We start from the raw sequence: 56491 nt of genomic DNA, 5'->3' as shown, positions 1-56491 counted from the left end.
GAGGACTGGGCGGCGATCAACCGCCTGTACCTGGCGCGCGGCATGCTTCCGGTGCAGACCGAGCGCCTCAGCCCGCGCCACCAGGGCGGGCCGATCTACTGGCTGGCCGAGGACGCCGACACTGGCGTCGCGGTAGGCACGGTGATGGGCCTCAACCACGCCAAGGCGTTCCAGGACCCGGAGGGCGGCTCCAGCCTCTGGTGCCTGGCGGTGGACCCGCAATGCAGCCGGCCGGGCGTCGGCGAGGCGCTGGTGCGGCACCTGGTCGAGCACTTCATGAGCCGCGAACTGGCCTACCTCGACCTATCGGTGCTGCACAACAACCAGCAGGCCAAGGCGCTCTACCGCAAGCTCGGCTTCCGCGAACTGGCGACCTTCACCATCAAGCGCAAGAACGGCATCAACCAGTCGCTGTTCCTCGGCCCCGGCCCGGAGGAAGACCTCAACCCCTACGCCCGGATCATCGTCGACGAAGCCCACCGGCGCGGCATCGAGGTGCGCGTCGACGACGCCGAGGGCGGCCTGTTCACCCTGACCCAGGGCGGCCGGCAGATCCGCTGCCGCGAATCGCTCTCCGACCTGACCACGGCGGTAAGCATGACCCTCTGCCAGGACAAGGTCCTCACCCACCGCGCCCTGCAGCACGCCGGCCTGCGCCAGCCGCAGCAGCGCCTGGCCGGCAGCGCGGAGGAAAACGCCGCGTTCCTCGCCGAGCACGGTTCGCTGGTGGTCAAGCCGGTGGACGGCGAGCAGGGCCAGGGCGTGGCGGTGGACCTGCGCACCGCGGACGAGGTCGAGGAGGCCATCGAGGCCGCCCGCCATTTCGATTCGCGCGTGCTGCTGGAGAGCTACCACGCCGGCCACGACCTGCGCGTGCTGGTGATCGGCTACGAGGTGGTGGCCGCCGCCATCCGTCGTCCCGCCGCGGTGATCGGTGACGGCCGGCACAGCATCCGCGAGCTGATCGAGGCGCAGAGCCGCCGGCGCCAGGCCGCCACCGGCGGGGAAAGCCGCATCCCGCTCGACCACGAGACCGAGCGCACCCTGCGGGCCGCCGGCTATGGCTACGACGACGTGCTGCCCAGCGGCGAACACCTGGCCGTGCGGCGCACCGCCAACCTGCACACCGGCGGCATCCTCGAGGACGTCACCGACGCCCTCCATCCGGCCCTCCGCGAGGCCGCGATCCAGGCCGCGCGGGCCCTGGAAATACCGGTGGTGGGCCTGGACTTCCTGGTCGAGGCCGCCGACCAGCCCGACTACGTGATCATCGAAGCCAACGAGCGCGCCGGCCTGGCCAACCACGAGCCGCAGCCGACCGCCGAACGCTTCGTCGATCTTCTCTTCCCCCTCAGCCGCGAGGTGCCTTCATGACCCCTCTGCCACAACCGGACCTCAACTACCTGCAACGGGTGCTGCTGGAGATGCTCGCCATCCCCAGCCCCACCGGCTTCACCGATACCATCGTGCGCTATGTCGCCGAGCAGCTCGACGAACTTGGCGTGCCCTTCGAGATGACTCGCCGGGGAACCATCCGGGCGACCCTCCAGGGCCGCCTGAATACCCCGGACCGCGCGGTTTCCGCGCACCTCGACACGATCGGCGCGCTGGTCCGCGAGATCAAGCCCAACGGTCGCCTCGGCCTGGCCCCGGTAGGCTGCTGGTCGAGCCGCTTCGCCGAGGGTAGCCGGGTCACGGTGTTCACCGAACAGGGCGTGTTCCGTGGCAGCGTGCTGCCGCTGCTGGCTTCGGGCCACGCCTTCAATACCGAGGTGGACAACCTGAAGATCAGCTGGGACAACATCGAGCTGCGTCTCGACGCCTATACCGCCAGTCGCGCCGACAGCGAGAGCCTGGGCATCTCGGTGGGTGACTACGTGGCCTTCGATCCGCTGCCGGAGTTCACCGAGAGCGGCCATATCAGCGCCCGCCACCTGGACGACAAGGCCGGGGTCGCGGCGCTGCTGGCGGCGCTGAAGGCGGTCAAGGAAAGCGGGCAGGAGCCGCCGATCGACTGCCACCCGCTGTTCACCATCACCGAGGAAGTCGGCTCCGGCGCCGCCGGCGCCCTGCCCTGGGACGTCAGCGAGTTCGTCGGCATCGACATCGCCCCGGTGGCCGAAGGCCAGAATTCCAACGAGCACAGCGTCAGCGTGGCCATGCAGGACTCCGGCGGGCCCTACGACTTCCATCTGTCGCGGCACCTGCTGCGGCTCGGCGAGCGCCACGACATCGCCCTGCGCCGCGACCTGTTCCGCTACTACCACAGCGACGCGCAGTCGGCGATCGCCGCCGGCCACGACACCCGCGCCGCGCTGCTGGCGTTCGGCTGCGACGCCACCCACGGCTACGAGCGCACGCACATCGACAGCCTCGCCGCGCTGAGCCGGCTGCTCATCGCCTACATCCTCAGCCCGCCGGTCTTCGCCAGCGACGCCAAACCCCGGGAAACCTCGCTGGAACGCTTCAACAAGCAGCTCGAGCATCCGGTGCACATGGAAAGCTGCACCCACGTCCCGCCGGTGGACGAAGTGCTCGACAGCAGCAACAACAGCGACAAGGGCTGAGCCCGCGCCGGCCTCCCCGCCCCCCGGGGAGGCCGCCCTCCTCTCCAGCCAACTGCTAGGCTGATGGCAGGTTCCCTCGCCTGTCTCATTTCCTCCGTAGCATCATGCGTGCCGACTCGTGTCCATGGAGTAGTTGCATGTCCCGACTCTGCCTGGTCCTGCTGTTGCTCTGCTGCGCGCTGCCGGCCCGGGCGCAGCCGCCCGCACCGCTGGACGGAGAGGACCTGCGCCTATCCCTGGGCGCATACGCCGAGTACTACCGCGACGCCGGCGGCAAGGCGCGCCTGGGCGACATCCTCGCCTTGCCGGCCCAGGCCTTCGCCGCCCTGCGCGGCGACCACGCGAACTTCGGCAAGAACGCCGCGGCCTGGTGGTTCAGGGTGCGCCTGGACAACCGCAACGGCGCCGACCTGGCCGGTTTCCTGGAGGTCAACTACCCGCTGCTGGACGACCTCAAGGTCTACCTGCTGACCGCCGATGGGCGCATCGAACAGCAGGAGAGCGGCGACCTGTTCGCCTTCTCCCAGCGCCCGGTGCAGGTGCGCAACTTCTGGTTCCCGCTGCGACTGCCGCCCGGCGAGAGCACCCTGCTGCTGCGCGTGCAGAGCACCAGCACTGTCTACGTGCCGCTGTACTTCAGCACCTACGCGGCCAGCGCGGCCAGCCAGGAAACCCTGATGGGCTTCAACGGGGCCTTCTACGGGGTGCTGTTCGGGTTGTTCTGCTACAACCTGTTCCTCTTCGTCTCGCTGCGCGAGGCCACCTACGCCTGGTACCTGCTGTACAACCTCAGCCTCGGCCTGTTTTCCGCCAGCTTCGACGGCCTGCTGTTCAAGCTGCTGCCAGGACACGTGGCGCTGGAGTCGGCCGGCATCTACCTGCTGATGTACCTGAGCTGCCTGGTGTCGATCCAGTTCAGCCGCGGCTACCTCTACACCCGCCGCGACTTCCCGCGCCTCGACCGCTTCCTCCGCGGCCTGCTGCTGGCCTGCGTGGCCCTGTTGGCCAGCGAGCCGCTGGTGGGGTTGCGCGCCTGGAACGTCCTCGCCAGCCTGACGGTGATGCTGGTATCCCTCAGCCTGCTGCTGGCCGGCGTCCACGTCTGGCGCCAGGGCCTGCGCTACGGCCTCTACTACATCCTGGCCTGGGGCGCGCTGCTGCTGTCGTTCCTGGTCACCACCGCCGCCTCGCTGGGCTTCGAACTGTTCGGCCTGTTCGGCAGCAGCGTGGTCAAGATCGGCATGACCGTGGAACTGGTGACCCTGTCCATCGGCCTCGCCGACCGCATCAATGCGCTCAAGGAGGAAGGCTTCCGCTCGCGCCAGGCGGCCGAGCAGGCGCGGGTGGAGAACGAGGCGAAGAGCCGCTTCCTGGCGAAGATGAGCCATGAGATTCGCACCCCGCTGAACGGCGTGCTGGGCATGCTGCAACTGCTCCGCGATACACCGCTGGATCGCGGCCAGGCGGCCTACGTGGAGACCATCGCCAGCTCCGGCAGCGCGCTGATGTCGGTGATCAACGATATCCTCGACTACGCTCGCATCGAGTCCGGCAAGCTGCACCTGGAGCGCATCGACTTCGACCTGGAGGAACTGCTCTCCGACACCCTGGCGCTGTTCAGCGCCCAGGCCGTGGAAAAACGCCTGCGCCTGCATCTCGGCCTGGACAGGGGCGTGCCGCGCCGCCTCAACGGCGACCCGACGCGGTTGCGCCAGGTACTGATGAACCTGCTCAGCAACGCCCTCAAGTTCACCGCCGAAGGCCATGTCGCCGTGCGCGTGCAGCGGCGCTTCGACGAGGGCGGACGCGAGCGCCTGCTGTACAGCGTCAGCGACAGCGGCATCGGGATATCCGCCCAGGCGCAGAAGACCCTGTTCGAATCCTTCTCCCAGGCCGACTCCAGCACCACCCGCCGCTACGGCGGCAGCGGCCTGGGCCTGGCGATCAGCCGCGAGCTGGTGCAGATGATGGGCGGGCGCATCGAGGTGAGCAGCGAGCCGGGCAAGGGCACCCGGTTCAGCGTCGACCTGCCGCTCAGCCCCGCCCTCGAGGCCGGCGAAGCGGACGAACTGGCGCAACTGCTGCAACACCGCCCGGCCCTGCTGGCCAGCGAGGACAACCTGACCCTGGACTGCCTGCAGGCATTGCTGGAGCGTTGGGGACTGCGGGTCGAACGCTGCCTGCAGCCGAGACGGCTGAACGCCTATCTGGAGGACTTCAGCGCACCGCCCCTGCTGGTCCTGGCGGCGCCCTGGCCGGGGCCGCCGTCGATCTGGCTGGACACCCTCTATGCGCAACTGGAGCAAGGCCAGCGCATCCTCCTGCTATGCCCGCCGCAGCACTGCCAGGACCTGCCGCCGCACGAAGGCCTGCGCCTGCTGGCCCTGGCCCAGCCGGTAGCGGTGAAGGCCCTGCGCGAAGCCCTGCTGGAACTGTACCGGGAGCGGCGCCGACAGCCAGGGCGGAGCAGCGAGGCGGCCCCGGACGAACGCCTGGACGCCCCATGCATCCTGGTCGCCGAGGACAACCCGGTGAACCAGCTGGTGGTGCGCGGCTTCCTCGCCAAGCGCGGCTACGCGGTGCGCCTGGCCGGCAACGGGCGGCTCGCGCTGGACGAGTACCTGCGCGACCCGAACGGCATCCAGTTGATCCTGATGGATGGCGAGATGCCGGAAATGGACGGCTTCGAGGCGACCCGCCTGATCCGCCGGGAGGAGCGTGCCCAGGGCTGGCCGCGCGTCCCGATCGTCGCCCTGACCGCGCACATCCTCGACGAACACCGCCGGGCCGGAATCGAGGCCGGCATGGACGCCTACCTCGGCAAGCCGGTGGACCGGGCGGAACTCTATGCCACCCTCGAACGCCTGCTCGGCCAGCCTTCGCGACAGGCATGACAGTACGCGATGCGTCGCGCTAGCATTCGCCGCCATACCGGAGTACCGCCATGCTGATCCCCCACGACCTGCTCGAAGCCGACACCCTGAACAACCTGCTGGAAGACTTCGTCACCCGCGAAGGCACCGACAATGGCGACGAGACCCCGCTGGACGTGCGTGTAGAACGCGCCCGGCATGCCTTGCGGCGGGGCGAGGCGGTGATCCTGTTCGACCCGGAGAGCCAGCAGTGCCAGTTGATGTTGCGCAGCGAGGTGCCTGCGGAGCTGTTGCGCGACTGAGTCGCGGCATCGACCCGCCTGGCGGGGCGGGTTCGCCGCCCTGCACACCCCGGAAACGCCGGACAGCGCCCCTGCTCCGCAGGGCGAATAACCGCTCGCGGTTATCCGCCGCTCATCCGCCCGCCCCCTCACTCCTTCGCCCCACCCTCCTCCGTCTCCAACGCCGCCCTGGCGATGTTCCGGCTATGCGCGCCGAAATGCCCGATCAGTTCGATCAGTTGCGCGTTCAGCACCGCATTGTCGTGGGCCTCGGGGCGTGGCTGGTTGCTCTCGCTGAAGTCCTGCGCGGCGGAGGCCGGGCGGGCGGCCAGCCATTCGCCGATGGCGGCGTCGAAGGCCGCGGCGTGGGCGTTCGACTCGGCGGCCACCACCTCGCGCAAGTAGGTCGGCGAATAGGCCGGATAGGCACCGTCGCGGCGGGTGTCGGCGTAGGCGTCGAGCATCGGCTGCGGGCGGCCGTCGCGGAGCAGTTGGCGCAGCCAGTCGAACTGGTATTTCTCCACCGCGGTATGGCGGTTCGCGACACGCTCGATGGCCGCCTGCTTTTCCTCCGGGTAGCCGAGCAATGCCTTGCCCTCCATCTGTAGCATCGCCGCCAGGCTGGCACCGGGCAGCGGCGTGGAGTGGTAGGGCTGGGTGATGTCCTGGATGTAGTGCATGCCCCAGCCAAGGAACCGGTAGCCCCAGTAGGGATGACCGTTGGCGAAGGCGAAGCGGGACAGGCCGAAGTACTGGTAGGCACGCCATTCCGGCCAGGCCCGGGCGAGGAACGGCGCGCCGCTGTAGATCACCGCCGCCTCGTGGTAGAAGCCCATGTGGAACGGCGCCTGGGAGCTGAACTCGAAGCGCGGGTCGCCGAATGGCTGGGTGCCGAAGCCGTAGCGCTGGCCGGCTTCGCCGGGGTTGTCGCTGAACAGGTTGATGTCGTGGCCGTAGTCCGGTTCGTCGGCGGCGGTGGCCAGCACTGCCAGGGGCGCGACTCGCTCGCCGGGCTCCAGGCGGATGAAACGCCAGGCGGTCCACGGCGAGAGGTTCTGGAACACCAGCACCTCCTGTGGCTTGAGGTGCGGGCGCTGCGGCTGGTCCTGCCCGGGAAGCGGCTGGATCGCCAGCGCCAGGCGGATCTCCGGGTTGACCCGCAGCGCCGCGAGGAACGCCTGGCGCAAGTCGCCGGCCTCGCCCTCGGCGGCGAAGCGCAGGGCGTCCGGACGCGCCGGGTAGTTGCCGATATGCGCTCGGGCGTAGGCTTCCTGCTCGTCCAGCAGGGCGGCCAGTCCGCCGCGCTCGGCGGCGAGGAACGCCTCCAGCGGCTCCACCTCGACTTCCGGCGCCTCGCGGATGGCCGCCAGCTCGCGCAATGCCAGGTAGCTGCCCGCCGTATGGTTGGACCAGGCCCACAGGCTCGGCGAGACGACCCACGCCCCCAGCAGCAGGCAACGCAACAGCAACTTCATCGGCTTTTCGCTCTTGTCTCGACTCGGTGCCGGCAAGCCTACCAATGCGGGACACCCAGGGCACTGTCCTGCCTGGACATCGGAACTCTCCGATAGCGCCATCGGACCAATGTCTATCCACGCCGGGCCGGCCCCATGACCGCCATCAATGGCGCCCAGGCGCCAGGCGGCTAGACTTTCCCGACATCAGGCACGCTGATACAAGGCACCCATCTGATGCTCCAGTCCGTTTCGCCCAAGCACGACCTGCCCCTCAAACCCGAAGGCCAAGCGGCCAAGCCAGAACGCACCGGCACCTGGGCGCCGTTCTCGATCCAGGCCTTCCGCATCATCTGGATCTGCAACCTGTTCGCCAACCTCGGCACCTGGGCCCAGTCGGTGGCCGCCGCCTGGGTGGTCACCGACGCCCACGCCAGCCCGCTGATGGTGGCGATGATCCAGGTCGCCGCGGCGCTGCCGCTGGTGCTGCTGTCGATCCTCTCCGGGGTCATCGCCGACAACCACGACCGGCGCAAGATCATGCTCTGGGGACTCAGCTTCGAGATGACCGGGGCGATGTTCGCCACCCTGCTGGCCTTCCTCGGCTACCTCGACCCGGTGCTGCTGATCATCTCCATCCTCTGGATCTCCCTCGGCGGGTCGGTGACCATCCCGGCCTGGCAGGCGGCGGTCAACGAGCAGGTGCCGGCGCGCATGGTCAGCGACGCGGTGCTGCTCAACAGCGTCAACTACAACGTCGCCCGCGCCGCCGGCCCGGCCCTCGGCGGCCTGTTGCTGAGCGCGGTGGGACCGGCCTGGGTGTTCCTGTTCAACAGCTTCTGCTACATGGCCCTGATCTGGGCGATCTGGCAGTGGCGGCGCGAGGTGCCCAAGCGCAGCCTGCCGCCGGAAGGCATCCTCGAAGGCGTCACCGCGGCGCTGCGCTTCACCCAGTACTCAACCGTCACCCGCCTGGTGATGATGCGCTCCTTCGCCTTCGGCCTCTCCGCCAGCGCGGTCTGGGCCCTGCTGCCGCTGCTGGCGCACCGCAACCCGGACGGCGACGCGGCGATCTACGGCTACATGCTCGGCGCCCTCGGCCTCGGCGCGATCCTCGGCAGCACCCAGGTCTCGCGCCTGCGCCAGCGGATCGGCAGCAGCCGGCTGATCAGCCTGGCCGGCTTCACCCTGGCGCTGATCCTGCTGACCCTCGGCCTGGTAGACAACCTCTGGGTCCTGTTCCCGGTGCTGATCCTCGGCGGCGGCTGCTGGATCGGCGCCCTCGCCACCTACAACTCGGCGGTGCAGATCCTCGTCCCCGACTGGATCAAGGCGCGCGCCCTGGCGCTGTACCAGACCGCGCTGTACGGTGGCCTGGCGCTGGGTTCGTTCCTCTGGGGCCATCTCGCCGAGACCATGACCGTGCACGGTGCGCTGCTGGCCGCCGGCTGCCTGCTGCTGGCCTCGGTGATCCTCCTGTACAACTCGCGCCTGCCGGAAATGGACGCCGCCAGTATTTCCCGCGCGCCGGCGAGCATGCCCGGGCAGCCGAGCTTCGTCTTCAACACGCGGCGGGGCATGGTGCTGGTCTCCATCGAATACCGGATTCCCGCCGAGCGCACCCGCGACTTCGTTCGCGCCGCCCAGCCGCTGCGCCGCCTGCGCCTGCGCAACGGCGCGGAGCGCTGGTCGCTGTTCCGCGACGTGAGCAACCCGGAGGTCTGGCAGGAACTGTTCCTGGTGGACAACTGGATCCAGCACCTGCGCATGCTCGACCGCATGACCCTGGCCGACAAGATCGTCATCGACAACGTCACCGCCCTGCATGCCGGCGACGGTCCGCCGCAGATCCGCCATTGCGTGAGCTACGAGGCCAGCAGCTACGATACGCCGCTGGTGAAGAGCGCCACGCCGCCGGCCAACGACGAGGCGGGCGCGACGGCGGGGAGTTGAGAACGGGGCCTGGCAGTCCCTCGGGGCGGACAGCGCCAGCGGCGTTATCCGCAATCCAACGCCGGCGCGATCACTCCGCCGTCGGCTTCTTGCGCTTGAGCGGCGCCATGCCGTCGGCGCTGACCACCGCCGACGGCCCGGCCTTCGGCCGCGCGGCGGGCTTGCGCTTGGCCGCGGGCTTGGCGGCGGCGCCCTTCCTGTCCTGCTTTTTCTTCTTGCTGCCGGCGGCCTTGCCCGACGCCTTGAGTTTCTTCGGCCCCTGGTAGGCGGCCTTCAGTTCCTTGATGTTGCGTCGTTCGAAGTTCTGCTTGAGGTAGCGTTCGACGCTCGACATCAGGTTCCAGTCGCCATGGCAGATCAGCGAGATCGCCAGGCCCTCGGCGCCGGCGCGACCGGTGCGGCCGATGCGGTGCACGTACTCGTCGCCGCTGCGCGGCATGTCGAAGTTGATCACCAGGTCCAGGCCTTCGACGTCCAGGCCGCGTGCGGCGACGTCGGTGGCGACGAGGATCTTCACCGCGCCCTGCTTCAGGCGCTCGATGGCCAGCTTGCGGTCCTTCTGGTCCTTCTCGCCATGCAGGACGAAGACCTTGTGCTGGTTGGCGATCAGCCGCCCGGTCAGGCGATCGGCGGAGACCCGGGTGTTGGTGAAGACGATGGCCTTGGTGTAGGTCTCGTTGCTCAGCAGCCATTGCAGCAACTGTTCCTTGTGCGCCACGTCGTCGGCGGTGATGACCTGCTGGCGGACGTTCTCGTTCAGCTCGCCGACCTGGTTCAGGCGCAGCACTTGCGGCTCGCGCAGCACCTCGGCGATCACCTTGTTCAACCCGGCGCCGCTGTGGGTGGCGGAGAACAGCAGGGTCTGGCGCTCGGCCGGGCAGGCGTTGGCCAGGGCCAGCACGTCGTCGGCGAAGCCCATGTCGAGCATGCGGTCGGCCTCGTCCAGCACCAGCACCTCGATGTCCTGCAACGGCAGGTTGCCGGCGTTGCGCTGCTCGAGCAGGCGGCCGGGGGTGCCGATGATGATCTCCGGGTTCTTGCGCAGGCGCGCGCCCTGCACCTTGAAGTCCTCGCCGCCAGTGATCAGGCAGGCCTTGATGAAGGTGAACTGGGCGAAGCGCTCGACTTCCTTGAGGGTCTGCTGGGCCAGCTCGCGGGTCGGCAGGAGGATCAGCGCGCGCGCCAGGGAGCGCGGCTTGTCCTCGGCCAGCAGGCGGTGCAGCAGCGGCAGCAGGAAGGCCGCGGTCTTGCCGCTGCCGGTCTGTGCCGTGACCCGCAGGTCGTGCCCCTCCAGCGCCTTGGGAATGGCCGCGGCCTGGACCGGCGTCGGCTCGCTGAAGGACAGGCTTTCCAGTGCCTTCAGCAGGCGTTCGTGGAGGGGAAATTGGCTGAACAAGGGAGACCTCGGCATTGCACGTGAAAATGGACAGGTGCATAGCCTAACGGTTGCCGCGCCGGCGCGCAGGCTTTATTCGCGCGGCGCGACGGCCAGCGCCGGCGTCGCAATCGGCTCGACGCCGGGTCGCCGCCAGGCAAGCGCGGCGCGGGCGGCGATCGCAGACTCGTTCGACGCCCGTCGCCCAGAGGAACCAGATCATGCCCGACGCGCCCGCATCCGCCGCCGAACGCCTCGAACGGCTGCCGCTGAGTCCGTATCACCGACTGATCTTCGTGATCATCGCGCTGGCGTTCTTCTTCGACTCGATGGACCTGGCGATGATGACCTTCCTGCTCGGCTCGATCAAAGCCGAGTTCGGGCTCGACTCGGCGCAGGCCGGGCTGCTGGCCAGCTCGAGCTTCTTCGGCATGGTGATCGGCGCGGCCCTGTCGGGCATGCTCGCCGACCGCTTCGGGCGCAAGCCGGTATTCCAGGCCAGCATCGTGCTCTGGGGCCTGGCCAGCTACCTGTGCTCCACCGCCGGCGACCTCGGCAGCCTGACCTTCTACCGGGTATTGCTGGGGATCGGCATGGGGATGGAGTTTCCCATCGCCCAGTCGCTGCTGTCGGAGATGATCCCGGCCAGCCGCCGCGGCAAGTACATTGCGCTGATGGACGGCTTCTGGCCGCTGGGCTTCGTCGCCGCCGGCTGCCTGTCCTACTTCCTCCTGCCGCTGACCGGCTGGCGCAGCATTTTCCTGGTGCTGGCGCTGCCGGCGGTGTTCGTCCTCGCCATCCGCTTCCTGATTCCCGAGTCGCCGCGCTGGCTGGAGCAGGCCGGCCGGCGCGAACAGGCGGACCGGGTATTGCGCGACATAGAAGCACGGGTGATGCGTTCGCTGGGCCTGACCGAGCTGCCGCCGCCGCTGCGCCAGCCGCAGCGGGAACGCAGCCGTCCGGGCTTCTTCAGCGCCTTCGCCGAACTCTGGTCGCCAGCCTACCGGCGCCGCACCCTGACCGTCTGGGGCCTGTGGTTCTTCGCCCTGCTCGGTTTCTACGGCCTGACCTCCTGGCTCAGCGCGCTGCTCCAGCAATCCGGCTTCGCCGTCACCCAGTCGGTGTACTACACGGTGCTGATCTCGCTGGCCGGGATACCCGGCTTCCTCTGCGCGGCCTGGCTGGTGGAAAGCTGGGGCCGCAAGCCGAGCTGCGTGCTGATGCTCCTCGGCGGCGGCGCGATGGCCTACGCCTACGGCCAGACCGCGGTGTTCGGCGGCAGCCTGGCGCTGCTGATCGGCTTCGGCCTGGCCATGCAGTTCTTCCTGTTCGGCATGTGGGCGGTGCTCTACACCTATACGCCGGAACTCTATCCGACCTCCGCGCGCGCCACCGGCTCGGGCTTCGCCTCGGCGGTCGGGCGAATCGGCTCGCTGCTCGGCCCGCTGGTCACCGGGCTGGTCCTGCCGCTCACCGGCCAGGGCGGGGTGTTCACCCTCGGCGCCCTCTGTTTCGGCGTCGCTGCCCTGGTGGTCTGGGCCTTCGGCATCGAGACCCGCGGGCGCACCCTGGAGGAGCTTGCCGGCTGAGCCCGCGCGTCGGCGGAAAACCTTTGTAGACACGTCGGGGATGCGATCCGGCGCCCGATGGGGCACTCTTGGTTCCTTTGTGCGTTCCCGGCCCCCGCGTCGGGATCTCCGTTCAACCGCGGGGCCGGCCCGTCCCCCCCGCCCGCAACAAAGGAAGTCGCCTGTCCATGGACTCCACATCCCTTCTCGACCAGCTCTCCGGGTACTGGTCGGCGCTCGACCAACACCCTATCCTGCACGCCGGCCTGGCCTTCGGCCTGCTGCTGGTGGGCGCCCTGATTCTCGGCCGGGTGGCCCGCTACATCGTCCTCTACGCCGCCAACCTGCTCGCCCGCCAGCCCGCGCTGCACTGGCTCGGCGACCTGATCCGCAACAAGGTGTTCCAGCGCCTGGCGCAGACCACGCCCTCGCTGTTGGTGCAATTCGGCCTGCCGTGGATCCCGGAGATGCCGGACAAGGCCGCGCACTTCCTCGGCAACCTGGCACTGGCCTTCACCGTGCTGTTCCTGATCCTCGCCCTCACCGCGCTGCTGAATGCCCTGCTGGACATCTACGCGCGTACCGAGCACGCCCGCACCCGTTCGATCAAGGGCTACGTGCAACTGGCGAAGATCGCCGTGTTCGTGTTCGGCGCGATCATCATCGTCTCGATCATCATCGACCGCTCGCCGCTCCTGCTGCTGTCCGGCCTCGGCGCGATGTCGGCGGTCCTCCTGCTGGTCTACAAGGACACCCTGATGTCCTTCGTCGCCAGCGTGCAGCTCACCAGCAACGACATGCTGCGGGTCGGCGACTGGATCGAGATGCCGCAGGTCGGCGCCGACGGCGACGTGGTGGACATCACCCTGTACACCGTGAAGGTGCAGAACTTCGACAAGACCATCGTCTCGGTGCCGACCTGGCGCCTGATGTCGGAGTCGTTCAAGAACTGGCGCGGCATGCAGCAGTCCGGCGGACGGCGGATCAAGCGGGCGATCTACGTCGACTCCAGCCAGGTGCGTTTCCTCGACGAGAAGGAAGAGCGGCGCCTGAGCCAGGTGCGCCTGCTCACCGAATACATGGCCCGCAAGCAGACCGAGTTGCAGGAGTGGAATGCCGCCAACGGCGGGGTCGCCCCGCTGGCCGCCAACCGCCGCCGGCTGACCAACATCGGTACGTTCCGCGCCTACGCCCTCGCCTACCTGCAGAACCACCCGGACATCCATCCGCACATGACCTGCATGGTCCGCCAGTTGCAGCCGACCGCCCAGGGCATCCCGCTGGAGATATACTGCTTCACCCGCACCACCGCCTGGGTCGACTACGAGCGCATCCAGGGCGACGTGTTCGACTACCTGCTGGCGGTGATGCCGGAGTTCGGCCTCGGCGCCTACCAGCAGCCCAGCGGCCAGGACCTGCGCCAGGGGCTGCAAGGCATGCTCGAAGGGCGTGACGCCGGGGCCCGCTCGTTCGAGGCGCTGGCCGCGCCGAGCCGCAGCGACGAAGCCACCGCCTGAACCGAGGAAAACCGTCCATGAAACCGCACCTGACCTACTACGTCGCCGCCAGCCTGGACGGTTTCATCGCCCGCCCCGACGGCAGCGTCGACTGGCTCGACCGTTTCGCCGAGGGCGGCAACGACCACGGCTACAAGAGCTTCTACCAGGGCATCGACGGCCTGCTGATGGGCCGCGGCACCTACGATATCGTGCGCGGCTTCGGCGACTGGCCGTATCCGGGCAAACCCTGCCAGGTACTCACCCGCAACCCGCAGGAAAGCGCAGCGGAAGGCGTCGAGTTGCGCCACGTCACACCCCAGGAAGGCCTCGCGCGCCTCGGCGAACAGGGCTGCCGGCGGATCTGGCTGGCCGGCGGCGGCAGCCTGGCCGGCAGTTGCCTGGCGGCCGGGCTGCTCGACGAGGTGATCGTCAGCGTCATTCCGCAACTGCTCGGCGCCGGCATCCCGCTGTTCGCCGGCGGCCGCGAGCGGCGCCTGCAACTGCTGGAACAACATGGCTACAACAGCGGCATCGTACAGATGCGCTACCAGGTGATCGCCGAGGACGACCCGCAATGACCGACAACCTGCTGAGCATTTCCGCCGCCTGCCTGTTCGACGACCAGGGCAACCTGCTGCTGGTGCGCAAGCGCGGCACCCAGGCCTTCATGCTCCCGGGCGGCAAGCGCGAGCCGGGCGAAACGCCCCTCGCCGCGCTACAGCGCGAACTGCTGGAGGAACTGCGCCTGCCGATGGGCGCCTCGACCTTCGAGCACCTCGGCAGCTTCCAGGCGCCGGCGGCCAACGAGGCGAACACCCGCGTCGATGCCGATATCTACGTCGCCCGCCTGCCCCACGCCGTCTGTGCGCAGGCGGAGCTGGAGGAACTGGCCTGGCTGGTCCCCGGCCAAGCGCAGCCGGACAATCTCGCGCCGCTGCTGCGCGATCATGTCCTGCCGGCCCTGGCGCGGCGCGCGGCGGAAAACCCGGAAACCCAGGCCGAACACCGGACGCGCCCCGATCATGTGCGCTGAGCGCTAGCGCTACCGTCAACGAAAAAGGCCACCTCGGGGTGGCCTTTTCGCGTTCTCGCACCGATCGCGCGGAATATCGGCGGTTAACGCCTCTTCCTTGTGCGCAGCCTGCGGCTAAGCCTCAGAACGAAGTCCGGCGGTAGGCACGGTAGCGCGGGAACCAGAAGTTCGCCTCGATGGCGTCGTTCAATACCTCGTCGCTGGTATGCAGGGCCTTGCCCTCGGCCTGGGCCTGCTTGGCCACGGCGACGGCGATGCGCTTGCTGACCTCGCGGATGTCACCCAGCGCCGGCAACACGGCGCCCTCGCCCTGGGTAACGATCGGCGAGCAGTTGGCCAGGGCGTTGGCCGCGGCCATCAGCATGCCTTCGGTGACCCGGTTGGCCCGCGCGGCGATCACCCCCAGGCCGATGCCGGGGAAGATATAGGCGTTGTTGCACTGGGCGATGGGAATCCGCCTGTCGCCCACCTGCACCGGTTGGAACGGGCTACCGGTGGCGACCAGCGCCTGGCCGTCGGTCCAGTTGAGGATTTCCTGCGGAGTCGCCTCGACCCGCGAGGTCGGGTTGGACAGCGGCATCACCAGCGGCTGCTTGCAATGGCTGTGCAGCTCGCGGATGACCTCTTCGGAAAACAGCCCGCGCTGCCCGGAGACGCCGATCAGCACCGTCGGCCGGGCATTGCGGATCACTTCCAGCAACGCCAGGTCGTCGCCCTGCTGGCCGCCCCAGGCACCGAGATCGGCGCGCTTCTGCGCCAGGCGGTGCTGGAAGTCGAGCAGGTTGCTCATGTCGTCGGTGAGCAGGCCCCAGCGGTCGACCATGAAGATGCGCCGACGCGCCTGGGCCTCGTCCAGGCCCTCCAGTTGCATGGCGGCGATGATCTGCTCGGCGATGCCGCAACCGGCGGAGCCGGCGCCGACGAAGGTCACGGTCTGCTCGCTGAGCTTCTCGCCCTTGGCCTTGCAAGCCGCCAGCAGGGTGCCCACGGCCACCGCGGCGGTGCCCTGGATGTCGTCGTTGAAGCAGCACAGCTCGTCCTTGTAGCGCTCCAGCAACGGCATGGCATTGGTCTGGGCGAAGTCCTCGAATTGCAGCAGGACGTTGGGCCAGCGGCGCTTGATCGCCTGGATGAACAGGTCGACGAACTCCTCGTACTGCGCCCCGCTCACCCGCTCGTGGCGCCAGCCCATGTACATCGGGTCGTTGAGCAGGTCCGGGTTGTTGGTGCCGACGTCCAGCACCACCGGCAGGGTGTAGGCCGGGCTGATACCGCCGCAGGCGGTGTACAGCGACAGCTTGCCGATAGGGATGCCCATCCCGCCGATGCCCTGGTCGCCCAGGCCGAGGATCCGCTCGCTGTCGGTGACCACCACGATCTTCACGTTGTTCTTGGTGGCGCTGCGCAGGATGTCGTCGATCCGCTCGCGGTCCGGGTAGGAGATGAACAGGCCGCGGTGGGTCCGGTAGATCTTCGAGAACTCCTGGCAGGCCTGGCCGACCGTGGGGGTGTAGATGATCGGCATCATTTCTTCCAGGTGCTCCTCGAGCAGGCGGAAGAACAGGGTCTCGTTGTTGTCCTGGATCGAGCGCAGGAAGATGTGGCGGTCCAGATCGGTGTTGCACAGGTTGTACTGGCTGTAGGCGCGCTCGGTCTGTTCCTCGATGGTCTCGATGTTGTGCGGTAGCAGGCCCTGCAGGTTGAAATCGATGCGTTCCTGGGTACTGAACGCGCTGCCTTTGTTCAGCAGCGGCATCTCCAGCAGCGAAGGGCCGGCATGGGGGACGTACAAGGGACGCTTGGCTGTTTCGGTCATATCTGGACTCGCTTCTACGGGCTTCACTCGGGTACGGGGACCACGAACATACCCCCGGCGCAGAGGCTTTCCAAGGGCACGGCGAACAACAGGTCATTGCCGGACCCGCAAGTATCGCCACTTGCATGGCGAAACCGGCGCGTCACATCCGGAACCGACCATTCGACGAATGGTCAGAAGGCTGGCGTCAAAATAGGTCACAATAGCCGCCGCTTTCGTAGGGGAATACGCTGGGAACGCCGATGAGTCCCCGATTTTCCTTCGTGAAGCCCGTTATCGCCGGGACAACCTGAATGCATCCAGGCCCGGAAGCAGTTGGCCGTTTCGTTTGACGGCCTGGTCGGAAGAGTCAGGAGGGCTCGTTCCGGTCACCCAGAAGACACTCCGATGAACAGAGAGTAACCACGAACCAGCGGAAGCCTGGACCGTTATTCACGCACGCGAAGACATGCCGAAATGCGTTCACCCTTTTTGACATGCCTGTCTGTAGGCTTCGCGGCCCTTCTGGCCGCCCTCTCGACGCCCAGCCTGGCTTCCAACCAGGTCACCCACACCTTCAAGCCGTCGAAGAATTCCACCCTGTCGCCCAGCCGGGTCGTCAGCACCCGCCAGTCCGCCAACCGCTCGGTGGTCGCGGCCGCCGCTTCCGAAGTCACCGACCGCGCCTTCAGCATGATCGGCACCCCCTACCGCTGGGGCGGCACCACGCCGAAGAAAGGCTTCGATTGCAGCGGCCTGGTCAACTATGTGTTCCAGGACGTCGATGACGTCGACCTGCCGCGGACCGCGCGCGCCATCTACAACATGGACAACAACAAGGTCTCCCGCGGCAAGCTGCAACCGGGCGACCTGGTGTTCTTCCGGATCCGCAGCCGCAGCGTCGACCACGTCGGCATCTACGTCGGCAACGACCGCTTCGTGCACGCGCCGCGGCGCGGCAAGAAGGTCCGCGTCTCCGACCTCAACAGCAGCTACTGGAAACGCCACTACCTGGCCGGCAAGCGCATCCTGCCGACCACCCTCGCCCAGGTCGAAAGCACCCGCAAGCGCTGATTCCGGCGCCTGCGGCTCGCTCAGATGCCCCGCCGCGCCTGTTTCCTCAGCAGGCGCGCGCTGTCCCAGCCGGTCAACAGCACCGCCAGCCAGATCGGCGCGTAGGTCCATAGCTGCTCGGGACGGAACGCCTCGCCGAGGAACAGTACCGCCACCAGGAACAGCAGCACCGGTTCGACGTAGCTGAGAATCCCGAACAGCCCCATCGGCAGCAGTCGGCTGGAAGCCATCATCGCGCCGAAGGCCAGCGCGCTGATCAGCCCCAGCATCGGCAGCAACAGCCACAGGCGTGGCGCCTCGCGGAAGGCCTGGCTCTCGTCGCCCAGCCAGTACAGCGCGGCCAGCGCCAGCGGCAGCAGGAAGAGCATCTCGAAGACGAACCCGGACAGCGCGTCCACGCCCATCCTGCGCCGCAGCATGAAGTACGGGGGATAGCCCAGCGCGGTGACCAGGGAGACCCAGGAGAACGCGCGGGTCAGCCAGAACTCGTGGAGCACCCCGGCCAGCGCGCAGGCCACGGCGATAGCCTGCAGCGGCGTCAGGCGCTCGCCGTAGAACACCCGCCCCACCAGCACCATCGCCAGCGGCAGGAGGAAGTAGCCCAGCGACAGTTCAAGGGTCTTCCCGGCCAACGGCGCCCAGATGAAGATGCCCCATTGCAGCAGCATCATCGCCGCGGTCAGCGGGAAGCAGGCCAGCAGCCAGGGCTCGGCGAACAGCCGGCGCCAGGCGGCACGCAGGGTCGGCCACTGGCGGGTGGCGACGACCAGCAGGAATACCATCGGGATCGACCAGACCACCCGATGCGCCACCACCTGCAGGCTGTCCAGCGGCTCCAGCAGGTGGACGTAGCCCGGCAGGGTAACGAACAGCACCGAGGCGGCCAGCGACAGCAGCACGCCCTGTCCGGAAATCCTCATGCACGCACCTCGCGCCGGCCGAGCCGGTTGACCCACAGCGAAGCGACGATCACCGCGCCGCCCAGGGCCAGGCGCGGCAGGTCGGCGTGCTGGTTCCAGATCAGCAGGTTGAGCAGCAACCCGACCGGCACGTGCAGGTTGTTCATCACCGCCAGGGTACCGGCGTCCACCTCGGTGGCGCCCTTGTTCCACCAGAACTGGCCGAGGGCGGTGGCCAGCAGCCCCATCCATACCAGTACGCCCCATTGCAGCTCGCCGGCCGGCAGGCGCTGCGGATCGCCGAACAGCAGCCAGGCAGGCAACGCCACCAGCAGCGCGCCAACGAAGAAATAACCGAAGCGCTGGCGCTGCGGCAGCTCGGACGGGTACTTGCGCACCAGGCGCTTGTACAGCACCTGGCCGGCGGCGAAGGTGGCGTTGGCCAGTTGCAGCAGCAGGAAGCCCTGGAGGAACTCGCCGGTGATCCCGTCGTAGCGGATGATCGCCGCGCCCAGCACCGCCACCAGCGCGGCGGCCAGGGCCCAGAAGTTGAAGCGGCGGTTGAGCAGGTCGTCGAACAGGGCCACGTGGACCGGCGTCAGCACGGTGAACAGCAGCACCTCGGGCACCGTCAGCACGTTGAAGCTCAGGTACAGGCAGACGTAGGTGATGCCGAACTGCAGCGCGCCGACCAGCATCACCCCACCGACGAAACGCGGTTCGACGCCGCGCCAGCGGGTCAGCGGGAGAAACACCAGGCCAGCGAGAAGGACCCGGGTAAGCACGGCGAAGTAGCTGTCGACCTGGCCGGCGAGGTACTCGCCGATCAGGTTGAAGGAGAACGCCCAGAGGACGGTGACGAACAGTAGATAACGCATGGACCAGGCACCAGGATGGGGCGCCGACCATAACGTTTTTGCCGCCGCCAAGGAAGGCCGCGCGGGCCCGCGGCCAACCTCGCCGCCCCTGTACTACTTGCCGTGCGCGGTGGGCCAGCGGTATTCGAGCCAGTGCTCCATGCGCTGGCGCAACAAGCCGCTCTGCTCAGCGATGTGCAGCCACTGGTCGACGTAGCGCTTGAAGGCCTCGTCGCGCGGCAGCAGGTAGGCCTTCTCGGCGAAGTCGAAGGGTTGCTGCGGATGCACGGCGCAGAGTTCCGGGTGCAACCGCGACTGCAGGCGGGCCTCGATGGCGTCGGTCATCATCAGGTCGGCCTTGCCGTCGACGATCTGCTGGAAGATCGTCACGTTGTCCGGATGCACCAGGATCCGGGCCTTCTTCAGGTTCGCCCGGGCGAACTTCTCGTTGGTGCCGCCGGGGTTGACGATGGCCGTCACGCCCGGCTGGTCGATCTGCTCCAGGGTCTGGAAACGCGCTTCTTCGCTACAGAGGGTGATCGGCGTCTTGCCGTCGCGCAGGTAGGGAATCGAGAAATACGCCTGGCGCTGGCGCTCCAGGTTGATCGAGATGCCGCTCATGGCGATGTCGAAGCGGTCGTCGGCGAAATCGCGCATCAGGTTCGGCCAACTGGTCGGCACCACTACCAGCTTGGCCCCCAGGCTCTCGGCCAGGCGCTGCGCCATGTCCACGTCGAAACCGGCGTAACCGCCCTCTTCCGTGCGGTAGCTGAAGGGCTTGTAGTCGCCCGTGGTGGCGACGCGCAGCACGCCGCTTTCGAGGATGCGGTCGAGGCGGCTCTCCTGCGCCTGGAGGCTGGCGCTGGCCAGCAGCGCAAGGCAGGCCAGGGCCTGGACGAGATGGCGGAATGACTTCGGCATGGCGACTCCTCGGGATGGCGGACCGCAGAGAGACTACGCAAGTCGGCAGCCGCGGCCAAATCCCGGAATGCAGGGGAACGCCCGATGACGCCGGGGCGCGGGCCGAGCATGCGGCAGGAGAAGCGGAAAAAAGTGCGCGAAACGGCTGACGACCTCACACCGCCATCGACAGCGGTACACCCTGCAGCCATTCCGGGTGGTAGCGCAACAACATCTCCAGGCCGCGCTCCTGGTAGGCCGGGAAGCTGATCGCGACCAGCGTCTCGCCCTTGACCTTCTGCGGCGGGCCGAGGCGCTGGAGGATCACGCCGTTGCGAACGAAATAGCGCTCCATGGCCGTGGTGGTCACCGCGACCACCGAACTGGCCCCCAGGTACCAGGCGCATTGCAGGCTGGACCAGAATATCTTCATCGCCAGCTGCGGATCGTCCGCCGCGCTGGCGGCGTAGCGCGAAAGCTCCCAGACCGACGGATCGCTGGGCGGGGTTTCGCTGCACAGGTAGGCGAAGACGTCCTTGAGCAGGTAGGCGTCGGTCGTCGGCAGCAGGCGGGCGCAACCGCAGATGCCCTGGCGGCCCATGGCGACGATGTAGCGGGTTTGCGGATGGTCGAACTGGTCGAATTCCTGGTCGCGGACCCTGGAGGTGGAGACCACGTCCCAGCCCAGCTTCTCGATGAAGACTTGATGCCGGTAGCGTCCCAGCTCGGCGATCATGGCGGCGGAAAGCCCTTCCAGCGATTCAGAGAGCAATTCGATCATGACCAAGTCCCCGTGTCGTGCCGGCCGAGAAAAAAAAGGCGGCATCCCTACCCTGATACTCCTGGGCCCTCTCAGTCGGAGGACATACCAGCACACACATGAGGGGGAAGACTAAAGGAGGATGAACGGCAGGCAACCTGCCAGATCTGGTAGGGCGCGCCGGCCGGCGCGCCCTGCGCTTCAGATGAGGCCCAGCGCCGCGGCGTAGGCAGCAGCCAGCGTCTTGTTCGGCGCGTCGAACTTCTTCTGGATGTTCTTGTGGTGGAAGTTCACCGTGCTCTCGGAGATGCTCAGGATGATGGCGATTTCCCCGGAACTCTTGCCGTCGGCGGTCCATTGCAGGATCTCGCGTTCGCGATGGCTCAGGCAGACCGGGTTGGACATCAGCATCGGATGCTCCAGGTCGGTCAGCTTCTGGGTCAGCAACTCGATCATGCAACGCAGCCGCAGGCGGATTTCCTCGCGCTCGAAGCTGGAGATGTTCTGCTGGTCGCGCGCCACGGAAAGCACGCTGAGCAAATTGTTCGGCGCGCGGATCGGCAGGGTCGCGCCGACACAGAGGCCCCAATCGCGAGCCTCGTTCCAGAGCATCCGGCTCTGGTCGAACAGGCTGTCGCTCCAGACCACCATTTCCGAGGAGCGCAGGCCGTTGAGGATCGCCGGATCCACGGCCCCGTAGTTCTGCATCTGGTATCGCTCCAGCCAGGCCTTGGGATAGGTGCCATGGACCTCGGTCTTCGGCCGGGTGAAGGGAATCGTGTGGCGCACGCCATAGGCGTAGTAATCGAAGCCCAGGCGCCGCACTTCCTTTTCCAGGACGGCGAACACGCCCTGGCTGTCGTGGATCGGCTGCATCTCGCTACGCAAACCGTCCCACCACAGCAAAAAGCCTCCGTCATTCCTCATTGCAGTAAGCCCTGATCGATAAAATGCATCACAGCAGAATTGGCCCGGGGTATGACGCTGTCAAGCGCGCAGCCTTGCCGATACGGCAAAATCATGGCAACCCTATCTGTTATGCCAGCACCGTTCAGGACGCAGCCTTCAGCCATCGAGCATCCCCCTCCCTATGACAACGTTCGACCACCTGGGCCGCTTTACCGCAAGCGATACTGTGCGGTTGTGACAATTCCATGAAACGCCGACAGGCCGCCGCCATGGCCGGGTCCTCGAGCAAGCGCCACAGCGCCCCGCGCAACTCCTGCTCGCGCAACGGCACGCCCAGGCGCATCCCGCAGCCGAGCCGGACCAGCCGTTCGGCATTGTCGAACTGGTCGTGGGCACAGGGCAGCAGCACCTGCGGCACCCCCGCCGCCAAGGCCAGGCTCATGGCGCCGATACCGCCCGGATGGACCAGCCCGGCGCACGATGGCAGCAAGGCTCCCAGTGGCGCGTAAGCGCGCTGCAGCACGTGGTTCGGCAAGCCGCGCAGCGGTTCCTGGCCGGCGCCGGTGAGGAAGATCCCACGCGCGCCGAGGCGTTCCAGCGCGCGCAGGGCCATGGCGTAGAAGTCGCCCTGCAGGTGTTCGGTCGAGCCCTGGGTGAACACCAGCGGCCGGCTGCCCTGATCGAGAAAGCGTTGCAGTTCGTCGTCGAGCGGGGTTCCCGGGATACTGCCGTCGAACAGCGGGAAGCCGGTCATGTGCAGGGGTTGCGGCCAATCCTGCTGGGGCGGCGCGAACCAGGCCGGGAACAGGCAGACCACGCCCTGCGGCGAATGCATCCATTGGGTGAAGATGCGCTTCACCGGCGTTTCCAGGCCGACCTTGCGGCGCACCGCGTTGATCTCCGGCGCGCAGGTGCGATCCAGCTTGAAGCGCTCGATGCAGCGCCAGAGCAGCTTGCGCATCGCCAGCGGCATCTGCTCGGGCACGTTGAACTTGGGGTGTACCGGCGGCAGGTGCGCCGACAACAGGGTCGATGGCGAGACCTGCGCGGACAGGTAGGGAATCCCGTACTTCTCGTGAGCGATGCGTGCGCCCAGCGCCCATAGCGAGCCGACCACCACGATGTCGTCATGGCGCTGCGCCGAGACGTACTCGTAGACCGGCTCGATCATCCCGGCGATGGCTTGCCAGAGCACGCCGAAGGACGTCTTGGGGTCCCACAGGCGCGGATCGCCCATGGTCCGGCGGTAGGTCAGTTCGTCGCTCAGCGGGACGAACGCGATGCCGTGCTGCTCCACCGCGTCGCGAAACACCGGGATGGTGCAGAGGCTCACGCGGTGCCCGCGCAGTTTCAGGGTCCGGGCCAGGCCGATGAAGGGAAATACGTCGCCGGCCGAGCCGATGGCGATGAGGATGGCGTGCATGGGGCTACTCCGTGCGTTATGCAACCGCAAAGCCCGGCCAAGCCGGGTCTTCGCAGGTCAAGGGTTCAGGCGTAGCCGATGGCCATCTCGTGGAATCCCGCCGCGCGTTCCGCCCGCTGCGGCTCCGGTTGCTTCAGCAGGTGCTCGAGCAGGGCGCGGTGCACGCGTACCGCTGCCAGCTTGGACTCCAGGTCGAGGAAATGCCCGGTGCCCTCCACCCGCGAGAAACTGCAGTGCGGCAGGTAGTCGCGGAACTGGCGGGCGTCCTCGGCGGTGGTGTATTCGTCCCAGCTGCCGTTGATGAAATGCACGTGGCTCTGGATCCGCTCCAGGCAAGCCAGGTAGCCCCGATCGTTGAGCGCCAGCACCTGGTCGATGTGAAAGCGCGCCTGCTCGTATTCGCCGGTGGCCAGCGAAGCCATGTGCTGATGGTTGCTGGCTTTCAGGCGCGGCGGCAGGTATTTGCCGACGGTCTCGTTGAGCAGATGGCCGATCGCCGACTTGTCGTCCAGCTCGATCAGCGCCTGCGCCCGCCCGACGTAGTCGAGCATCGCCTGGTTCAGTCCAGGGGCGAATGCCATCACCACCGAGCTGCGGATACCGCGCGGATTGCGCGACAGCGCCAGCAGCGTGGAGATACCGCCCCAGGACGCGGAGACCAGGTGATTGACCTCGAAGCGCTCGATCAGCGCCAGGAGGATTTCCACCTCGTCGTCCTTGGTGATCAACCCGCGCTGCGGGTTGTGCTGCCGCGACTGCCCGGCGAAGGGCAGGTCGAACAGCACCACGTTGAAATGTTCGGCCAGGCACTTGCAGGTCCGGGCGAACGAGGCGGTGGTCGCCATCGCGCCGTTGACCAGCATCACCGTGCTGCGCCCGGGATCCTGCCCAACGCGCTCGACATGTACCCGCAGGCCCTTGCAAACCGATACCAACAGACTTTCGCGCCGCATTTCACACCTCCCAAAAATTTTCGAACAGGCAAACAGCTATCGCTGCCACGGGTATCCCGGCATTACGTAGAGTTCGTTCTTATTGTTCGAACGGCAGACAAGTAACTCAGCGGCCATCCGCGCGGACCAGCCACGGCGGATGCGTACCCCTTCAGGCGAGGGGCTTGTGTGGGTCTTGCAGATCGGCCTGCGCAAACGATTGGCGTCCGTGTTCACGCGTAGCCGATGAACACTTTTTAGCCAATTCGAAAGCTAACGGTAACTGCCAGATTTCACAGGACGGGCGGCCGCCTGCGCATAAGCCCCTGCCCGCCCGCGATAAGGCGTGCCAGAGCGGCCGGCGGGGAACAGCGAGGGGTTGGCGGAAAAGGCATGAAAAAACCGGGCGCCAGGCCCGGTTTCCGGTGTCGAAACGCTCTGGCGTCAGGCTTTTGGCAGGGTCACGCCGCGCTGGCCCTGGTATTTGCCGCCACGGTCCTTATAGGACACTTCGCAGGCCTCGTCGGATTGCAGGAAGAGCATCTGCGCCACGCCTTCGTTGGCGTAGATCTTCGCCGGCAGGTTGGTGGTATTGGAGAACTCGAGGGTCACATGGCCTTCCCACTCCGGCTCCAGTGGGGTGACGTTGACGATGATGCCGCAACGCGCGTAGGTGCTCTTGCCCAGGCAGATGGTCAGGACGTCGCGCGGGATGCGGAAGTACTCGACGGTGCGCGCCAGGGCGAAGGAGTTCGGCGGGATGATGCAGACGTCGCTGTTGATGTCGACGAAGCTTTTCTCGTCGAAGTTCTTCGGATCGACCACCGCCGAATGGATGTTGGTGAACACCTTGAATTCGGCGGCGCAGCGCACGTCGTAGCCGTAGCTGGACACCCCGTAGGAAATCACCCGGCTGTCGTCCGCGCCGCGCACCTGGCGCTCGACGAACGGCTCGATCATGCCGTGCTCCTGAGCCATGCGGCGAATCCACTTGTCCGATTTGATGGTCATGGAGGGTGTCCTGTCGAAAGCTGCGAAAAATGATCGCGAATCTTACCGGGGCCGCCGCCCCAGGGCAAAGGCAGCCGTCGCCGACGGCTGCCCGAGCGCCTCAGTCGTCGCTGATGCTGATGTTCGGCAGGCCGACGCTGGCCCGCTCGCTGAGAACGATGCGCGCGCCGACATGGCGGGCGATTTCCTGGTAGAGCATCGCCAGTTGGCTTTCCGGGTCGGCGATCACCGTCGGCCGGCCGCTGTCGGCCTGGGTGCGGATGGCGATCGACAGCGGCATGGACGCCAGCAGCTCGACGCCGAACTGCGCCGCCAGCTTCTCGCCGCCGCCCTCGCCGAACAGGTGCTCGGCATGGCCGCAGTTGGAGCAGATGTGCACCGCCATGTTCTCCACCACGCCGAGCACCGGGATGTTCACCTTGCGGAACATCTCCACGCCCTTCTTCGCGTCGAGCAGCGCCAGGTCCTGCGGGGTGGTGACGATCACCGCGCCGGCCACCGGCACCTTCTGCGCCAGGGTCAGCTGGATGTCGCCGGTGCCCGGCGGCATGTCCACCACCAGGTAGTCGAGGTTGTCCCAGGCGGTCTGGGTGATCAGCTGGATCAGGGCGCCGGAGACCATCGGCCCGCGCCAGACCACCGGCGTGCTGTCGTCGGTGAGGAAGGCCATCGACATCACCTGCACCCCGTGCGCCTCCAGGGGCTCGAACCACTTCTGCTCACGGACCTTCGGCCGGGTGCCTTCCGGCAGGCCGAACATGATGCCCTGGCTGGGTCCGTAGATGTCCGCGTCGAGGATGCCCACCCGCGCACCCTCGCGGGCCAAGGCCAGGGCCAGGTTGGCGGCGGTGGTGGACTTGCCGACGCCGCCCTTGCCGGAAGCCACCGCGACGATGTTCTTCACGTTGCCCATCACCTCGACCTGCGGCTGTGCCTTGTGCGGCTGGATCACGCAGTCGACCCGGACCTCGGCGCGAGCGACGCCGTCGAGCGCCTCCAGGGCCATTTGCAGGGTTTGCGCCAGGCCGTTTCTGAACAGCCCGGCGGCGTACCCCAGTTCCAGGCGCACCCGCACGCGGTCGCCCTGGATCTCCACCTCGCGCAGGCAGCCGGCGCTGACGGGGTCCTGGTTCAGATAGGGGTCCTGGTACTGGCGGAGGGTGGCTTCCACCGTTTGGCGAGTGATAGCGGACATGGGGGATTTCCTGAGGGTTAAGCGGGGAATCGATGCCGGTCATCCTACCCGAGTGGCGCGCGGATGAAAAAAAACCGCCGCTTCTTTATAGTGACCGATCCGTTTAGCTCTCAGCCGATAAGCCGAACCCATGTCCGAACCACGCAAGATCCTCGTTACCAGCGCCCTCCCCTACGCCAACGGTTCCATTCACCTGGGACACATGCTGGAGTACATCCAGACGGACATGTGGGTGCGCTTCCAGAAGATGCGTGGCAACCAGGCCGTCTACGTCTGCGCCGACGACGCCCACGGTTCGGCGATCATGCTCCGCGCCGAGCGCGAGGGCATCACCTCCGAGCAACTGATCGACGCCGTGCGCGCCGAGCACATGGGCGACTTCGCCGACTTCCTGGTGGACTTCGACAACTACCACTCGACCCACTCGGAAGAGAACCGCGAGCTGTCCAGCGCGATCTACCTGAAACTGCGCGACGCCGGGCACATCGACACCCGCCCGGTGACCCAGTACTTCGACCCGGAAAAGCAGATGTTCCTCGCCGACCGCTTCATCAAGGGCACCTGCCCGAAGTGCGGCACCGCCGACCAGTACGGCGACAACTGCGAGGCCTGCGGCGCGACCTACGCCCCGACCGAACTGAAGGACCCGAAATCGGCGATCTCCGGCGCCACCCCGGTGCTCAAGGAATCGCTGCACTACTTCTTCAAGCTGCCGGACTTCGAGGCCATGCTCAAGCAATGGACCCGCAGCGGCGCCCTTCAGGAGTCGGTGGCCAACAAGCTCGCCGAGTGGCTGGACAGCGGCCTCCAGCAGTGGGACATCTCGCGCGACGCGCCGTACTTCGGCTTCGAGATTCCCGACGCTCCCGGCAAGTACTTCTACGTCTGGCTGGACGCGCCGATCGGCTACATGGCCAGCTTCAAGAACCTCTGCGCGCGGCGTCCCGAGCTGGACTTCGACGCGTTCTGGGGCAAGGACTCCAGCGCCGAGCTGTACCACTTCATCGGCAAGGACATCGTCAACTTCCACGCGCTGTTCTGGCCGGCCATGCTCGAAGGCGCCGGCTACCGCAAGCCGACCGCGCTGAACGTGCACGGCTACCTGACCGTGAACGGCCAGAAGATGTCCAAGTCGCGCGGCACCTTCGTCAAGGCGCGCACCTACCTCGACCACCTGGACCCGGAATACCTGCGCTACTACTACGCGTCCAAGCTCGGCCGCGGCGTCGAGGACCTCGACCTGAACCTCGAGGACTTCGTGCAGAAGGTCAACTCCGACCTGGTCGGCAAGGTCGTCAACATCGCCAGCCGCTGCGCCGGCTTCATCCACAAGGGCAACGCCGGCGTGCTGGTCGGCGCCGATCCGGCGCCGGAGCTGCTCGCCGCCTTCCGCGAGGCCGCCCCGGGCATCGCCGAGGCCTATGAGGCCCGCGACTTCAATCGCGCCATGCGCGAGATCATGGCCCTCGCCGACCGCGCCAACGCCTGGATCGCCGAACAGGCGCCTTGGGCGCTGGCCAAGCAGGAAGGCCAGCAGGACAAGGTCCAGGCCGTCTGCGGCCTGGGCATCAACCTGTTCCGCCAGTTGGTGATCTTCCTCAAGCCGGTGCTGCCGAAGCTGGCCGCCGCCGCCGAAGCCTTCCTCAACGTCGCCCCGCTGACCTGGGCCGACCACCGGACCCTGCTGGCCAACCACCAGCTGAACCCATTCCAGCCCCTGATGACCCGTATCGAGCCCGCGAAAGTAGAAGCCATGATCGAAGCCTCCAAGGAAGACCTCGCCGCCGCCGCATCCCAACCCGCCGGCAACGGCGAGCTGGTCAAGGAACCCATCGCCGCGGAGATCGACTTCGACGCTTTCGCCGCGGTCGACCTGCGCATCGCCCTGATCGAGAAGTGCGAATTCGTCGAAGGCGCCGACAAGCTGCTGCGCCTGTCGCTGGACATCGGCGACGCGAAGCGTAACGTGTTCTCCGGGATCAAGAGCGCGTATCCCGACCCGAGCGCCCTGGAAGGCCGCCTGACGCTCTATGTGGCCAACCTGGCGCCGCGCAAGATGAAGTTCGGGGTGTCCGAGGGCATGGTCCTGGCCGCCGGCCCAGGTGGCGAGGAGATCTACCTGCTGAGTCCGGACAGCGGTGCCAAGCCGGGCCAGCGCGTCAAGTAACGCAGACCACGAAGCCACGGAGGGCTCGATAGAATGAACGCATGGAAGCTTGCCGCCGGCGTCCTGCTGGCGGCGCTCTACGGATGCTCCGCCGAACACGCCGAAAGCGTCTCCGGCAATACCGGTTTCCAGGGCGAGACGGGCAAACCCGGCACCGCCCTCGCCTACGAACACCGCGTCGGCATCCGCCTTCCCGCCGCGCGTATCGACGCGCAACTCGCCGCCAGCCGCGACGCCTGCAACAGCGAGCGCTTCGGCCAGTGCGACGTGCTCGCCATCGAACAACGCGGCGGTATCGGCCATTACGCCGAACTCACCGTGCGCATCGTCCCGGACGGCGTGGAGAAGCTGGTCGCGGCCGCTGCCGAGGGCGGCACGCTGGAAAGCCGGCAGACCCGCGCCGAGGACCTGGCCCAGGCGGTCGCCGACACCCGCCAGCAACGCGAGCGCCTGCAACGCGAGTACCAGACCCTGCAGCAATACCAGGGGCGCAAGGACATGAGCGTCGGCGACCTGCTGGCCCTGGCCAAGGAAATCGCCGCGGTGGAAGCCCAACTGGCCGACAACGCCCAGGCCGGCGCCCAGCAGCAGCGGCGCATCGCCACCAACCTGCTGACCCTGAGCTTCAGCAGCGAGGCGCAGCCGGACAGCCGCCTCGGCCAGCTCGCCACGGCCGCCGGGCAACTGCTCGACGACCTTGTCGATGGCACCATCGCCGCGATGAAGTTCTTCGCCTACAGCCTGCCGTTCCTCGTCGTGCTGCTGCCGCTGGGCCTGTTGCTGCGCGGCCTGTGGCGCTGGCTGCGGCGGCCCGGCAAGAACGAGGCGCGCTGAGCCCAGGCATACGGGCGGACCGGGAGGGTCCGCTCTTTCGCCCAGGACCGCCTGACGGGCCTGGCAACTCACAAGGAGGAAGACCGATGACCGCCACCAGCGACCTGATCGAGTCACTGATTTCCTATAGCTGGGACGACTGGCAGGTGACCCGCCAGGAAGCCCGCCGGGTGATCGCCGCGATCCGCAACGACAACGTGCCCGATGCGACCATCGCCGCACTCGACAAGAGCGGCTCGCTGATCAAGCTGTTCCAGCGGGTGGGCCCACCGGAACTGGCGCGCTCGCTGATCGCCAGCATCGCCGGGCGCACCACCATGCAGCGCTACCAGGCACGCAATGCCTTGATCCGCAGCCTGATCAACAATCCCCTGGGCACCCAGACCGACAACTGGATCTACTTCCCCACCATCACCTTCTTCGACATCTGCGCCGACCTCGCCGACGCCGCTGGCCGCCTGGGCTTCGCCGCGGCCGGCGCCACCGGGGTAGCCAGCCAGGCGATCCAGGGTCCGTTCAGCGGGGTCGGCGCCACCGGCGTCAATCCGACCGACCTGCCGTCCATTGCCTTCGGCGACCAGCTCAAGCTGCTCAACAAGGACCCGGCGACCGTCACCAAGTACAGCAACCCGCTCGGCGACCTGGGCGCCTACCTGAGCCAGCTTTCGCCGCAAGACAAGCTGAACCAGGCACAGACGCTGGTCGGCCAGCCGATCAGCACGCTGTTCCCCGACGCCTATCCGGGCAACCCGCCGTCGCGGGCCAAGGTCATGTCCGCGGCTGCGCGCAAGTACGACCTGACGCCGCAACTGATCGGCGCGATCATCCTCGCCGAGCAGCGTGACCAGACCCGCGACGAAGACGCCAAGGACTATCAGGCGGCAGTCAGCATCAAGAGCGCCAACACCTCCATCGGCCTCGGCCAGGTGGTGGTCTCCACCGCGATCAAGTACGAGCTGTTCACCGACCTGCTCGGCCAGCCGGTGCGCCGCGGCCTGTCGCGCAAGGCGGTCGCCACCCTGCTGGCCTCCGACGAATTCAACATCTTCGCCACCGCCCGTTACATCCGCTACGTCGCCAACCTGGCGTCGCAACAGGACCTGCGCAAGCTGCCGAAGACCCGCGGCGCATTTCCCTCCATCGATCTCCGCGCCTACGCCGGCAATCCGCGCAACTGGCCGCGGGACAATGTCCGCGCGCTGGCCTCGGAATACACCTCGCGGCCCTGGGACGACAACCTGTCGCCGGGCTGGCCGATGTTCGTCGACGATGCCTACGCCACCTTCCTCGATCCTGGAATGAGGTTCCCATGAAGACAGTCGCCCTGATTCTCGCCAGCCTCGCCCTGCTGGCCTGCACCGCGGAGTCCGGGGTGGACTTCGACAAGACCCTGACCCACCCGAACGGCCTGGTGGTGGAGCGCCCCGTCGGCTTCGACGCGCGGCGCAGCGCCGAGGGCTTCCGCTTCGACGAAGGCGGCAAGCTGCGCAACCCACGCCAACTGGAGGTCCAGCGCCGGGACGCGCCGCCCCCGCCCGACCTGGCGAGCAGGCGCCTAGGCGACGGCGAGGCGCGCTACAAGGTAGAGGAAGACGACGGCGGCTCCGCAGGCAGCGAATACCGCCTGTGGGCAGCCAAGCCGGCGGGCGCGCGGTGGATCGTGGTCAGCGCCAGCGAGCAGAGCGAGGATGGCGAACCGACCTTCGCCCTGGCCTGGGCGCTGCTGGAGCGGGCCAGGTTGCAGTGAGCGCGACCCCGGGAGACGCTGCGGCAGTCCGTCTCCCGGTCTTTCGTACGTGTTTGCGCTAGCCTTGCAGGGCAATCCCACCCGATAATAGGGGATTTCCCCGACGGCCCCGGCCCTGCAACGAATGCTTCGCGTATGACTGAACTCGCCCTGATCCTGGTCAGTGCCATCCTGGTCAACAACTTTGTCCTGGTGCAGTTCCTCGGCCTGTGCCCGTTCATGGGCGTGTCGCGGAAGATCGAGACGGCCATCGGCCTGTCCCTCGCCACCACCTTCGTCCTGACCCTGGCGGCGATGTGCAGCCATATCCTGCAACGCTACGTGCTGCGCCCGCTGGACCTGGAGTACCTGCGCACCATCGGCTTCATCCTGGTGATCGCGGTGGTGGTGCAGTTCACCGAGATGCTGGTGAAGAAGACCAGCCCGCTGCTGTACCGGGTGCTCGGCATCTTCCTGCCGCTGATCACCACCAATTGCATCGTCCTCGGCGTCGCCCTGCTCAACGCCAACAAGGCTGAATACGGCTTCCTCCAGGCCACTACCCAGGGCTTCGGCGCCGGGCTGGGCTTTTCCCTGGTGCTGGTGCTGTTCGCCGCCCTGCGCGAGCGCATCGCCATCGCCGACGTGCCGGCGCCGTTCCGCGGCGCGGCCATCGGCATGATCACCGCCGGCCTGATGTCGCTGGCGTTCATGGGCTTCAGCGGGTTGGTCCGGCCATGAACGGCGTGTTCCTGGCGATCGGCGCGCTGCTGCCGATCTGCCTGGCCGGCGGTGCGCTGCTCGGCTATGCGGCGGTGCGCTTCCGCGTCCAGGGCGACCCGGTCGCCGAGCAGGTCAACGCCCTGTTGCCGCAGACCCAGTGCGGCCAGTGTGGCTACCCCGGCTGCAAGCCCTACGCCGAGGCGATCGCCGCCGGCGACAAGATCAACAAGTGCCCGCCGGGCGGCGAAGCGACCATCCGCGCCCTCGCCGACCTGCTCGACCTGGAGCCCGAGCCGCTCGACGCCGCCGAGGAAACCCCGCCGCGGGTAGCCTACATCCGCGAGGCCGAATGCATCGGCTGCACCAAGTGCATCCAGGCCTGCCCGGTGGACGCCATCGTCGGCGCCGCACGGTTGATGCACACGGTGATCGCCGACGAATGCACCGGTTGCGACCTGTGCCTGGAGCCCTGTCCGGTGGACTGCATCGAGATGCGCGAGATACCGGACGACGTGCGCCACTGGAAATGGCCGCAGCCGTCGCCGCGACTGATCGCCAGCGACCGGGAGCGAGCGGCATGAGCGCCCTGCACGCCTTCCCCGGCGGCCTCTGCCTGCCGGCCAACAAGGAGCGCTCCACCGCCCTGCCGATCCAGCAGGCGCCGCTGGCGCAGCGCTACATCGTGCCGCTCGGCCAGCACATCGGCGCGCCGGCGCGGCCTTGCGTGGAAGTCGGCCAGGCCGTACTCAAGGGCCAGACCATCGCCCTCCCGGACGGCACCGTCAGCGCCGCGCTGCATGCCCCGACCTCGGGTACCGTGGTGGCGATCGGCGCACACCCCTATCCGCATGCCTCCGGTCTTCCCGCGCCGGCCATCGTCATCGCCAGCGACGGCCTGGAGCGCTGGACCGAGCTGCATCCCTGCCCGGACTTCCGCGCCGAAAGCCCGCTGGCGTTGCTCGAACGCATCCGCGCGGCCGGCATCGGCGGTCTCGGCGGCGCCGGCTTCCCCACCGCGGCCAAGCTCGCCGCGCGCCCGGCGGAAAAGATCCATACGCTGGTGGTGAACGGCGCCGAATGCGAGCCCTACATCAGCGCCGACGACCTGCTCATGCGCGAGCGCGCCACGCAGGTGCTGGGCGGCATCGATATCCTGGTGCAGATCCTGCGCCCCGAAGAGGTGCTGGTCGGCATCGAGGACGACAAGCCGGAAGCCATCGCCGCCCTCGGCGCCGCCCTCGGTGAACGGCCCTATCGCATCGTCGCCCTGCCGACCCGCTATCCCTCGGGCGGCGAGCGCCAGTTGATCCAGTTGCTCACCGGCAGGGAAGTCCCGGCGGACGGCCTGCCGGCGGACATCGGCATCCTGTGCCAGAACGTCGGCACCCTGGCCGCCGTGCACGATGCCGTCGTCCTCGGTCGGCCGCTGATCTCGCGGATCACCACCCTCGCCGGCGGCGCCCTGGAGCGGCCGATGAACGTCGAGGCGCTGATCGGCACGCCGGTGCACGAGCTGCTGGCGTTCGCCGGCCTCGCCGAGGGACGCCTGGAACGCGTGCTGATGGGCGGGCCGATGATGGGCTTCGCCCTGCCCGATCTCTCGGTGCCGCTGATCAAGACCTGCAACTGCCTGCTCGCCGGCGATGCCACGGAGCTGCCGGAACCAGTGCCGGCCATGCCCTGTATCCGCTGCGGCGACTGCGCCCAGGTCTGCCCCGTCAGCCTGCTGCCACAACAACTGCATTTCTTCGCCCTGGGCGACGAGCACGAGCAATTGCTCGCCCACAACCTGTTCGATTGCATCGAATGCGGCGCCTGCGCCTACGTCTGCCCGTCGAGCATTCCCCTGGTGCAGTACTACCGCGCGTCCAAGGCGGAGATCCGCGAGCAGCGGCAGAAGTTGCTGAAGGCCGAACAATCCCGTGAGCGTTTCGAGCAACGCCAGGCTCGCCTGCGCCGCGACGAGGAGCGCCGGGCCGCAGAACGCGCCCAACGCGCCGAGAAGGCCGCGCGGGCGCGCGCCGCCCAGGCCGAGCGCGAGGAAGCCGCCCCCGCCACGGCGGTCGACCCGGTGCAGGCGGCGATCGAGCGGGCCAGGGCGCGCAAGCAGGCCGGTAGCGGCAGCGAACGACTGAAACGGCTGAAGATCGAAGCGAGCATGGCGCGGGTGGCCCTGAAGAAGGCCGAGAAACAGTTGCTCAGCCACGACACCCCGGAACAGCATGGCCTGGTCGCGGAACTGCGCGCCGCCGCCGAGGCCGCCGACAAGGCCCTGGCCGATGCCGAAGCCAGCCTGCCGCGCGACCTACCCAGCGCACCGCCTGCCGCGCTCGACGACGAAGCCGAACTGAAGAAGGCCAAGGCCCAGGCCGCCATGGCCCGCGCCCAGCTCAAGCGCTCGGAAAAGGCCTTCGGCGAAGCGCCCGGCGCCGAACAGCGGGCGACCCTCGACGAACTGCGCGCCGAGGTCGAGCGTTGCGAAGCCACCCTGGCCCGCCTCGAGCGTCACGCGCCGAAGCCCGCGGCGCCCCGCGACGACGGCCAGGCGGCGCTGAAGCGGGCGAAGATCGCCCTGGTCGGCAAGCGCGCGGCCTTGAAGAAGGCCGAGCAGGCCGGGGTGATGGACAGCGAGCTGGAACGCCTGCGCGGCGAGCTGCAAGCCGCCGAGCGCGACCTGCATGCCGCCGAGGACGCCTGCGGCAAGCCGGCGCCGGAGCTGGTGTGGATCGACAAGCGCCCGGTCGACCCGCACACCCGCGAGCTGAAGACCGAGCTGGCCTACGCCCGCGCCGCCCTGAAGAAGCTCGAACGCCTGGCGAACGCCGACCCCGCCGCACTCGCCGCCGCCCGCGCGCGCCTGAGCGCCGCCGAGCGCGCCCTGACCGAACACGGTACGGAGTGACCATGGCCCTGCCCCGCCCCACCTCGCCCCACGCCCGCGGCTCCAACCGTACCCCGGCGATCATGCGCCTGGTGCTCGGCGCCTGCGTCCCCGGCCTGCTGACGCTGACCTGGCTGTACGGCCCGGGCACCCTGCTCAACCTGGCCTGGGCCAGCCTCGTCGCGCTGGCCTGCGAAGCCGCCATGCTGGCCCTGCGCAAACGTCCGCCGGGGGTGTTCCTCAAGGACGGCAGCGCGCTGGTCACCGCCCTGTTGCTGGCAGTCGCCCTGCCGCCCTACGCCCCCTGGTGGCTGACCCTGGTGGCGACCTTCTTCGCCCTGGTATTCGGCAAGCACCTGTACGGCGGCCTCGGACAGAATCCGTTCAACCCGGCGATGCTCGGCTACGTCGTGGCGCTGGTCTCGTTTCCCCTGGAAATGACCCGCTGGCCCTCGCCGGACAGCGCCCTCGGCCTGCCCGACAGCCTCCGCGAATTCCTCGGCCTCGCTAGCCGGCCGGACGCCTGGGCCCACGCCACCGCCCTCGACGTGCTGAAGACCGACCGCAGCCTGACCGTCGACGAGCTGTTCGCCGGCAACCCGGCCTTCGGCCACCTCGGTAGCGCCGGCAGCGAGTGGGTCAACCTGGCGTTCCTCCTCGGCGGCCTGTTCCTGCTCTGGCGCCGGCTGTTCACCTGGCACGCGCCGCTGGGCATGCTCGCCGGCCTGTTCGCCATGAGCCTGCTGTTCTGGAATGGTTCCGGCTCCGATTCCCATGGCTCGCCACTGTTCCATCTGTTCAGCGGGGCGACCATGCTCGGCGCCTTCTTCATCGTCACCGACCCGGTGTCCGGCGCCACCAGCAATCGCGGGCGGCTGGTCTTCGGCCTCGGCGTCGGCGTCCTCACCTACGTCATCCGCGCCTGGGGCGGCTATCCCGATGGCGTGGCGTTCGCCGTGCTGCTGATGAACCTGGCGGCGCCGACCATCGACTACTACACCCGGCCGCGCACCTACGGCCATCGCAAGGCCGAGCGCGGCTTCAAGGCAGGCGACTGATGGACGCTGCGACTCGCCGTTCGATGCTGCGCAACGCCCTCCTGCTCGGGCTCTTCGCCCTGGTCGGAGTGGGCCTGGTAGCACTGGTGCAGCAATTCACCGAAGCGCGCATCGCCGAAGCCCAGCGCGAGGCGCGCGGCCGCGCCCTGCTGGAACTGCTGCCGCCGGGCAGCTACGACAACCATCCGCTGGACAGCCAGGTGCCAACCTTCGCGCCGAAGCTGCTCGGCCTGGATGCGCCGCGTCCGGCCTATGTCGCCCGCCTGCACGGCCAGGCCAGCGCAGTGATCCTCCAGGCCAGCGCGCCGGATGGCTACAGCGGCGCCATCCAGCTACTGGTCGGGGTCACCGCCCAGGGCCGGCTGCTCGGCGTACGGGTCGTCGCGCACAAGGAAACCCCCGGCCTCGGCGACCGCATCGAACTGGCCAAGAGTCCCTGGGTGCACGGTTTCGACGGCAAGAGCCTGGGCGATCCGGCGGACGCCGGCTGGGCGGTGAAGAAGGACGGCGGTACGTTCGACCAGTTCGCCGGCGCCACCGTCACCCCGCGCGCCGTGGTCCGCGCCGTGCACAAGGCGCTGCGCTACTTCGACGCCAACCGCGAACGCCTGCTCGCCCCCGAAGAGGCTGCCGGACATGAGTGAACAAGATTTCCGCGAGATCGCCCGCAACGGCCTGTGGCGCAACAACCCGGGTCTGGTCCAGTTGCTCGGCCTGTGCCCGCTGCTGGGCACCAGCAACTCGACGGTCAACGCCCTCGGCCTGGGCCTGGCCACCATGCTCGTGCTGGCCTGCTCCAATGCCGCGGTATCGTTGGTGCGCGGCGCGGTGAGCGAGGCGATCCGGCTGCCGGCGTTCGTCATGATCATCGCCGCGCTGACCACCTGCATCGAACTGCTGATGCAGGCCTGGACCTACGAGCTGTACCAGGTCCTCGGCATCTTCATCCCGCTGATCACCACCAACTGCGTGATCCTCGGCCGCGCCGAGGCCTTCGCGGCGAAGAACGGCGTGCTGCGCGCCAGCTTCGACGGACTGCTGATGGGCCTCGGCTTCGCCCTGGTCCTGCTGGTCCTCGGCGGCCTGCGCGAGCTGCTCGGCCAGGGTACCCTGCTGGCCGACATGCACTTGCTGTTCGGCCCGGCGGCGGCGGACTGGAAGATCCAGCCGTTCCCGCAGTACCAGGGCTTCCTGCTGGCGATCCTGCCGCCGGGCGCGTTCATCATGCTCGGCCTGCTGATCGCCCTGAAGAACCGTATCGATGAAAGCCTGGCGGAACGCGCCAAGGTGCAGGCGGGCGACGTACCCGCCACCCAGCGCCAGCGCGTCCGCGTCACCGGAGTGATTGAATGAATGCCGCCAAGCGCGCGGAGATCTTCCGCCGACTGCACGAAGACAACCCCGAGCCAAGGACCGAACTGGCCTACACCACCCCCTTCGAACTGCTCATCGCGGTGATCCTCTCCGCCCAGGCCACCGACGTCGGGGTGAACAAGGCCACCGCCCGCCTCTATCCGGTGGCCAACACCCCCGAGGCGATCCACGCCCTCGGCGTCGAGGGGCTGTCGGAGTACATCAAGACCATCGGCCTCTACAACAGCAAGGCGAAGAACGTCATCGAAACCTGCCGCATCCTCATCGAAAAGCACGGCGGCCAGGTTCCCGACAACCGCGAGGACCTCGAAGCCCTGCCCGGGGTTGGCCGCAAGACCGCCAACGTGGTGCTCAATACCGCCTTCCGGCAACTGGCCATGGCGGTGGACACGCATATCTTCCGCGTCGCCAACCGCACCGGCATAGCACCGGGAAAGAACGTTCTGGAAGTGGAGAAGAAACTGCTGAAGTTCGTGCCGCGCGAGTACCTGCTCGATGCCCACCACTGGCTGATCCTGCATGGCCGCTACGTCTGCAAGGCGCGCAAGCCGCAATGCGGAAGCTGCCGGATCGAGGACCTGTGCGAATACAAGCACAAGACTTCAGACGATTGATCAACTATTCGAAATCCTATCTTTACGATTGAAAAAATCTTTTTTACCAGCCACGGCTTTGTCGCTATAAGGTGCGCCATTACCACCCCATAAGTTGGAGTGAATGTCATGGCAAAAGCCAAAGAAGAACTCGAGATCGACGACGAAGCCGGCGTTGAAGAGGATGACGGCGAGGAAACCAGCGTCGAGGTGGCCAAGACCAACCTGACCAAGCGTCGCATCATCGACAACCTGCTGGAAGAACGCCGCCTGCAGCGCCAGTTGTCGGACTACGACTTCGACCTGTGAGAGCGCCGCCCACACCGCAAGCAAGCCCCGCAATTGGCGGGGCTTCGTTTTTCCGGCGGCCATGAAAAGCCCGCCGAAGCGGGCCTGAACACCAGTGCGATCGAGCCGAGACCGCCATGCCCAGCCGGCACGCGCCGGGCGGCGGCCACGGCAACCGCTATCCGACGGTTGCCGTCCCGGCCGTCCCAGATAACGCCCTCAGGGTCGCAGTTCGAACAGCGCCGGCAGCGGCGGCCACTCCGAAGGCACCTTGCGGAAGCGACTGAAGCCGGCGGCCTCGGCCATCTGCCGCGCGCGGTCCTCGCCCATGAAGGCGCCGAGACCCTCGCCGCCGTGGGACAGCGAACAGGTCATGCAATACAGCGTGCTCTGCGGGTACATCACGCGACCGAACAGGTTCATGTTCTCGTGCAGTTCCTGCGACAGGTTGAGTTCCACCATCAGGTAGGTCCCATCGTCGGCGGTCGACTCGCGCAGGTCCTTCATCATCTGCTGCGGGTCGGTCGCGTCGTGGATGACCACGAAGGTCGTGACGAAGTCGAACTTCTTGCCCGCCAGCGCATCGGAATCGCTGACCTCGAAGCGCACCCGGTCGCCGACCCCCGCAGCCTCGGCGTTCGCCCGCGCGCGTTCGATGGACGGCGCGTGGAAGTCACAGCCATAGACCTGGGCTTCGGGGAACGCCTTGGCCATCATGATCGCGGCCAGCCCGCTGCCGCAGCCGAAATCGAGCACGCTGCCACCCGCCTGGAGCTTTTCCTTGACGCCATCCAGCGAAGGAATCCAGTGCTGCACGAGGAAGTGCTTGTACCAGGGCATGGTCATGCGCTCCATGCCTTCCCAGGTTTCCAGCGGGAAGGATTCCTCGGGGCAACCGCCGCCGCAGCGGAAGGCCTCGATGATCTTCGGCGCCATGCTCACGAAGGGCACGCTCAACTGGATGATCCCGCCGGCGAAATAAGGCGAGTCCTCGTCGGCGAGCACCGGGACGAACTCGGCCGGCAACCGATAGCTCCTGCTCTGCGGATCGTAGGCCAGGTAGTTGCCGGTGACCATGCTGCCCAGCCATTCGCGCAGGTAGCGGGTGGTGTAGCCGGTCTGCTGCGCCAGCTCCTCCAGGGTCACCCATTGGCCATGGGCGAGCGCCTTGAACAGCCCCAGGCGGTCGCCGATGTAGAGCATCGCGCCGCGCAGGGTATTGCCGTAGTCCTCCATGATCCGCGCTGAAAACTGCTTGACCTTCGCGGTTTCGATCTCGTTAGCCTTTGTCATTCTTGTTCTCCGTTGATGTGCAGTACCGCCGCCTCTGGCGGCGGGTGATTCAGTGGTGGCTGGCGACCTTGTCCAGCACCTTGTCGACGATGGTCCCGGCCATGCCGAGATGGCTCCGCGGCTCGAACAGCCTGGCCAGGGTTTCCTTCGGCATGACGGCGCCCACCCGCGGATCCGACTCGAGCGCCTGGCGCATCGGAATCCGCTTGCGCTGGCAGGCCTGGGTGATCTCGAAGATGATTTCGTAAGCGCTGCTCTTGCCCAGTTGCTTGGCCATCTCGAAGACGAACGCCTCGGTACAGATCGCATCGCTGTATGCATTCGCCGTCCGCGCCATGGTCTCGTCGTGGACCGTGAGCCCGTCGATGGTGTCGGTCAGCAGCGACAGCGCCATCAGCGCATAGTGGGAAACGTCCGCCACCGCACACCATTCCAGGCGCGTGCCGCGGTAGTCCCGCTCGTGCTCGAGGATCATGGCGTCCAGCGCGAGCAGGACCTGGGCCTTGGCCAGCCTGGCCAGCACCACAACCTGCTCGCAGCCTTCCGGATTGCGCTTGTGGGGCATGGTGCTGCTACCGATCTGCTGCTGCGTCCAGCCCACCTCCAGCTCGCCGATCTCCCAGCGGTTCAGGGTGCGGATCTCGTCGGCGATCCGCGCCAGGGACGCGGTGACCATGGCCAGGGTACTGACGAACTCGGTAACCCGGTCGCGGGACACGTGCCAACCCGCCAGCGGCACGTCCAGCGACAGCCGCCGCGCGAAGCTTTCGAGCAGGAGCATGGCCTCGTCGCCGAAGGCGGCCATCGTGCCCACGCCGCCGAACAGTTGCACCACCAGGATCCGCTTGCGCGCCTCGCCCAGGCGTTCGCGGTGACGCAGCAACTCGTCGATCCAGCCGGCCACCTTCAGCCCGAAGGTGGTTGGCAACGCCGGGATCGAGTGGGTCCTGGCGACCATCAGCGCATTGCGGGTCCCGCTCGCCAGCACCGAGAGCCGGTCCAGGAGGATGTCCAGCGCCCGCTCCGTTTCATCCAGCACATCGCGCATTTCCAGGGACTGCGCGGTGTCCTGGATATCCTGCGTGGTCGCGCCGAAATGCACGTACTCGCGCGCGCTGGGGCTGCAGTTCCGTTGCAGCGCACCCAGCAGGGGCATCAGCGAGTGCCCGGTGCTGGCCACGCCGTCGGCGATCTGCTGCAGGTCGACGGCCGAAAGCCTGGCGGCCTTCGCGATCTCCAGCGCGGCCTCGGGCGGAATGACGCCGACATCGGCCTGCGCCAGCGCCAGCGCCGCCTCCACGTCGAGCCAGCGTTGCAGGCGGCAGTGGCTACAGAAGATCCGTCGGCTCACCGGACCGGCGTAGCCGCCGCCATGGGTTTTAGAGTCAACGATGTGACTGTGTTCGTGCTTGCAGGACGACTCGGCCGGTGCGCCGCCGAAGCTCTGCGGATGCGCGGTGCACGAGGAACGGGCAAGCATTTCCAGCGATTCAGCATCCATCACCTATCCTCCATCACGTACTGGGACTGACCGGGATTTCCTTGGGAAGAGGCGGCGCCTTCGGGCCTGTCGCCCGACGCGCCGGTTCGTGGTTTGTCGGCGACCAGGTCGACCATCTCCGCGGCGAGGCCGACGTAGCCGACGGGGTCGAGCAGTTCTTCGAGCGCCTCGGCGCTGAAACAGCCGCGCAACCTTGGCTGCCCGAGCAGCGCCTCGCGGAACGGAACGCCCTGCCGCTGGGAGGCCTGGGTTATCTCATGGAGCAGTTCGTGGGCGGTCTGCTTGCCGAACTGCCCCGCCAGCGCGAGCATGACCCGCTCCGACAGGATCAGCCCACCCAGGAGGTCGAGGTTGGTGCGCATGCGTTCCTCGCGCACCTCGAGCCCCTCGGCCAGCACCGCCTCCATGCGGGTCAGCAAGGCGCCGGCGTAGACGAACAGCTCCGGCAACGCCGCCCACTCGATGCGCCAGGCGGTGCCGTCGCGCTCGTGCAACTGGAACGCGGCATCGGTGAGCGCCACCATCTGCGCCCGCACCAGCCGCGACAGCGCGCTGACCAGGTCGACCGACGACGGGTTCCGCTTGTGCGGCATGGTGCTGCTGCCCACCTGTCCCGGCCGGCTGCCCTCGCGTACCTCGTCGATTTCGCTGCGCTGCAGGTGGTAGATCTCGTTCGCCACCCGGCCCAGCGTCACCGACACCTGGACCAGCAACCCGGCAACCTCCAGCACCCGGTCCCGGGCGCTGTGCCAACTGGTCGACGGCGCGCCGAGGCCAAGCCTGGCCAGGGTTCGCCGCTGTAGCTCGAAGCCCTGGGCGCCGAACGACGCCAGGGTTCCCACGGCACCGGTCAGGTTGCCGACCAGGACGCGTTCGCGCGCTTCGTCGAAGCGCGCCAGGTGACGGTCGATTTCATCCACCCAGACGGCGACCTTGTAGCCGAAGGTCGTGGGCAGCGCCTGCTGCCCGTGGGTGCGTGCAACCATCGGCGTGTGCTGGTGGCGCAGGGCAAGCGCCAGCAGATGGCCACGGATCGAGTGCAGGAGCCCGAGCGCATGGCCCCAGGCTTCCTTGACCTGCAGCATCAGCCCGGTGTCGAGGATGTCCTGGGTGGTCACGCCATAGTGCACGTACTCCCCCCAGCTACCCTCGCACGACCTCGCCAGGGCGCGGATGGTAGGCACCAGTAGGTGCCCTGTCTCCAGGCTTTCGCGGCCCAGTTGGGTAAGGTCGAAGCGCTCCACCTGGGCGGCGCGGTCGATCTCCCGCGCCGCCTCGTGGGGGATGATGCCCATCTCGGCCTGGGTCGCCGCCAAGGCTCGCTCGACATCCAGCCACCTCCGCACCTGGTTGGTATCGGAAAAGATCGCGGCGAATGCCGGGGACGAGTAGGCGCCCCCGTGTATACGGGATTCCGTAATGTGACTTGGCATTTTCGAGTGCTCGCTTTGTCCCGGTGGAAGTCACTTGACGCTCTGCATCTCTTCCCAGATCGCGTCGTAATAGGCCCTTTCCACACGGAAGTGCTGCGATAGCGAGGTCAGGAACGCATTCTGGAACTGCACGTCCGGAATCCGCCGCGCGATGAGTTGCCATTCGCGCTTGGCCCGCGGCGGTACGAGGCTGATGTGGACCTTGTAGTACTCCGCCTGGTCCTCGCTCAGGCCGGCCTGGAGCAGGGCCCGATAGAGCTTTTCGTGGTTCCCCGGCACGACCAGTTCGGTGATGTAGAACACCGCCAGCCCCCAACCGACCTCGGCATGCCGGAAGGCACGGGCGCGATTGTTCAGATAGGCGATTTCCTCGGGCATCGTCGAGACGGCCTGGAAGTCCGCCTCCAGGCCGATGGCCTCGAGCAGCTTGGCCAGCAGGCGCGGATGCGAACCCTTTTCGTCTTCCTCGCCCAACTCGCCATAGAGGTAACGCGCGAGCGCCGCGGCCTCGTCCACATCGGTCAGGTTGACCAACAGGTCGGCCGCATCGCGGTACAGGCGGAAGGTGCGGAACCACTGGTGACGGAGGAACACCTGGAGCTGCGCGCGGGAGGCCGAGCCGGAGAACACGTACTGCGACATCGGGTGCCGCTCGCGGGACTGCGCGGCGATTTCCTGTTCGAGACGCTTCTGGAAATCCTCCTCGGACAGCGCCCTGGAAAGATCGGCGGCGGGCATGAAACGCTCTTCGACGCGATAGATCGCCCGGGCCAGCCAACGCCGGGTCTGGGCGGTCGCCACGTCGTCGCTCAACGAAAGGACGTAGAGCAACTGCTGGTACGCGGCATAGGCCTGGCGGTCGCCCTTGAGCCCTGCCTCGGCCAGCGCGGCCAGCTTGCTCGCGGCGCTATCGATCTGGCGGGAAGTAGCGTGGACGGCCAGCGCATCGGCAACGATGCGTGCTTCATCGATGGGCAGGTTCTGCAACTGCGGCAGGGAAAAATTGCGGGTATTCATCCTGTACTCCTTGTTCTTGTTCTGGATAGGCATCAGGCCATGGCCAGGGAATTCGCCTGCATCTGCTCCCAGAGCAGGTCGAAGTAGGCCCGGTTGATTTCGAAGTGGCGCGCCAGCGACTGCATGAACTTGCGCTGGAAGTCTTCGCTCGGCGCGAACTTGGCGATCAGCGCCCACATCTCCTCGGTATCGATCTCGTCCTGGGTGCCGTGCAGGCGATGGAACTCGCTGGGTTGCTCGGGCACGCCCAGGCGCTGCAGGAGTTCGTAGATGCGCCGGTGGTTGACGCAGCTCACCGACTCGACCGCGTACAGGAGCGCAAGGCCCCAGGCGACATCGGTGTGCCGCACGCAACGGATACGGTTGTTGAGGTAGGCCTTCTCCAGCGGATGCAGCGCCGGGAAATCGATGCGCAGCGGAATGTCGAAGTAGGTCATCAGGTGGGACAGCAACGCGGGGTGCGAGCGCTCCGGCGTCTCCGCCCCGGCCTCGCCGTAGAGGTTGCGGTAGAACACCGAGGCGTCCTCGATGTTTTCGAAGCGGAAGGCCAGCTCCGCCAGGAGGCTGTAGAAGTTGTAGGAACGGACCCAATGGTGTTCCAGGAAGAAGCGCACGTCCTCGACCGGCGGCGTGCCCTGGAACAGGTGGACCGACATGGGATGGCGCACCCGGCTGCGCGCCTCGATCTCGGCGTCGACCTTCTTGCGGAACTCCTCCACCGGGACGGCGCTGAAACCGGCCGGCTCGGGAGCGAAACGATCCTCGACCAGGTAGACCTGGCTCGCCATCCAGCGGCGGGTCGGCTCCGTATGCGGATCGCTGCCTACGTGCAGTTCCAGGAGCAACGCCTGGTACTGCGCGTAAGCCGAAGCATCACCGCCCAGGCCTTTGGCCGTGACCGCGAGAATCGCCTCGAGCGCGAGCGAGATCTGGTCCAGGGAGGCACCCGGTTTCAAGGCTTCAGCCAGGAGAACCGATGCATTTCGGGCAGGTTCCGACATTGTCCGCTGGGGGCGGATATTCATATCGGAGGAAGAATTGCAGCATTGCTGTAACGGATTTGAAGTCATTTGGATCACCCTTGTTTTTGTTGTTGTGCGGGGCGACCGTAAAGCTTGCCACGGTGGCAAGGTCAAGCAATGCAGCGGCCTTGTCGGCGGACAACGGAGTTCGCCGAAAGGTGCTCTTCGATAACACTGGATGCGCTGCGAAAAACCCCGAGCTAAAGGCCTGCGAATCCATCGGAGAATAACTTTTAGGGTTTCCTGTCAGCGCCTCTTGCCGTTCACATAACTGTCACCTCGCGGCCGACTGAAATATTGATTTACAAATTCCAAAGAGTTCTTTCCACAATAGCCAAGCGCCATTGATGGCATATGGACGCGGACTTCAATGAAAATCATTTTCCTATTGCCGGCACTGGGCGAAACGCTACTATCCGACCCTACGCCTGCGTCATGCCCATGCACTCAACGGCCCTCCGGATAACCGGCCTCGCTCAACGCCTTGAGGAATGCGTGCTTGTCCAGAGTGCTCTCGACCCTGGCCTCGCGCCGAGGGGGATCGGTCTCTACGCGCGCCTGGGGATCGACGCCGTGGAGGATACGGGTGACAGTCTTGGCACAACCGCCGCAGGTCATGTTCGGAATATGGAAAGAAAACATCGCAACCTCCTGGTTTGTTGACTCCTGCGAACCATGAGTCCTGCCATCGTGACAAGGTCAACTCATAAATCTCTCAGGTAAACCAAACTTTCAAAAATTCATATGAATAGTTCCAGAGGTTATTCCGCAAACTTAAAACAACGAGCAAAGCCAAGTTCGAACATATAGAACAACTCCGCCCGACAACCGAGATACCGCGTCAGCCAGCTCCACTCACCATTGAGGAACCTCTCGACGATATTCTCCGTGCGGCGCGAGCGCAGAGGCACAGGAGTGACTTCATCCAATAAGAAACGGCGGGCAGCCGGAACGTACCTGAAGAACAGTGAGAAAGTAATACTTCCCCACTCTTCTGAACATTGAATTCCCGAGCAGATACTTTCCATCTGCCCTCTTCACTCATCCATCTGAATGAACTACCGAAAAAGAGTTCGGAACCGACTTATCGATAAGGCGGACAGGGACGAGTGATCCGCGCCAGGCAATCCGTACTCCCGGGGTTCGCCAAATAACCGGAGGACGCGCCGCACGGCCCTCGACCCAGGCAGTCGAGCGAAGGCCGGCGGCTGATCAGGAGCGACTGTCGCGCTGCCGTGCCACGCCTGGAGAGGTATCGTCGGTAGCCACACCACAGCGCCGCGCCCCCGCGCAGGCCTCCCAGCCACCCCCCAGCGCCTTGTAGATACCCACGACGGCAAGGCGCTGCTCGGTGCGCGCGATGCTCAATGCGCGCCGGCTGAGGTAGTCCGAGCGTTCCGCCTCGAGCACGTCCAGGTACTCGCCGTCCCCCTGGACGAAGCGCTCCCGGGCCAGGCGCGCCGCCTCGCGATTGGCCGTCGCCTCGAGCAGGCGCAGGCGGAGCCTGTCAGCGGCAGCGCCATAGCCGTTGAAGGCATCATCGGTCTCCTGCAGGGCGCGCAGTACCGTCCGGTCGTAGAGGATCAATGCCTCCTGCGCACGGGCTTCGCTGGCGGCGATCCGCGCCCGCACGCGACCGCGGTCGAGTAACGCCCAGCGAATCACCGGGTTCAGGACGTTGAAGGACGTACCACTCTCGTCCAAAGCATCGAGATTGCCGGCGACCAGGCCGATCGAGCCGCGTACCTCGACCTGCGGATACAGCCCCGCGGTCTCGACGCCGATACGTGCGGTCGCGGCCGCCAGGTTGCGTTCGGCCGCGGCGATGTCGGCGCGACGCGCCAGCAGTCCCGCCGGGTCGCCGACCCCGAGGGTGCGGAGCGTCAGCCTTTCCCCGGAGGCGCGGGCGACCGGCGGGCTGAAGGCCTGCGGGGCTTCCGCGAGGAGAACGGCCAGCGCATTGCGGGTGGCGGCGCGGCGCCGTTCGAGGTCGGGCACGGCCGCCTCGACGTTGTGCAATAACGCTTCGGCGCGCAACCGGTCGAACTCGTGGGCGGAGCCGGCGCTGACCAGGCGCTCGACCATCTCCAGGCTGTCGCGCTGGTTGCCGGCGATGTCATGGACCACCGCAAGTTCGGCCTCGATGCCCTGTAGCTGGAACCAGGTCATGGCAACCGTAGCCGCGACGCTCGCCTGCACGTTGCGCAGCAGGGCCTCGCGCGAACCCGCCTGCGCCTCGGCGGCCTCCACCGAGCGCCGCACCCGGCCGAACAGGTCGATTTCCCAGGAAGCATCCAGCGCGCCGCGATAGGTCTCGATGTCGCGCTGCTGGCCGGCCGGTGTTTCCACCTCGCCGCGCCGCCGGGCCTGGTAATCGAACGCCGGCCCGCCGCGCGGCAGGAACTCCTCGCGGTTCTCGCGCAGCAGCGCCTTCGCTTCGTCCAGGCGCGCGTTGGCAAGGGCGATGTCGAGGTTCGCCGCGAGCGCCCGCTGGATCAGAGACTCCAGGGCTGGCTCGTCGAACCCGCGCCACCACTCGATCTCCACGCCACTGCCATCGATACCCGCCGGCATCGCGCCGAAGCTGGCCGGTGCGGACGCGCTCGGCGGCGCATAGTCGGGCCCCACCGCGGCACAGCCGCCCAGCAGGATCAGCGCGCTCAACGAAGACCGCAGGTATGGCTTCATGGACGGCCTCCCTCCAGATGCGCCAGGCTGCCGCCGGCGCGTCGCTCCAGGCGCGCCGCCAGTGCCCGTACCAGTACGTAGAACACTGGCGTGAGGAACAGGCCGAACAGCGTCACCCCGAGCATCCCGGCGAATACCGCGACGCCCATGGCCTGGCGCATTTCCGCTCCGGCGCCGCTGGCCATGACCAACGGCACCACGCCGGCGATGAACGCCAGCGAGGTCATCAGGATCGGCCGCAGGCGCAGGCGGCAAGCCTCGACCACCGCCTCCAGCGCACGGGCGCCCTCGGCCTCCAGCGTGCGGGCGAACTCGACGATCAGGATCGCGTTCTTCGCCGCCAGGCCGACCAGCACCACCAGCCCGATCTGAACGAACACGTTGTTGTCGCCGCCCACCAGCCACACCCCGGCGATCGCGCTGAGCAGGCACATCGGCACGATCAGCAGGACCGCCAGCGGCAACAGCCAGCTGTTGTACTGCGCGGCGAGGATCAGGTAGGCCAGCAGCACGCACAGCGGGAAGATGAACAGCGCGCTGTTACCGGCCAGCTTCTGCTGGTAGGTCAGGTCGGTCCATTCGAAGGTCATGCCCTCGGGCAGCACTTCGCCGGCCAGGCGCTCCATCAACGCCACCGCCTGTCCCGAACTGACGCCGGGAAGCGCGCCGCCGCTGATATCGGCCGACGGATAGCCGTTGTAGTGGATCACCCGGTCGGGACCGGAGCTGGGCGTCACGGTGACGAACGAGGACAGCGGCAACATCGCCCCGGCGGCATTGCGTACCTGCAGGCGCCCGATGGCTTCGGCCTGCATGCGGTGCGGCGCATCAGCCTGGGCAGTGACCTTGTAGGTGCGCCCGAAGCGGTTGAAGTCGTTGATGTACAGCGAGCCGAGGTAGACCTGCAATGCCTCGAACACATCGGCCAGGCGAACGCCCTGGCTCTTCACCTTGGTGCGGTCGACCACCACCTCGAGCTGCGGGGCATTGATATCGAAGCTGGTCATCAAGCCCCCGAGCTGGCCGGACTCAGTGGCCTTCATCATCAGCACCTGGGTCTGCCTGGCCAGGGCTTCCAGCCCGGCGCCACCGCGATCCTCGACCTGCATCTTGAAGCCGCCGATGGTTCCCAGCCCCGGTACCGGCGGCGGTGGGAAGACCCCGAGGAAGCCGTCGGGAATGCTGGCGAACCTGGCTTGCAGGCGCCCGGCGATGGCCAGCGCGCCGAGATCGGCGGAGGTGCGCGATTCGAACGGGTCGAGCATGAAGAACATGACCGCGGCGTTCGGCACGTTGACGAAGCCGTTCACCGACAGGCCCGGGAAGGCCACGACGCTCTCCACCCCCGGCTCGTCGAGGCCGATCCGGGACATCTGCCTGACCACCGCATCGGTACGCTCCAGCGACGCTCCGTTCGGCAACTGGGCGATGCCGACCAGATAGTACTTGTCCTGCATCGGCACGAAGCCCGGTGGCACCGCCTGGAAACCGACCCAGGTCAGGCCAAGCAGGCCCCCATACACCACCAGGGCCAGGCCGCTCACCCGCACCACCTTGCGCACCGCGTTGCCGTAGGCCTCGGGGGCATTTCGCAACGGTCGGCCGAGGACCTGGAGCAGTCGCTGGAAGCGCCCCGCCACCGCATCTCCGGCCGGCCGCGGACGCAACAGCAGGCCCGCCAGGGCCGGGCTGAGGGTCAGCGAGTTGAGCGCCGACAGGATGGTGGAGATGGCGATGGTCAGGGCGAACTGACGATAGAACTCGCCCTGCAGGCCACTGAGAAAGGCCGTGGGGATGAACACTGCCGCCAGCACCGAGGTGATCGCCATGATCGGTCCGGTGACCTCGTCCATCGCACGCCGCGCGGCCTGGAGCGGCGGCTCGCCGTTCTCGATGTGGCGCTCGACGTTTTCCACCACCACGATGGCGTCATCGACGACGATGCCGATCGACAGCACCAGGCCGAACAGCGACAGGGTATTCAGCGAGAAACCCATCAGATGCATGATGGCGAAGGTGCCGACCAGCGAGACCGGCACTGCCATCAGCGGAATCAGCGAAGCACGCCAGCTACGCAGGAACAGCACCACCACCACCACGACCAGCAGGATCGCCTCCAGCAGGGTGGTGGCCACGGTCTGCAACGAAGCGCGGACGAACACCGTCGGGTCGTAGGCGATGCGCGCGCTGAGGCCGGCCGGGAAGTTGCCTTCGAGCCTCGCCACGGTGGCACGCACCGCTTCGGCGGTATCCAGCGCGTTGGCTCCGGGGCTCTGGATTATCTGCAAGGCCACCGCCGGCTCGCCGTCCAGCAGGCTGCGCAGCGCATAGGCATCGCCGCCCATCTCGATCCGCGCGACGTCGCGCAGGCGCGTCACCTGGCCGTCGGCGCCGGTGCGGACGATGATGTCGCCGAACTGCTCTTCGTCGCTCAGGCGCCCGAGGGTATTCACCGTGACCTGGAAGGCCGCGGTGGAGTCCGGCGCCTGGCCGACGGCGCCGGCCGCCACCTGGACGTTCTGTTCGCGTACCGCGGCGATCACCTCGCCCGCCGTCAGCCCGCGCGCGGCGATCAGGTCGGGGTCGAGCCACAGGCGCATGCTGTACTCGCCGGCGCCCCACACCACCACATCGCTGATCCCCGGCAGGCGCAGCAGTTCGTCGCGCACCTGGAGGTAGGCGTAGTTCGAGATGTACAGCGGGTCGTAGCGTTGCTCCGGCGACAGCAGGTGCACCACCATGAGGATGTCCGGCGAGGTCTTCTGGGTGACCACGCCCTGCCGCTGCACCTCGTCGGGCAGGCGCGAGAGCACCCGCGAGACCCGGTTCTGCACCTGGATCTGGGCCATGTCGGGATCGATGTGCTGGTCGAAGGTGATGGTCAGGATCATTCGCCCGTCGGTGGCCGACTGCGAGGACATGTACAGCATCCCCTCGACCCCGGTGATCGCCTGCTCCAGCGGCGTCGCCACCGTCTGCGCGATCACGTCGGGGTTGGCGCCGGGATAGGCGGTGGTCACCTGCACGGTCGGCGGCGTCACCGCCGGGTATTCGCTCAGCGGCAACTGGAAGAACGAAACGATGCCTCCGATCATCATCAGCACCGAAAGAACGATGGCGAAGATCGGCCTATCGATGAAGAAGCGTGGGAATGTCATTGTGCGGCCCCCACGGTCTTCGACAGGTCGACGGGCGTGCCATCGATTTCCGCAAGGAGCGGCGTGATCTGCATGTCCGGCCGCACCAGGCCCTTGACGACGATGCGCTCGCCCGGCTGCAGGCCTTGGCGGACGACCCGCAGGCCGTCGACCATCGGCCCGAGTTCCACCGGCCGGTACTGGGTCTTGTTGCCTTCGTCGACGACCAGCACATAGCGCCGGCCCTGGTCGGTGCCGATGGAATGGTCGGCGACCAGCACCTGCTCGCGAGGCTTGCCGGTCTCCAGCCTGACCTTGGCGAACAGCCCCGGCGTCAGTTGCCCGTCCGGGTTGTCGACCACCGCCCGAACCCGGACCGTGCCGGTCCCGCGGTCGGCGGCATTGGCGAGGAAATCGAGGCGACTGCTTCGTCCATAGGACTCGTCGGTGAGCAACGCCACCTTGACCCTGGGGGCCTGCTCGCCTTCCCTGCCGCGGGTCGGCGCCAGGGCCTGCAGGTAGGTGCGCTCGTCGACATCGAAGTACACGTACAGCGGATCGACCGAGACGATGCTGGTCAGCGCGGTGACGCCATTGGTGACGTAGTTGCCCTCGGTGACCTGGATATGCCCGACACGCCCGCCGATCGGTGCCGTCACCCGCGTGAAGCCGAGATCCAGTTGCGCCGCGTCGAGGGCGGCCCTGGCCGCATCGACCTGGGCCTTGCTGGCATTGCGCGAGGCGATGGCGCTGTCGAGCCGCTCCCGGGCGACGACCTTCCGCGCATACAGCAGCTCGGCTCGCTCGTGTTCGGTGCGCGCCAGCAACGCCGCGGCCTCGGCCTCGCGCAGGCGCGCCCTGGCGGCATCCTGCGCCGCCTTGAACACGCGCGGGTCGATGAGGAACAGTTGCTGGCCCTTCTCTACCAGGCGGCCTTCCGGCACCGTAACGTCCTGGATGTAGCCAGCGACGCGCGGCCGCAGTTCTACCTGCTCGACAGCGGTCAGCGAGCCGGTGAACTCGGCGTAGGGTGTCACCGGGCGAACCACCACCTCGGCTACGGGAACGCTTGGCGGGGCGCTCGCCGCTCCCGGCGGCGCCGATTCCCCGCAGCCAGCGATAAGGGCCGCGACACCTAGCGTCGCGGTGATGCGGATGAAGTGTCTGAGATTCATTGTTGTGCCTTCCTGGTCTGAGCCTGCATGGCCTGGCTGGACGAAACCGCTTCCGTGGCCGGTTATCGACCTTGACACCTTGGTAAGGTCAACCCCCCTTTTTCCGTCCTCATGGCGAAGGCGCAGCGAGCTTTCGGCCGGTCACCGGGGGCGGAACGCCTGGCACGCTCGGAGACGCAGCGGGCAGCTCGGGAGGGTGGCGGAGGCAGGCCGACCGGCTATCGACGGCCGGCCCAGGGAAGAGGCGAAAAACCCTGTAGGAAGGGAAGTCCGGCAAAGGGCCGGTCGCCGGGACGGGGACGATCCCGATCTCGCAGCCGGTTGCCGGCCGCATGGTAAAATCCGCCTTTGACCGTGAAGCTCGAGGCACTGAAAATGCGCATTCTCCATACCATGATCCGGGTCGGAAACATCGATCGCTCGATCGATTTCTATACCCGGGTGCTAGGCATGACCCTGCTCAGGAAGAACGACTATCCCGACGGCCAGTTCACCCTCGCCTTCGTCGGCTATGGCAACGAGGCGGATTCCGCGGTGATCGAGCTTACCCACAACTGGGGCGTGGATGCCTACGAGATCGGCACCGGCTACGGCCATATCGCCATCGAGGTCGACGACGCCTACCAGGCCTGCGACGACATCCGCAACAACGGCGGCCAGGTCACCCGCGAAGCCGGGCCGATGAAGCACGGTACCACCGTGATCGCCTTCGTGACCGACCCGGACGGCTACAAGATCGAACTGATCCAGAAGTCTTCCTGAACGGCCCCGGCTATCGCTTTCAGCAATCAGGAACGAAGAACCCCGGCTCATGGCCGGGGTTCTTCGTTCCATCGCAGGCGGCGCACGTCGGTCAGGACAGCGTGCGGCCCTTGTTCGCGGCGATGCGCATGCGCAGCGCGTTGAGCTTGATGAAGCCCGCGGCATCGGCCTGGTTGTAGGCGCCGCCGTCTTCCTCGAAGGTCGCGATGTTGGCGTCGAACAGCGAGTCGTCGGACTTGCGGCCCACCACCACGACGTTGCCCTTGTACAGCTTCAGGCGCACTACGCCGTTCACGTTGACCTGCGAGGCGTCGATCATCTGCTGCAGCATCAGGCGCTCCGGGCTCCACCAGTAGCCGGTGTAGATCAGGCTGGCGTACTTGGGCATCAGCTCGTCTTTCAGGTGGGCCACTTCGCGGTCCAGGGTGATCGACTCGATGGCGCGGTGGGCCTTGAGCATGATGGTGCCGCCGGGGGTCTCGTAGCAGCCACGGGACTTCATGCCGACATAGCGGTTCTCGACGATGTCGAGGCGGCCGATGCCGTTGATCCCGCCGACGCGGTTCAGCTCGGTGAGAACCTCGGCCGGGGTCATGTCCTTGCCGTCGATGGCGACGATGTCGCCCTTGCGGTAGGTCAGCTCGATGTAGGTCGGGGTGTCCGGCGCGTTTTCCGGGGAAGCGGTCCACTTCCACATGTCTTCTTCGTGCTCGGTCCAGGTATCTTCCAGCACGCCGCCTTCGTAGGAGATATGCAGGAGGTTGGCGTCCATCGAGTACGGCGACTTCTTCTTGCCGTGGCGCTCGATCGGGATGCCGTGCTTCTCGGCATAGTCCATCAGCTTCTCGCGGGACAGCAGGTCCCACTCGCGCCAGGGCGCGATCACCTTGACGCCGGGCTTCAGCGCGTAGGCGCCCAGCTCGAAGCGGACCTGGTCGTTGCCCTTGCCGGTGGCGCCGTGGGAGATGGCGTCGGCGCCGGTCTCGTTGGCGATCTCGATCAGGCGCTTGGCGATCAGCGGACGAGCGATGGAGGTGCCCAGCAGGTACTCGCCTTCGTAGACGGTGTTGGCGCGGAACATCGGGTAGACGAAGTCGCGGACGAATTCTTCGCGCAGGTCGTCGATGTAGATTTCCTTGACGCCCATCGCGCGGGCCTTGGCGCGAGCCGGTTCGACTTCCTCGCCCTGGCCGAGGTCGGCGGTGAAGGTCACCACTTCGCAGTTATAGGTATCTTGCAACCACTTCAGAATTACCGAGGTATCCAGGCCGCCGGAATACGCCAGGACTACCTTCTTCACATCCGCCATGCCATCACTCCACGGGGGTCGTCACGAAAAGCGACAATTCTACGCAGGGCATTCGGGAAATTACAGAGGGGCGACAGCTTTAGACGCAAAAGCGACAGATTCTATCGTTTGCGCGACTCAAACCGTGGGTTTTCCCTGAAGCGAGGCGGCCGGAGGCTTCGGTGCGGCAGGTTCTGCCGCGGGCGGCGCCGGCTTGTCCTCGGCCTTCGGCGCTTCCGTCGCCGGCTCGACCACCGCCTCGCGCGACAGGTGCACGGTGACCCGGCGGTTGCGCGCACGGTTGGCGGCGCTGTTGTTGGCCACCAGCGGGTAGCGCTCGCCATAGAAGCGCACGTTGATCTGGCTTTCCGGCACCCCGTTGCTCTTCAGGTACTCCTGCACCGCCAGCGCGCGGCGGCGCGACAGGTCGCGGTTGGTCAGGCGGTTGCCGCTGTTGTCGGAGTGCCCGTCGAGTTCGATCCGGTTGATGCTCGGATCGGCCTTGAGCAGTTGCAGGATGATGTCCAGCTTGGCTCGCGCCACGTCGTTCAGCGCCGTGCCGCCGTCGGGGAAGCCGACCTGGGCCAGCTTGACCTGGTCGAAGTTCACCGGCAGCAGCTTGGCGATGCAGGCCTGGTACTGGCTGTAGACGCTGGCGAAGCGCGCCGGCAGCAGGCGCACCTCCAGGCGATCGCCCTGCCAGGTGCGATGGCGGACCAGCGGGCTGCGCCCCTCGAGCAGGCCGGTGAGCAACCGACCGGCCTGTTGCTGGTTGCTGTTGAACGGCACCTCGCCGCTACCGATGCTGACCTGGCCAAGGTTGATGTCGCCCTGTCCCGGTCGCCAGGGCGGCGCGGCAGCCAGCAGGGTCGCCGACCCGCGCCCCAGCCACTGGGCCTCGGGCTTCAGGCGGAAGGTCGCCTGCTCGCCGGCACGCCGGACGAACTCGCCGACCCCGAAATTCGCCACCGGCTGCGACAGGCGGCATTCGAACTGGTCGCCTTCGACCTTCCACTCGACGCTCTCCAGCCGCGTCTGGAAGGTCACCGCCAGCGCCGGCAGGCTGCTGAGCAGGAAAGGCAATAGAAGAAGGCGCGGCTGCACGACGGCGGGCTCCGGGAAAGCGTCCAAATACGAAGGATGTATCGGACGGCCCGGACAAAACTTGATAGCGAGTGCCCCGCCCCCCCTTTTCCGGTAGCATTTCCCCCCACGAAATCCCGTCCTGGAAGCCCCATGTCCGACCGTCTCACCCTCCTGCGCCCCGACGACTGGCACATTCACCTGCGTGACGGTGCCGCGCTGGCCAATACCGTCGGCGACGCCGCCCGCACCTTCGGCCGCGCCATCGTCATGCCGAACCTGGTGCCGCCGGTGCGCAACGCCGCCGAAGCCGACGCCTACCGGCAGCGCATCCTCGCCGCCCGCCCCGCCGCCAGCCGCTTCGAGCCGCTGATGGTGCTGTACCTCACCGACCGCACCAGCACCGAGGAAATCCGTACCGCCAAGGCCAGCGGCTTCGTGCATGCCGCCAAGCTCTATCCGGCAGGCGCCACCACCAACTCGGACTCTGGCGTGACCCGCATCGACAATATCTTCGAAGCGCTCGAGGCGATGGCCGAGGTCGGCATGCCGCTGCTGGTGCATGGCGAGGTGACCCGCGCCGAGGTCGACGTATTCGATCGCGAGAAGCAGTTCATCGACGAGCACCTGCGCCGGGTGGTCGAGCGCTTCCCGACCCTGAAAGTGGTCTTCGAGCACATCACCACCGGCGACGCCGCCCAGTTCGTCCGGGAAGCCCCGGCCAACGTCGGCGCGACCATTACCGCCCATCACCTGCTGTACAACCGCAACCACATGCTGGTCGGCGGTATCCGCCCGCATTTCTATTGCCTGCCGATCCTCAAGCGCAACACCCACCAGGAAGCCCTGCTGGACGCCGCGGTGAGCGGCAACCCGAAATTCTTCCTCGGCACCGACTCGGCGCCGCACGCCCGCCACGCCAAGGAAGCCGCCTGCGGTTGCGCCGGCTGCTACAGCGCCTACGCCGCCATCGAGCTGTATGCCGAGGCCTTCGAACAGCGCAATGCGCTGGACAAGCTGGAAGGTTTCGCCAGCCTGCATGGCCCGGATTTCTATGGCTTGCCGCGCAACACCGACCGGATCACCCTGGTCCGCGAGGAGTGGCAGGCGCCCGCCAGCCTCCCCTTCGGCGACTTCGACGTGGTGCCGCTGCGCGCCGGCGAGACACTCCGCTGGAAACTGCTGGAGGCCGGGGCATGAGCGAAGACAACTTCGACGACGAATTCGACGGCAGCCTCCCCAGCGGCCCGCGCCATCCGATGGCGCGCCGCTTCCGCGGCTACCTGCCGGTAGTGGTGGACGTCGAGACCGGCGGCTTCAACTCGGCCACCGACGCGCTGCTGGAAATCGCCGCGACCACCGTCGGCATGGACGAGAAAGGCTTCCTGTTCCCGGAACACACCTACTTCTTCCGCATCGAGCCCTTCGAAGGCGCCAACATCGAGCCGGCCGCGCTGGAATTCACCGGCATCAAGCTCGACCACCCGCTACGCATGGCGGTGCAGGAGGAAGCGGCACTCACCGAGATCTTCCGCGGCATCCGCAAGGCGCTGAAGGCCAATGGCTGCAAGCGGGCGATCCTGGTCGGCCACAACAGCAGCTTCGACCTCGGTTTCCTCAATGCCGCCGTGGCGCGTACCGGGATCAAGCGCAATCCGTTCCATCCCTTCTCCAGCTTCGACACCGCCACCCTGGCTGGCCTCGCCTACGGCCAGACGGTCCTGGCCAAGGCCTGCCAGGCCGCCGGCATGGAGTTCGACAACCGCGAGGCGCACTCGGCACGCTACGACACCGAGAAGACCGCCGAGCTGTTCTGCGGCATCGTCAACCGCTGGAAGGAAATGGGCGGCTGGATGGATGACGACGACTGAGCCTCGGCCCACTTAGGCGGATAACGCCAGGACGTTATCCGTCCTACGCGACCGGTCAGGCAATCTCCCCCTCTTCGGAGCGAGGCGCGTGACCTGGGATGGGGCTGCCGGCCCCCGCGAACCCATGAAAAAGCCCCGCCGAAGCGGGGTTTTTTCCAACGCGCGAAGCAGGCTCTTCTTACAGCTTGCTGGCGTTCTCGGCCAGGTACTTGGCCACGC

Annotated in this window: 51 protein-coding genes (2 of these 51 only partly in view); 25 read left to right on the top strand and 26 right to left on the bottom strand. The window is 67.1% G+C overall.

The features are described from left to right. The 4 genes from ngg to LT948_RS06410 form a co-directional block, all read left to right on the top strand. Positions 1 to 1374: the 3' portion of an N-acetylglutaminylglutamine synthetase gene (gene ngg / locus LT948_RS06425; RefSeq protein ID WP_003091949.1), read on the top strand. 384 nt of this gene lie to the left of the window's left edge; only the last 1374 of its 1758 coding nucleotides appear in the window; its start codon lies off the left edge, out of view; it ends in the stop codon at positions 1372 to 1374. Continuing rightward, on the top strand, positions 1371 to 2567 hold the full coding sequence (locus tag LT948_RS06420) for an osmoprotectant NAGGN system M42 family peptidase (RefSeq protein WP_073656915.1): 1197 nt from the start codon (positions 1371 to 1373) through the stop codon (positions 2565 to 2567). Before ngg ends, LT948_RS06420 begins: the two co-directional genes overlap by 4 nt. A gap of 137 nt (positions 2568 to 2704) precedes the next feature. Continuing rightward, a complete protein-coding gene (locus LT948_RS06415) occupies positions 2705 to 5461 on the top strand; it encodes a hybrid sensor histidine kinase/response regulator (protein ID WP_015502538.1) in 2757 nt (918 codons plus the stop codon). A 50-nt stretch (positions 5462 to 5511) separates the two neighbouring features. Then, positions 5512 to 5742 (top strand): YheU family protein, encoded by a 231-nt coding sequence (locus LT948_RS06410; protein ID WP_003091959.1) that lies wholly within the window; start codon positions 5512 to 5514, stop codon positions 5740 to 5742. A 128-nt stretch (positions 5743 to 5870) separates the two neighbouring features. Here the strand turns inward: LT948_RS06410 and LT948_RS06405 are convergent, their stop codons facing one another. Next, on the bottom strand, positions 5871 to 7196 hold the full coding sequence (locus tag LT948_RS06405) for a phospholipase (RefSeq protein WP_073656916.1): 1326 nt from the start codon (positions 7194 to 7196) through the stop codon (positions 5871 to 5873). A gap of 216 nt (positions 7197 to 7412) precedes the next feature. Here LT948_RS06405 and LT948_RS06400 point away from each other — a divergent pair, with 216 nt between their 5' ends. Beyond that, on the top strand, positions 7413 to 9128 hold the full coding sequence (locus tag LT948_RS06400; RefSeq protein WP_003091965.1) for an MFS transporter: 1716 nt from the start codon (positions 7413 to 7415) through the stop codon (positions 9126 to 9128). Positions 9129 to 9198: 70 nt separating this feature from the next. On the opposite strand, the gene LT948_RS06395 is transcribed toward LT948_RS06400, so the two are convergent. Continuing rightward, the gene (locus tag LT948_RS06395) at positions 9199 to 10539 is read right to left on the bottom strand and encodes a DEAD/DEAH box helicase (RefSeq protein WP_003122185.1); all 1341 of its coding nucleotides are present in this window, start codon (positions 10537 to 10539) and stop codon (positions 9199 to 9201) included. Positions 10540 to 10724: 185 nt separating this feature from the next. Between LT948_RS06395 and LT948_RS06390 the strand changes: the two genes are divergently transcribed. From LT948_RS06390 to LT948_RS06375, 4 genes are all read left to right on the top strand, one after another. Beyond that, on the top strand, positions 10725 to 12092 hold the full coding sequence (locus LT948_RS06390) for an MFS transporter (RefSeq protein WP_003091973.1): 1368 nt from the start codon (positions 10725 to 10727) through the stop codon (positions 12090 to 12092). 167 nt (positions 12093 to 12259) lie between these two features. Next, positions 12260 to 13588: a mechanosensitive ion channel family protein gene (locus LT948_RS06385; RefSeq protein WP_003091979.1), complete on the top strand. Its 1329-nt coding sequence runs from the start codon at positions 12260 to 12262 to the stop codon at positions 13586 to 13588. A 17-nt stretch (positions 13589 to 13605) separates the two neighbouring features. Further along, entirely contained in the window at positions 13606 to 14148 is a 543-nt protein-coding gene (locus LT948_RS06380) for a dihydrofolate reductase family protein (RefSeq protein WP_003111057.1), read from the top strand. Then, positions 14145 to 14603, top strand: a complete 459-nt coding sequence (locus LT948_RS06375; protein WP_003113894.1) for an NUDIX hydrolase — start codon at positions 14145 to 14147, stop codon at positions 14601 to 14603. Before LT948_RS06380 ends, LT948_RS06375 begins: the two co-directional genes overlap by 4 nt. 121 nt (positions 14604 to 14724) lie before the next feature. On the opposite strand, the gene LT948_RS06370 is transcribed toward LT948_RS06375, so the two are convergent. Next, the gene (locus tag LT948_RS06370) at positions 14725 to 16419 is read right to left on the bottom strand and encodes an NAD-dependent malic enzyme (protein WP_023096500.1); all 1695 of its coding nucleotides are present in this window, start codon (positions 16417 to 16419) and stop codon (positions 14725 to 14727) included. 456 nt (positions 16420 to 16875) lie between these two features. On the opposite strand from LT948_RS06370, the gene LT948_RS06365 reads away from it, so the two are divergent. Next, positions 16876 to 17472, top strand: a complete 597-nt coding sequence (locus LT948_RS06365) for a C40 family peptidase (protein WP_003103763.1) — start codon at positions 16876 to 16878, stop codon at positions 17470 to 17472. 20 nt (positions 17473 to 17492) lie between these two features. On the opposite strand, the gene rarD is transcribed toward LT948_RS06365, so the two are convergent. The 9 genes from rarD to apbC all read right to left on the bottom strand — a co-directional run bounded on the left by rarD (position 17493) and on the right by apbC (position 26358). Continuing rightward, positions 17493 to 18392, bottom strand: coding sequence for an EamA family transporter RarD (rarD, locus tag LT948_RS06360; protein WP_003091995.1), 900 nt, complete (start codon positions 18390 to 18392; stop codon positions 17493 to 17495). Next, a complete protein-coding gene (locus tag LT948_RS06355) occupies positions 18389 to 19249 on the bottom strand; it encodes a carboxylate/amino acid/amine transporter (RefSeq protein WP_003092000.1) in 861 nt (286 codons plus the stop codon). Before LT948_RS06355 ends, rarD begins: the two co-directional genes overlap by 4 nt. 93 nt (positions 19250 to 19342) lie before the next feature. Beyond that, positions 19343 to 20149, bottom strand: coding sequence for a cyclohexadienyl dehydratase (gene pheC, locus LT948_RS06350; protein WP_003092003.1), 807 nt, complete (start codon positions 20147 to 20149; stop codon positions 19343 to 19345). A 154-nt stretch (positions 20150 to 20303) separates the two neighbouring features. Beyond that, on the bottom strand, positions 20304 to 20909 hold the full coding sequence (gene rhlI, locus LT948_RS06345; RefSeq protein ID WP_003092004.1) for an acyl-homoserine-lactone synthase RhlI: 606 nt from the start codon (positions 20907 to 20909) through the stop codon (positions 20304 to 20306). A gap of 180 nt (positions 20910 to 21089) precedes the next feature. Next, on the bottom strand, positions 21090 to 21815 hold the full coding sequence (rhlR, locus tag LT948_RS06340) for a quorum sensing system transcriptional regulator RhlR (RefSeq protein WP_003119559.1): 726 nt from the start codon (positions 21813 to 21815) through the stop codon (positions 21090 to 21092). 124 nt (positions 21816 to 21939) lie between these two features. After that, positions 21940 to 23220, bottom strand: a complete 1281-nt coding sequence (locus LT948_RS06335; protein ID WP_003092007.1) for a glycosyltransferase — start codon at positions 23218 to 23220, stop codon at positions 21940 to 21942. Between the two features lie 65 nt (positions 23221 to 23285). Further along, a complete protein-coding gene (gene rhlA, locus LT948_RS06330; RefSeq protein WP_003092013.1) occupies positions 23286 to 24173 on the bottom strand; it encodes a 3-(3-hydroxydecanoyloxy)decanoate synthase in 888 nt (295 codons plus the stop codon). Positions 24174 to 24596: 423 nt separating this feature from the next. Beyond that, positions 24597 to 25163, bottom strand: a complete 567-nt coding sequence (gene dcd, locus LT948_RS06325; protein WP_003092017.1) for a dCTP deaminase — start codon at positions 25161 to 25163, stop codon at positions 24597 to 24599. Positions 25164 to 25263: 100 nt separating this feature from the next. Then, entirely contained in the window at positions 25264 to 26358 is a 1095-nt protein-coding gene (apbC, locus tag LT948_RS06320; protein ID WP_003092020.1) for an iron-sulfur cluster carrier protein ApbC, read from the bottom strand. Between the two features lie 130 nt (positions 26359 to 26488). Between apbC and metG the strand changes: the two genes are divergently transcribed. The 12 genes from metG to LT948_RS06260 all read left to right on the top strand — a co-directional run bounded on the left by metG (position 26489) and on the right by LT948_RS06260 (position 38023). Continuing rightward, a complete protein-coding gene (gene metG, locus LT948_RS06315) occupies positions 26489 to 28525 on the top strand; it encodes a methionine--tRNA ligase (protein WP_003092021.1) in 2037 nt (678 codons plus the stop codon). Between the two features lie 33 nt (positions 28526 to 28558). Then, complete coding sequence (locus LT948_RS06310; RefSeq protein WP_003111060.1) at positions 28559 to 29359, top strand: DUF4349 domain-containing protein; 801 nt, start codon at positions 28559 to 28561, stop codon at positions 29357 to 29359. 86 nt (positions 29360 to 29445) lie between these two features. Beyond that, positions 29446 to 30672, top strand: a complete 1227-nt coding sequence (tse3, locus tag LT948_RS06305) for a type VI secretion system effector muramidase Tse3 (protein ID WP_003092026.1) — start codon at positions 29446 to 29448, stop codon at positions 30670 to 30672. Then, positions 30669 to 31106, top strand: coding sequence for a T6SS effector muramidase immunity protein Tsi3 (gene tsi3 / locus LT948_RS06300; RefSeq protein WP_003092029.1), 438 nt, complete (start codon positions 30669 to 30671; stop codon positions 31104 to 31106). Before tse3 ends, tsi3 begins: the two co-directional genes overlap by 4 nt. A 135-nt stretch (positions 31107 to 31241) precedes the next feature. Further along, a complete protein-coding gene (gene rsxA / locus LT948_RS06295; RefSeq protein ID WP_003092041.1) occupies positions 31242 to 31826 on the top strand; it encodes an electron transport complex subunit RsxA in 585 nt (194 codons plus the stop codon). After that, entirely contained in the window at positions 31823 to 32389 is a 567-nt protein-coding gene (gene rsxB, locus LT948_RS06290; RefSeq protein WP_003103780.1) for an electron transport complex subunit RsxB, read from the top strand. The genes rsxA and rsxB overlap by 4 nt, the downstream gene beginning before the upstream one ends. Next, positions 32386 to 34710, top strand: a complete 2325-nt coding sequence (rsxC, locus tag LT948_RS06285; RefSeq protein ID WP_033995648.1) for an electron transport complex subunit RsxC — start codon at positions 32386 to 32388, stop codon at positions 34708 to 34710. The genes rsxB and rsxC overlap by 4 nt, the downstream gene beginning before the upstream one ends. A gap of 2 nt (positions 34711 to 34712) precedes the next feature. Then, on the top strand, positions 34713 to 35747 hold the full coding sequence (locus LT948_RS06280) for an RnfABCDGE type electron transport complex subunit D (protein ID WP_009313620.1): 1035 nt from the start codon (positions 34713 to 34715) through the stop codon (positions 35745 to 35747). Next, positions 35747 to 36391, top strand: a complete 645-nt coding sequence (gene rsxG / locus LT948_RS06275; RefSeq protein WP_003092047.1) for an electron transport complex subunit RsxG — start codon at positions 35747 to 35749, stop codon at positions 36389 to 36391. Before LT948_RS06280 ends, rsxG begins: the two co-directional genes overlap by 1 nt. Further along, complete coding sequence (locus tag LT948_RS06270; RefSeq protein WP_003092049.1) at positions 36384 to 37100, top strand: electron transport complex subunit E; 717 nt, start codon at positions 36384 to 36386, stop codon at positions 37098 to 37100. The genes rsxG and LT948_RS06270 overlap by 8 nt, the downstream gene beginning before the upstream one ends. Continuing rightward, entirely contained in the window at positions 37097 to 37735 is a 639-nt protein-coding gene (gene nth / locus LT948_RS06265; RefSeq protein WP_003092050.1) for an endonuclease III, read from the top strand. Before LT948_RS06270 ends, nth begins: the two co-directional genes overlap by 4 nt. A 108-nt stretch (positions 37736 to 37843) precedes the next feature. After that, entirely contained in the window at positions 37844 to 38023 is a 180-nt protein-coding gene (locus LT948_RS06260; RefSeq protein WP_003092052.1) for a PA3496 family putative envelope integrity protein, read from the top strand. A 198-nt stretch (positions 38024 to 38221) separates the two neighbouring features. Here the strand turns inward: LT948_RS06260 and LT948_RS06255 are convergent, their stop codons facing one another. From LT948_RS06255 to mexP, 11 genes are all read right to left on the bottom strand, one after another. Continuing rightward, positions 38222 to 39295 (bottom strand): class I SAM-dependent methyltransferase, encoded by a 1074-nt coding sequence (locus tag LT948_RS06255; RefSeq protein WP_003092054.1) that lies wholly within the window; start codon positions 39293 to 39295, stop codon positions 38222 to 38224. A gap of 49 nt (positions 39296 to 39344) precedes the next feature. Further along, positions 39345 to 40796, bottom strand: coding sequence for a class-II fumarase/aspartase family protein (locus tag LT948_RS06250; RefSeq protein WP_033995646.1), 1452 nt, complete (start codon positions 40794 to 40796; stop codon positions 39345 to 39347). Next, positions 40796 to 42229, bottom strand: a complete 1434-nt coding sequence (gene purB, locus LT948_RS06245) for an adenylosuccinate lyase (RefSeq protein WP_003138129.1) — start codon at positions 42227 to 42229, stop codon at positions 40796 to 40798. Before purB ends, LT948_RS06250 begins: the two co-directional genes overlap by 1 nt. A 30-nt stretch (positions 42230 to 42259) precedes the next feature. Further along, positions 42260 to 43246, bottom strand: coding sequence for an HOASN domain-containing protein (locus LT948_RS06240; protein ID WP_003110004.1), 987 nt, complete (start codon positions 43244 to 43246; stop codon positions 42260 to 42262). Between the two features lie 32 nt (positions 43247 to 43278). After that, on the bottom strand, positions 43279 to 44271 hold the full coding sequence (locus tag LT948_RS06235; protein ID WP_232197073.1) for an HOASN domain-containing protein: 993 nt from the start codon (positions 44269 to 44271) through the stop codon (positions 43279 to 43281). After that, positions 44207 to 44410, bottom strand: coding sequence for a hypothetical protein (locus LT948_RS06230; protein ID WP_172036657.1), 204 nt, complete (start codon positions 44408 to 44410; stop codon positions 44207 to 44209). Before LT948_RS06230 ends, LT948_RS06235 begins: the two co-directional genes overlap by 65 nt. Before the next feature lie 305 nt (positions 44411 to 44715). Next, entirely contained in the window at positions 44716 to 44910 is a 195-nt protein-coding gene (locus LT948_RS06225) for a heavy-metal-associated domain-containing protein (RefSeq protein WP_003122179.1), read from the bottom strand. 119 nt (positions 44911 to 45029) lie between these two features. Further along, entirely contained in the window at positions 45030 to 45296 is a 267-nt protein-coding gene (locus tag LT948_RS06220; RefSeq protein WP_124089312.1) for a hypothetical protein, read from the bottom strand. Positions 45297 to 45480: 184 nt separating this feature from the next. Further along, the gene (gene opmE, locus LT948_RS06215) at positions 45481 to 46956 is read right to left on the bottom strand and encodes a multidrug efflux transporter outer membrane subunit OpmE (RefSeq protein ID WP_003110005.1); all 1476 of its coding nucleotides are present in this window, start codon (positions 46954 to 46956) and stop codon (positions 45481 to 45483) included. Further along, complete coding sequence (gene mexQ, locus LT948_RS06210; RefSeq protein ID WP_003110006.1) at positions 46953 to 50114, bottom strand: multidrug efflux RND transporter permease subunit MexQ; 3162 nt, start codon at positions 50112 to 50114, stop codon at positions 46953 to 46955. Before mexQ ends, opmE begins: the two co-directional genes overlap by 4 nt. Then, positions 50111 to 51268 carry a multidrug efflux RND transporter periplasmic adaptor subunit MexP gene (gene mexP, locus LT948_RS06205; RefSeq protein WP_003117521.1) on the bottom strand — a complete coding sequence of 386 codons (1158 nt, stop codon included), beginning with the start codon at positions 51266 to 51268 and terminating at the stop codon, positions 50111 to 50113. The genes mexQ and mexP overlap by 4 nt, the downstream gene beginning before the upstream one ends. A gap of 375 nt (positions 51269 to 51643) precedes the next feature. On the opposite strand from mexP, the gene gloA reads away from it, so the two are divergent. Then, positions 51644 to 52030 (top strand): lactoylglutathione lyase, encoded by a 387-nt coding sequence (gene gloA, locus LT948_RS06200; protein ID WP_003110007.1) that lies wholly within the window; start codon positions 51644 to 51646, stop codon positions 52028 to 52030. A 91-nt stretch (positions 52031 to 52121) separates the two neighbouring features. Here gloA and LT948_RS06195 read toward each other — a convergent pair whose 3' ends face one another. After that, on the bottom strand, positions 52122 to 53339 hold the full coding sequence (locus tag LT948_RS06195) for an argininosuccinate synthase (RefSeq protein ID WP_003092065.1): 1218 nt from the start codon (positions 53337 to 53339) through the stop codon (positions 52122 to 52124). A gap of 117 nt (positions 53340 to 53456) precedes the next feature. Then, a complete protein-coding gene (motY, locus tag LT948_RS06190) occupies positions 53457 to 54422 on the bottom strand; it encodes a flagellar protein MotY (RefSeq protein WP_003092066.1) in 966 nt (321 codons plus the stop codon). Positions 54423 to 54554: 132 nt separating this feature from the next. Between motY and pyrC the strand changes: the two genes are divergently transcribed. Together pyrC and rnt are read left to right on the top strand one after the other, a co-directional pair. Then, positions 54555 to 55601, top strand: coding sequence for a dihydroorotase (gene pyrC, locus LT948_RS06185; protein WP_003112889.1), 1047 nt, complete (start codon positions 54555 to 54557; stop codon positions 55599 to 55601). Further along, positions 55598 to 56272 carry a ribonuclease T gene (rnt, locus tag LT948_RS06180; RefSeq protein ID WP_003092070.1) on the top strand — a complete coding sequence of 225 codons (675 nt, stop codon included), beginning with the start codon at positions 55598 to 55600 and terminating at the stop codon, positions 56270 to 56272. The genes pyrC and rnt overlap by 4 nt, the downstream gene beginning before the upstream one ends. A gap of 178 nt (positions 56273 to 56450) precedes the next feature. On the opposite strand, the gene LT948_RS06175 is transcribed toward rnt, so the two are convergent. Next, on the bottom strand, positions 56451 to 56491 hold the 3' end of the coding sequence (locus tag LT948_RS06175; RefSeq protein ID WP_003092073.1) for a peroxiredoxin. 562 nt of this gene lie beyond the right edge of the window; only the last 41 of its 603 coding nucleotides appear in the window; its start codon lies off the right edge, out of view; it ends in the stop codon at positions 56451 to 56453.

This window comes from Pseudomonas sp. CP-1, assembly GCF_021213715.1.
In the GTDB taxonomy this organism is placed as follows: Bacteria; Pseudomonadota; Gammaproteobacteria; order Pseudomonadales; family Pseudomonadaceae; genus Pseudomonas; species Pseudomonas aeruginosa.
This window is presented reverse-complemented; position numbering and strand designations above follow the sequence as displayed.

What these genes read in the sequence shown, in the direction of transcription:
- LT948_RS06420 (WP_073656915.1), top strand. Translation starts at nt 1,371, where the DNA reads ATGACCCCTCTGCCACAACCGGACCTCAACTACCTGCAACGGGTGCTG.
- LT948_RS06415 (WP_015502538.1), top strand. Translation starts at nt 2,705, where the DNA reads ATGTCCCGACTCTGCCTGGTCCTGCTGTTGCTCTGCTGCGCGCTGCCG.
- LT948_RS06410 (WP_003091959.1), top strand. Translation starts at nt 5,512, where the DNA reads ATGCTGATCCCCCACGACCTGCTCGAAGCCGACACCCTGAACAACCTG.
- LT948_RS06405 (WP_073656916.1), bottom strand. Translation starts at nt 7,196, where the DNA reads ATGAAGTTGCTGTTGCGTTGCCTGCTGCTGGGGGCGTGGGTCGTCTCG.
- LT948_RS06400 (WP_003091965.1), top strand. Translation starts at nt 7,413, where the DNA reads ATGCTCCAGTCCGTTTCGCCCAAGCACGACCTGCCCCTCAAACCCGAA.
- LT948_RS06395 (WP_003122185.1), bottom strand. Translation starts at nt 10,539, where the DNA reads ATGCCGAGGTCTCCCTTGTTCAGCCAATTTCCCCTCCACGAACGCCTG.
- LT948_RS06390 (WP_003091973.1), top strand. Translation starts at nt 10,725, where the DNA reads ATGCCCGACGCGCCCGCATCCGCCGCCGAACGCCTCGAACGGCTGCCG.
- LT948_RS06385 (WP_003091979.1), top strand. Translation starts at nt 12,260, where the DNA reads ATGGACTCCACATCCCTTCTCGACCAGCTCTCCGGGTACTGGTCGGCG.
- LT948_RS06380 (WP_003111057.1), top strand. Translation starts at nt 13,606, where the DNA reads ATGAAACCGCACCTGACCTACTACGTCGCCGCCAGCCTGGACGGTTTC.
- LT948_RS06375 (WP_003113894.1), top strand. Translation starts at nt 14,145, where the DNA reads ATGACCGACAACCTGCTGAGCATTTCCGCCGCCTGCCTGTTCGACGAC.
- LT948_RS06370 (WP_023096500.1), bottom strand. Translation starts at nt 16,419, where the DNA reads ATGACCGAAACAGCCAAGCGTCCCTTGTACGTCCCCCATGCCGGCCCT.
- LT948_RS06365 (WP_003103763.1), top strand. Translation starts at nt 16,876, where the DNA reads ATGCGTTCACCCTTTTTGACATGCCTGTCTGTAGGCTTCGCGGCCCTT.
- rarD (WP_003091995.1), bottom strand. Translation starts at nt 18,392, where the DNA reads ATGAGGATTTCCGGACAGGGCGTGCTGCTGTCGCTGGCCGCCTCGGTG.
- LT948_RS06355 (WP_003092000.1), bottom strand. Translation starts at nt 19,249, where the DNA reads ATGCGTTATCTACTGTTCGTCACCGTCCTCTGGGCGTTCTCCTTCAAC.
- pheC (WP_003092003.1), bottom strand. Translation starts at nt 20,149, where the DNA reads ATGCCGAAGTCATTCCGCCATCTCGTCCAGGCCCTGGCCTGCCTTGCG.
- rhlI (WP_003092004.1), bottom strand. Translation starts at nt 20,909, where the DNA reads ATGATCGAATTGCTCTCTGAATCGCTGGAAGGGCTTTCCGCCGCCATG.
- rhlR (WP_003119559.1), bottom strand. Translation starts at nt 21,815, where the DNA reads ATGAGGAATGACGGAGGCTTTTTGCTGTGGTGGGACGGTTTGCGTAGC.
- LT948_RS06335 (WP_003092007.1), bottom strand. Translation starts at nt 23,220, where the DNA reads ATGCACGCCATCCTCATCGCCATCGGCTCGGCCGGCGACGTATTTCCC.
- rhlA (WP_003092013.1), bottom strand. Translation starts at nt 24,173, where the DNA reads ATGCGGCGCGAAAGTCTGTTGGTATCGGTTTGCAAGGGCCTGCGGGTA.
- dcd (WP_003092017.1), bottom strand. Translation starts at nt 25,163, where the DNA reads ATGACCATCAAATCGGACAAGTGGATTCGCCGCATGGCTCAGGAGCAC.
- apbC (WP_003092020.1), bottom strand. Translation starts at nt 26,358, where the DNA reads ATGTCCGCTATCACTCGCCAAACGGTGGAAGCCACCCTCCGCCAGTAC.
- metG (WP_003092021.1), top strand. Translation starts at nt 26,489, where the DNA reads ATGTCCGAACCACGCAAGATCCTCGTTACCAGCGCCCTCCCCTACGCC.
- LT948_RS06310 (WP_003111060.1), top strand. Translation starts at nt 28,559, where the DNA reads ATGAACGCATGGAAGCTTGCCGCCGGCGTCCTGCTGGCGGCGCTCTAC.
- tse3 (WP_003092026.1), top strand. Translation starts at nt 29,446, where the DNA reads ATGACCGCCACCAGCGACCTGATCGAGTCACTGATTTCCTATAGCTGG.
- tsi3 (WP_003092029.1), top strand. Translation starts at nt 30,669, where the DNA reads ATGAAGACAGTCGCCCTGATTCTCGCCAGCCTCGCCCTGCTGGCCTGC.
- rsxA (WP_003092041.1), top strand. Translation starts at nt 31,242, where the DNA reads ATGACTGAACTCGCCCTGATCCTGGTCAGTGCCATCCTGGTCAACAAC.
- rsxB (WP_003103780.1), top strand. Translation starts at nt 31,823, where the DNA reads ATGAACGGCGTGTTCCTGGCGATCGGCGCGCTGCTGCCGATCTGCCTG.
- rsxC (WP_033995648.1), top strand. Translation starts at nt 32,386, where the DNA reads ATGAGCGCCCTGCACGCCTTCCCCGGCGGCCTCTGCCTGCCGGCCAAC.
- LT948_RS06280 (WP_009313620.1), top strand. Translation starts at nt 34,713, where the DNA reads ATGGCCCTGCCCCGCCCCACCTCGCCCCACGCCCGCGGCTCCAACCGT.
- rsxG (WP_003092047.1), top strand. Translation starts at nt 35,747, where the DNA reads ATGGACGCTGCGACTCGCCGTTCGATGCTGCGCAACGCCCTCCTGCTC.
- LT948_RS06270 (WP_003092049.1), top strand. Translation starts at nt 36,384, where the DNA reads ATGAGTGAACAAGATTTCCGCGAGATCGCCCGCAACGGCCTGTGGCGC.
- nth (WP_003092050.1), top strand. Translation starts at nt 37,097, where the DNA reads ATGAATGCCGCCAAGCGCGCGGAGATCTTCCGCCGACTGCACGAAGAC.
- LT948_RS06260 (WP_003092052.1), top strand. Translation starts at nt 37,844, where the DNA reads ATGGCAAAAGCCAAAGAAGAACTCGAGATCGACGACGAAGCCGGCGTT.
- LT948_RS06255 (WP_003092054.1), bottom strand. Translation starts at nt 39,295, where the DNA reads ATGACAAAGGCTAACGAGATCGAAACCGCGAAGGTCAAGCAGTTTTCA.
- LT948_RS06250 (WP_033995646.1), bottom strand. Translation starts at nt 40,796, where the DNA reads ATGGATGCTGAATCGCTGGAAATGCTTGCCCGTTCCTCGTGCACCGCG.
- purB (WP_003138129.1), bottom strand. Translation starts at nt 42,229, where the DNA reads ATGCCAAGTCACATTACGGAATCCCGTATACACGGGGGCGCCTACTCG.
- LT948_RS06240 (WP_003110004.1), bottom strand. Translation starts at nt 43,246, where the DNA reads ATGAATACCCGCAATTTTTCCCTGCCGCAGTTGCAGAACCTGCCCATC.
- LT948_RS06235 (WP_232197073.1), bottom strand. Translation starts at nt 44,271, where the DNA reads ATGAATATCCGCCCCCAGCGGACAATGTCGGAACCTGCCCGAAATGCA.
- LT948_RS06225 (WP_003122179.1), bottom strand. Translation starts at nt 44,910, where the DNA reads ATGTTTTCTTTCCATATTCCGAACATGACCTGCGGCGGTTGTGCCAAG.
- LT948_RS06220 (WP_124089312.1), bottom strand. Translation starts at nt 45,296, where the DNA reads ATGGAAAGTATCTGCTCGGGAATTCAATGTTCAGAAGAGTGGGGAAGT.
- opmE (WP_003110005.1), bottom strand. Translation starts at nt 46,956, where the DNA reads ATGAAGCCATACCTGCGGTCTTCGTTGAGCGCGCTGATCCTGCTGGGC.
- mexQ (WP_003110006.1), bottom strand. Translation starts at nt 50,114, where the DNA reads ATGACATTCCCACGCTTCTTCATCGATAGGCCGATCTTCGCCATCGTT.
- mexP (WP_003117521.1), bottom strand. Translation starts at nt 51,268, where the DNA reads ATGAATCTCAGACACTTCATCCGCATCACCGCGACGCTAGGTGTCGCG.
- gloA (WP_003110007.1), top strand. Translation starts at nt 51,644, where the DNA reads ATGCGCATTCTCCATACCATGATCCGGGTCGGAAACATCGATCGCTCG.
- LT948_RS06195 (WP_003092065.1), bottom strand. Translation starts at nt 53,339, where the DNA reads ATGGCGGATGTGAAGAAGGTAGTCCTGGCGTATTCCGGCGGCCTGGAT.
- pyrC (WP_003112889.1), top strand. Translation starts at nt 54,555, where the DNA reads ATGTCCGACCGTCTCACCCTCCTGCGCCCCGACGACTGGCACATTCAC.
- rnt (WP_003092070.1), top strand. Translation starts at nt 55,598, where the DNA reads ATGAGCGAAGACAACTTCGACGACGAATTCGACGGCAGCCTCCCCAGC.